The organism is Buttiauxella agrestis (assembly GCF_900446255.1).
GTDB lineage: Bacteria > Pseudomonadota > Gammaproteobacteria > Enterobacterales > Enterobacteriaceae > Buttiauxella > Buttiauxella agrestis.
The window spans coordinates 57,672-115,342 of record NZ_UIGI01000002.1; the positions used below are offsets into that span (position 1 = coordinate 57,672).

The 57,671-nt window shown below is 45.4% G+C and carries 54 protein-coding genes (2 of these 54 cut by a window edge); 8 read left to right on the forward strand and 46 right to left on the reverse strand.

What is annotated here, in order from left to right:
- The 11 genes from DY231_RS23880 to DY231_RS23930 all read right to left on the reverse strand — a co-directional run.
- Positions 1-33: the start of a DUF3828 domain-containing protein gene (locus DY231_RS23880; protein ID WP_256682728.1), read on the reverse strand. 441 nt of this gene lie to the left of the window's left edge; only the first 33 of its 474 coding nucleotides appear in the window; its start codon is at positions 31-33; its stop codon lies beyond the left edge, outside the window.
- A 75-nt stretch (positions 34-108) separates the two neighbouring features.
- On the reverse strand, positions 109-2,466 hold the full coding sequence (locus tag DY231_RS23885) for a type VI secretion system Vgr family protein (RefSeq protein ID WP_115631980.1): 2,358 nt from the start codon (positions 2,464-2,466) through the stop codon (positions 109-111).
- Complete coding sequence (gene tssH, locus DY231_RS23890; protein WP_115631981.1) at positions 2,463-5,129, reverse strand: type VI secretion system ATPase TssH; 2,667 nt, start codon at positions 5,127-5,129, stop codon at positions 2,463-2,465. Before tssH ends, DY231_RS23885 begins: the two co-directional genes overlap by 4 nt.
- Before the next feature lie 179 nt (positions 5,130-5,308).
- Entirely contained in the window at positions 5,309-5,800 is a 492-nt protein-coding gene (gene hcp / locus DY231_RS23895; protein ID WP_115631982.1) for a type VI secretion system effector Hcp, read from the reverse strand.
- Positions 5,801-5,803: 3 nt separating this feature from the next.
- Positions 5,804-7,483, reverse strand: coding sequence for an OmpA family protein (locus DY231_RS23900; RefSeq protein WP_115631983.1), 1,680 nt, complete (start codon positions 7,481-7,483; stop codon positions 5,804-5,806).
- On the reverse strand, positions 7,483-8,172 hold the full coding sequence (tssL, locus tag DY231_RS23905) for a type VI secretion system protein TssL, short form (RefSeq protein ID WP_115631984.1): 690 nt from the start codon (positions 8,170-8,172) through the stop codon (positions 7,483-7,485). The genes DY231_RS23900 and tssL overlap by 1 nt, the downstream gene beginning before the upstream one ends.
- Complete coding sequence (tssK, locus tag DY231_RS23910) at positions 8,169-9,518, reverse strand: type VI secretion system baseplate subunit TssK (RefSeq protein ID WP_115631985.1); 1,350 nt, start codon at positions 9,516-9,518, stop codon at positions 8,169-8,171. Before tssK ends, tssL begins: the two co-directional genes overlap by 4 nt.
- Positions 9,519-9,531: 13 nt before the next feature.
- On the reverse strand, positions 9,532-11,082 hold the full coding sequence (tssC, locus tag DY231_RS23915; RefSeq protein WP_115631986.1) for a type VI secretion system contractile sheath large subunit: 1,551 nt from the start codon (positions 11,080-11,082) through the stop codon (positions 9,532-9,534).
- A 35-nt stretch (positions 11,083-11,117) separates the two neighbouring features.
- Entirely contained in the window at positions 11,118-11,612 is a 495-nt protein-coding gene (gene tssB / locus DY231_RS23920; RefSeq protein WP_115631987.1) for a type VI secretion system contractile sheath small subunit, read from the reverse strand.
- Between the two features lie 664 nt (positions 11,613-12,276).
- Positions 12,277-13,161, reverse strand: a complete 885-nt coding sequence (locus DY231_RS23925; RefSeq protein ID WP_115631988.1) for a hypothetical protein — start codon at positions 13,159-13,161, stop codon at positions 12,277-12,279.
- Positions 13,162-13,172: 11 nt separating this feature from the next.
- Positions 13,173-13,664, reverse strand: a complete 492-nt coding sequence (locus DY231_RS23930) for a thermonuclease family protein (RefSeq protein WP_115631989.1) — start codon at positions 13,662-13,664, stop codon at positions 13,173-13,175.
- A gap of 266 nt (positions 13,665-13,930) precedes the next feature.
- Between DY231_RS23930 and dcm the strand changes: the two genes are divergently transcribed.
- The 5 genes from dcm (at position 13,931) to DY231_RS23950 (ending at position 18,280) form a co-directional block, all read left to right on the forward strand.
- Positions 13,931-15,340, forward strand: coding sequence for a DNA (cytosine-5-)-methyltransferase (gene dcm, locus DY231_RS23935; protein WP_115631990.1), 1,410 nt, complete (start codon positions 13,931-13,933; stop codon positions 15,338-15,340).
- Positions 15,318-15,488 carry a hypothetical protein gene (locus tag DY231_RS25255; protein ID WP_166672014.1) on the forward strand — a complete coding sequence of 57 codons (171 nt, stop codon included), beginning with the start codon at positions 15,318-15,320 and terminating at the stop codon, positions 15,486-15,488. The genes dcm and DY231_RS25255 overlap by 23 nt, the downstream gene beginning before the upstream one ends.
- Positions 15,489-15,511: 23 nt before the next feature.
- A complete protein-coding gene (locus tag DY231_RS23940) occupies positions 15,512-16,792 on the forward strand; it encodes a DUF1173 family protein (RefSeq protein ID WP_115631991.1) in 1,281 nt (426 codons plus the stop codon).
- A gap of 154 nt (positions 16,793-16,946) precedes the next feature.
- The gene (locus DY231_RS23945) at positions 16,947-17,483 is read left to right on the forward strand and encodes a hypothetical protein (RefSeq protein WP_115631992.1); all 537 of its coding nucleotides are present in this window, start codon (positions 16,947-16,949) and stop codon (positions 17,481-17,483) included.
- 218 nt (positions 17,484-17,701) lie between these two features.
- Positions 17,702-18,280: a hypothetical protein gene (locus tag DY231_RS23950; protein WP_115631993.1), complete on the forward strand. Its 579-nt coding sequence runs from the start codon at positions 17,702-17,704 to the stop codon at positions 18,278-18,280.
- Between the two features lie 220 nt (positions 18,281-18,500).
- Here the strand turns inward: DY231_RS23950 and DY231_RS23955 are convergent, their stop codons facing one another.
- The 3 genes from DY231_RS23955 to DY231_RS23965 are packed head-to-tail and all read right to left on the reverse strand — an operon-like array spanning position 18,501 to position 20,894.
- Positions 18,501-19,748, reverse strand: a complete 1,248-nt coding sequence (locus tag DY231_RS23955) for a coiled-coil domain-containing protein (RefSeq protein WP_147295668.1) — start codon at positions 19,746-19,748, stop codon at positions 18,501-18,503.
- Positions 19,749-19,753: 5 nt separating this feature from the next.
- On the reverse strand, positions 19,754-20,554 hold the full coding sequence (locus DY231_RS23960) for a DUF4942 domain-containing protein (protein WP_115631995.1): 801 nt from the start codon (positions 20,552-20,554) through the stop codon (positions 19,754-19,756).
- Between the two features lie 37 nt (positions 20,555-20,591).
- Positions 20,592-20,894: a hypothetical protein gene (locus tag DY231_RS23965; protein ID WP_115631996.1), complete on the reverse strand. Its 303-nt coding sequence runs from the start codon at positions 20,892-20,894 to the stop codon at positions 20,592-20,594.
- A gap of 1,526 nt (positions 20,895-22,420) precedes the next feature.
- Here DY231_RS23965 and DY231_RS23975 point away from each other — a divergent pair.
- Positions 22,421-22,825, forward strand: a complete 405-nt coding sequence (locus DY231_RS23975; RefSeq protein WP_115631998.1) for an H-NS family histone-like protein — start codon at positions 22,421-22,423, stop codon at positions 22,823-22,825.
- A 1,053-nt stretch (positions 22,826-23,878) separates the two neighbouring features.
- Here DY231_RS23975 and DY231_RS23980 read toward each other — a convergent pair.
- From DY231_RS23980 to DY231_RS23995, 4 genes are all read right to left on the reverse strand, one after another.
- Positions 23,879-24,301 carry a hypothetical protein gene (locus DY231_RS23980; RefSeq protein WP_115631999.1) on the reverse strand — a complete coding sequence of 141 codons (423 nt, stop codon included), beginning with the start codon at positions 24,299-24,301 and terminating at the stop codon, positions 23,879-23,881.
- Positions 24,302-24,367: 66 nt separating this feature from the next.
- Entirely contained in the window at positions 24,368-25,423 is a 1,056-nt protein-coding gene (locus DY231_RS23985; protein ID WP_115632000.1) for a competence protein CoiA family protein, read from the reverse strand.
- Between the two features lie 286 nt (positions 25,424-25,709).
- Positions 25,710-26,741: a hypothetical protein gene (locus tag DY231_RS23990; RefSeq protein WP_115632001.1), complete on the reverse strand. Its 1,032-nt coding sequence runs from the start codon at positions 26,739-26,741 to the stop codon at positions 25,710-25,712.
- Positions 26,742-26,844: 103 nt separating this feature from the next.
- Entirely contained in the window at positions 26,845-27,057 is a 213-nt protein-coding gene (locus DY231_RS23995) for an Hha/YmoA family nucleoid-associated regulatory protein (protein WP_115632002.1), read from the reverse strand.
- A 172-nt stretch (positions 27,058-27,229) separates the two neighbouring features.
- Between DY231_RS23995 and DY231_RS24000 the strand changes: the two genes are divergently transcribed.
- Positions 27,230-28,402, forward strand: coding sequence for a site-specific integrase (locus DY231_RS24000; protein ID WP_115632003.1), 1,173 nt, complete (start codon positions 27,230-27,232; stop codon positions 28,400-28,402).
- A gap of 50 nt (positions 28,403-28,452) precedes the next feature.
- Here the strand turns inward: DY231_RS24000 and DY231_RS24005 are convergent, their stop codons facing one another.
- The 23 genes from DY231_RS24005 to DY231_RS24120 all read right to left on the reverse strand — a co-directional run bounded on the left by DY231_RS24005 (position 28,453) and on the right by DY231_RS24120 (position 49,163).
- Entirely contained in the window at positions 28,453-28,764 is a 312-nt protein-coding gene (locus DY231_RS24005; protein WP_115632004.1) for a hypothetical protein, read from the reverse strand.
- Positions 28,764-29,540, reverse strand: a complete 777-nt coding sequence (locus DY231_RS24010; RefSeq protein ID WP_115632005.1) for a hypothetical protein — start codon at positions 29,538-29,540, stop codon at positions 28,764-28,766. Before DY231_RS24010 ends, DY231_RS24005 begins: the two co-directional genes overlap by 1 nt.
- A gap of 2 nt (positions 29,541-29,542) precedes the next feature.
- On the reverse strand, positions 29,543-30,517 hold the full coding sequence (locus tag DY231_RS24015; RefSeq protein ID WP_115632006.1) for a DNA replication terminus site-binding protein: 975 nt from the start codon (positions 30,515-30,517) through the stop codon (positions 29,543-29,545).
- A complete protein-coding gene (locus DY231_RS24020; RefSeq protein ID WP_115632007.1) occupies positions 30,517-31,107 on the reverse strand; it encodes a DUF2913 family protein in 591 nt (196 codons plus the stop codon). The genes DY231_RS24015 and DY231_RS24020 overlap by 1 nt, the downstream gene beginning before the upstream one ends.
- 237 nt (positions 31,108-31,344) lie before the next feature.
- On the reverse strand, positions 31,345-31,476 hold the full coding sequence (locus tag DY231_RS25470) for a hypothetical protein (RefSeq protein WP_256682729.1): 132 nt from the start codon (positions 31,474-31,476) through the stop codon (positions 31,345-31,347).
- 62 nt (positions 31,477-31,538) lie between these two features.
- Entirely contained in the window at positions 31,539-32,060 is a 522-nt protein-coding gene (locus DY231_RS24030; protein WP_134187532.1) for a hypothetical protein, read from the reverse strand.
- Positions 32,061-32,131: 71 nt separating this feature from the next.
- Positions 32,132-32,392 (reverse strand): hypothetical protein, encoded by a 261-nt coding sequence (locus tag DY231_RS24035; protein ID WP_115632010.1) that lies wholly within the window; start codon positions 32,390-32,392, stop codon positions 32,132-32,134.
- 7 nt (positions 32,393-32,399) lie between these two features.
- Entirely contained in the window at positions 32,400-32,987 is a 588-nt protein-coding gene (locus tag DY231_RS24040) for a hypothetical protein (protein WP_115632011.1), read from the reverse strand.
- Positions 32,980-33,204 (reverse strand): hypothetical protein, encoded by a 225-nt coding sequence (locus DY231_RS24045; protein WP_115632012.1) that lies wholly within the window; start codon positions 33,202-33,204, stop codon positions 32,980-32,982. Before DY231_RS24045 ends, DY231_RS24040 begins: the two co-directional genes overlap by 8 nt.
- A gap of 282 nt (positions 33,205-33,486) precedes the next feature.
- Positions 33,487-34,413 (reverse strand): hypothetical protein, encoded by a 927-nt coding sequence (locus DY231_RS24050; protein WP_115632013.1) that lies wholly within the window; start codon positions 34,411-34,413, stop codon positions 33,487-33,489.
- A gap of 65 nt (positions 34,414-34,478) precedes the next feature.
- Positions 34,479-35,402, reverse strand: a complete 924-nt coding sequence (locus DY231_RS24055) for a hypothetical protein (RefSeq protein WP_115632014.1) — start codon at positions 35,400-35,402, stop codon at positions 34,479-34,481.
- 70 nt (positions 35,403-35,472) lie between these two features.
- Positions 35,473-36,399, reverse strand: coding sequence for a hypothetical protein (locus DY231_RS24060; protein ID WP_115632015.1), 927 nt, complete (start codon positions 36,397-36,399; stop codon positions 35,473-35,475).
- A 70-nt stretch (positions 36,400-36,469) separates the two neighbouring features.
- Positions 36,470-37,351 (reverse strand): hypothetical protein, encoded by an 882-nt coding sequence (locus DY231_RS24065; RefSeq protein ID WP_115632016.1) that lies wholly within the window; start codon positions 37,349-37,351, stop codon positions 36,470-36,472.
- Positions 37,352-37,416: 65 nt separating this feature from the next.
- Complete coding sequence (locus DY231_RS24070; RefSeq protein ID WP_115632017.1) at positions 37,417-37,956, reverse strand: hypothetical protein; 540 nt, start codon at positions 37,954-37,956, stop codon at positions 37,417-37,419.
- 283 nt (positions 37,957-38,239) lie between these two features.
- On the reverse strand, positions 38,240-39,469 hold the full coding sequence (locus DY231_RS24075) for a DUF7146 domain-containing protein (protein ID WP_115632018.1): 1,230 nt from the start codon (positions 39,467-39,469) through the stop codon (positions 38,240-38,242).
- Between the two features lie 116 nt (positions 39,470-39,585).
- Positions 39,586-39,804 carry a hypothetical protein gene (locus DY231_RS24080; RefSeq protein ID WP_115632019.1) on the reverse strand — a complete coding sequence of 73 codons (219 nt, stop codon included), beginning with the start codon at positions 39,802-39,804 and terminating at the stop codon, positions 39,586-39,588.
- A gap of 70 nt (positions 39,805-39,874) precedes the next feature.
- On the reverse strand, positions 39,875-41,875 hold the full coding sequence (locus DY231_RS24085) for a vWA domain-containing protein (RefSeq protein ID WP_147295669.1): 2,001 nt from the start codon (positions 41,873-41,875) through the stop codon (positions 39,875-39,877).
- A gap of 67 nt (positions 41,876-41,942) precedes the next feature.
- Positions 41,943-43,079, reverse strand: coding sequence for a DUF3150 domain-containing protein (locus tag DY231_RS24095; RefSeq protein WP_115632022.1), 1,137 nt, complete (start codon positions 43,077-43,079; stop codon positions 41,943-41,945).
- A gap of 78 nt (positions 43,080-43,157) precedes the next feature.
- Positions 43,158-44,528, reverse strand: a complete 1,371-nt coding sequence (locus tag DY231_RS24100; RefSeq protein WP_115632023.1) for an ATP-binding protein — start codon at positions 44,526-44,528, stop codon at positions 43,158-43,160.
- A gap of 67 nt (positions 44,529-44,595) precedes the next feature.
- Complete coding sequence (locus DY231_RS24105; protein WP_115632024.1) at positions 44,596-45,582, reverse strand: hypothetical protein; 987 nt, start codon at positions 45,580-45,582, stop codon at positions 44,596-44,598.
- Between the two features lie 61 nt (positions 45,583-45,643).
- Positions 45,644-46,021, reverse strand: a complete 378-nt coding sequence (locus DY231_RS24110) for a hypothetical protein (protein WP_115632025.1) — start codon at positions 46,019-46,021, stop codon at positions 45,644-45,646.
- A 56-nt stretch (positions 46,022-46,077) separates the two neighbouring features.
- The gene (locus DY231_RS24115; RefSeq protein ID WP_115632026.1) at positions 46,078-46,950 is read right to left on the reverse strand and encodes a hypothetical protein; all 873 of its coding nucleotides are present in this window, start codon (positions 46,948-46,950) and stop codon (positions 46,078-46,080) included.
- Between the two features lie 419 nt (positions 46,951-47,369).
- Positions 47,370-49,163 (reverse strand): ATP-dependent helicase, encoded by a 1,794-nt coding sequence (locus tag DY231_RS24120; protein ID WP_115632027.1) that lies wholly within the window; start codon positions 49,161-49,163, stop codon positions 47,370-47,372.
- A gap of 173 nt (positions 49,164-49,336) precedes the next feature.
- Between DY231_RS24120 and DY231_RS24125 the strand changes: the two genes are divergently transcribed.
- On the forward strand, positions 49,337-50,212 hold the full coding sequence (locus DY231_RS24125) for a hypothetical protein (protein WP_115632028.1): 876 nt from the start codon (positions 49,337-49,339) through the stop codon (positions 50,210-50,212).
- A 48-nt stretch (positions 50,213-50,260) separates the two neighbouring features.
- Here the strand turns inward: DY231_RS24125 and trhN are convergent, their stop codons facing one another.
- The 5 genes from trhN to DY231_RS24150 all read right to left on the reverse strand — a co-directional run.
- On the reverse strand, positions 50,261-53,449 hold the full coding sequence (gene trhN, locus DY231_RS24130) for an IncHI-type conjugal transfer protein TrhN (protein ID WP_115632029.1): 3,189 nt from the start codon (positions 53,447-53,449) through the stop codon (positions 50,261-50,263).
- Positions 53,450-53,462: 13 nt separating this feature from the next.
- Complete coding sequence (trhU, locus tag DY231_RS24135; RefSeq protein ID WP_208326169.1) at positions 53,463-54,515, reverse strand: TraU family protein; 1,053 nt, start codon at positions 54,513-54,515, stop codon at positions 53,463-53,465.
- A gap of 144 nt (positions 54,516-54,659) precedes the next feature.
- Positions 54,660-56,171 (reverse strand): TrbC family F-type conjugative pilus assembly protein, encoded by a 1,512-nt coding sequence (locus tag DY231_RS24140; RefSeq protein ID WP_115632030.1) that lies wholly within the window; start codon positions 56,169-56,171, stop codon positions 54,660-54,662.
- The gene (gene lepB, locus DY231_RS24145; RefSeq protein ID WP_115632031.1) at positions 56,158-56,685 is read right to left on the reverse strand and encodes a signal peptidase I; all 528 of its coding nucleotides are present in this window, start codon (positions 56,683-56,685) and stop codon (positions 56,158-56,160) included. The genes DY231_RS24140 and lepB overlap by 14 nt, the downstream gene beginning before the upstream one ends.
- Positions 56,686-56,955: 270 nt before the next feature.
- Positions 56,956-57,671: the end of a hypothetical protein gene (locus DY231_RS24150; protein WP_115632032.1), read on the reverse strand. It continues 3,556 nt past the right edge of the window; 716 of the gene's 4,272 nt are visible here — the last part of the coding sequence; its start codon lies beyond the right edge, outside the window; it ends in the stop codon at positions 56,956-56,958.

Below are 57,671 nucleotides of genomic sequence, written 5' to 3' on the forward strand. Positions count from 1 at the left end.
TTCAGTAACAGTATTTCCAGTTGCAAAAGCCAACTGTGAAAACATTAAGACGAAAATATATATGATGGAGTTTCGAATATTAGATACTAAGGAGCACATGTCGTCATCTCAGTCGTTAAAGGATTTGCTGGTCACCAGATTGGCCTGGGTAATATCAGTCACATTAAATTTGGGGGCTTCAGCAGGCATGTTGGCACCAGCACCCGGGACCAGATAGCTCGCTGTTTTCATAATGAAATCCCCGGTTGAACCATGCTCTATTCCGTTCGCACTCAGCTTCACGTAGGTGCCACCGCCATTCAGCGTCAGTGTTTTCGGGGTGGTGATAATGATTTCGTCATCACTACTGGTGACCATGAGTTGCTTTTGCGAGAACAACGCCATGGTGTTGTGCTGTGCCTGAATTTCAATATCCCCCTGGTTGGCGACAAGCTTTGCCCCTTCTTTATGTACAAACAGCCCCAGTGCCTTTTCAACCGTCACTGACAGGTTTTTCATTGCACCCATATCGAGGTGCTGACCGGCGTTAATCATCGTATTCTTCGTGCTGCTCATCTGGAGATGTTCACCCGAGGTAAAAGCCACGCCCTGGGGAGCGGTTGCCAGTATTACGGCAGACTGGAGATTTTTGAGCTTGTCTGACACCAGGCTAATCTGGGTGCTGATATCAGACACCAGTGCCCCGGCCGCATCAGCGGCACTGTTCAGCGACTGCATCTGGCTGTTGGCCTGGTTTATCTGGTTTACCGCAGGCGTCATTTCCAGCACCGGCCCCTGGGCTTTTGACTGCCCGTCTGCCGTCAGGTAAATGCCTTTGGCGGCACGGACCGCGCCGAATTCATCCGTTCGCAGTTCAAAGCCGGTACCGCGTTGTTCACGCTGGCCGTTGACCAGATGCCCCATATTGAGTTGGGTTTTGCCGTATTCCGTCCCGAGCTTGATATGCTCCTCGCCCCGCTTATCCTCCATCCGCAGCTTGTTGTTCGCCGGAGTGCGCCAGATATTGCGTGTGTGGTTGTCGCTGGTGACGTGGTCAGGGTGTTCTGAGTCGTGCATCGCGTGTGAAATATACGGCCTGTCCGGGTCGCCGCTGTCAAACACCACCGACACTTCGGTGCCATCGAGTAAAGGTGCATGCCAGCCATAGGTATCACCGGCATACGGCTTTGCCATCCGCAGCCACAGATAGGCATAGCCCTGCTCGCTGCTGTTGCGGTCAAAGTCCAGTTTTACCCGGTAGCGCCCCTGCTCATCCAGCCAGGCATACGTATCGCCTTTCTGGGTACTCTCAACGCGTGCAGGCAGCGAGCCGGAAATCACCGGCCGCTTAAGCAGTACCGGTCGATAGCAGACGGTTTCACTGTACGGAATCCCCTCAAACATCATCTGGAAACTGTCCTGGCGGGAGCCGCTGGCACGTACCGTGGTGATAACAATGCCCTCTTTCACCACATCCGGCAGGCTGGCATCGGTTTCCAGTACCTGACCGGGAGCCAGATGAGGGCTGGAGGTAGACCCACTGACGGTGTACTGGGCATTAAGGATGCGTTCATGCCGCAGACGGGCAAAGTAAGCGCCGGTCTCGGTGCTTTCTGTATCACCCTCAGTCAGGAACGGTTCTGCGTAGTGGTAGGTTTCCCCAGTCGTGATGCCTTCTTTGCCACTGATGCTCTCTGTGCTGTCTTTAGGTGTCAGCGCATCACGGTAGTTGTAATCCCGTGTCGCCACACCGCCACTGACAACATGATAAGCCGTGTGAATATCCCAGATGCTTTCCTGCCCACTGTCGCTCATGCCAGCCTGGTTTCGTAACGGCAGGGTCACACCAAACTGATACTGCTCCTGGGTATCCTGGAAAATCACCACATCCTGTTCAAGACGGGCATCCATTTCGAAACGCCAGAAAATACCCACTTCAGCCAGCAGACGCTGAATAAATTCCAGGTCAGTCTCCCGCCACTGGGTAATCAGTTCCCGGGCCAGGTACTCACGGGAAAGGCGGAATTCAAAGTCCGCCCCTTCCAGCCCGTGCTTACGCAATACCTGCTCAACGACTTCGGTAACAGACTGGTTAAGGAAAATTTCGCAGCCCTTCGTATGCGCTAACTGGGCAATTCGCGGGACCAGTGCCAGGGCGTAAACGGTATCCTCTTTTGAGGTGGAGAGTCGTTCAAACGACTCCACCACACCATAAACAGTACGCACCGGAATAGCGGGAGCACCGGTAAACATCGGCGTCTGAAGGGTGAAGGATGCTGGTTTTAACAGTACCGCATCACTGCCGATATCCGGTGTTGCGCAGGTCACGGATATATCATAACGCCAGGGCTGGCTCAGTGACTCGACCGAACTGAAGTTCAGCACATCAAGAAATTCACTACAGCCATGCACGTCCATCCGGTAACGGGACTGACCCAGCAGCTGTTTCACCAGGCTTGCCGCATCGTTTATCAAAGAACTGCTCATGACGGAATTCCTTCGGTCTGCCCGTTAAACTCCAGCACAATGCCTTCTTCTTCGTCCCAGTTGAGCGACAGGGAAGACGGCTTACGTTTTGCGGCCATATGGCTCAGTAACTGCTGGCTCAGCACCGGCAGGATTTGTTGATTCAGGAGGCTGTCAACGTTACGGGCCCCCGTATCCGGCAACAGGCAGGCAGACGTCAGCATATCGCTGAGACTGTCATCAATATGCGTGGTAATGCCGTAGTGACGTTGCAGGCGGCGGCTGACCTGAGCGAGTTTCATGCCAACGATGGTACGCATCGCATCCTGAGCCAGCGGACGGAATATCACCGTCTGGAAACGGGCCAGCAGTGCAGGCTGGAAATGATCGCGCAGTATCGGGCGCAGAAGTTCTTGCAGGTCGCTTTCCGTTACGTCCGGTTGTTCGTCAACCAGCTGCATCAGCGGGTCGCTGCCGAGATTGGAGGTCATCAGAATGACGGTATTACGGAAGTCTATTTCACGCCCTTCCCCGTCCCGCATAAAGCCACGATCAAACACCTGGTAAAACAGGTTCATCACATCCCGGTGGGCCTTTTCCACCTCATCAAGCAGGACCACGCTGTATGGGCGCTTACGCACCGCTTCGGTGAGAATGCCGCCCTGACCGTAACCCACATAGCCTGGAGGCGAGCCTTTTAACTGGCTGACGGTGTGTGGTTCCTGGTATTCAGAGAGGTTAATGGTGATCAGCGATTTCTCACCGCCATACATCACGTCCGCCAGTGCCAGTGCGGTTTCGGTTTTCCCCACACCGCTTGGCCCCACCAGTAAAAAGACACCCTGCGGCCCGTTCTCAGGCGTCAGACCCGTTTTCGAGGCACGAAGACGCTGAGCAATGGCATTGAGTGCCGCGCCCTGGCCGACCACGCGTGTTGCCAGCTGCTCTTCCAGTGTCAGCAGTTCGGTCTGCTCATCTTTCATCAGTGATGAAAGCGGGACGCCCGTCCAGTCAGCAATCACTGTCGCTACAGTGCGGACATCCACATCTAATCCCAGCAACGGGCTGTTGTTTTGCGCCGTAGACAATTCGGACTGGATTGCGGCGAGTTCTTCCTGACGGCTGATATCACCGCGACATTCCTTCAGTTGTTCAGTCAGCCGCTTTTCGGTTTCGAACTGAGCAAGAAGGGACACCTGTTGTAGATTCAGCTCAGACGTAAGCTGTTCGATCTGCGGCAGACGGGAAGAGTCCACGGCATTACCCAGCGCAATATCTTCCAGCAACTCCTGTTGCTCCATTGCAAGCGAGGCGAGTTCAGCCTGCAAACGGGTAAGCTGTTCCGGCAGCGTGTCCAGGCTCATCCGCACACGGGCTGCTGCGGTATCCAGCAAATCCACCGCTTTATCGGGCAACTGCCGCCCCGTCAGATAACGGCGGGACAGTGTTACGGCCGCACGAACTGCCTCGCCGGTAATATGCACACCATGGTGTTCGGCGTAGCGGGATTTGAGACCACGCAACATCAGGCAGGCGGTATCATCATCAGGCTCATCGACCTTGACCATCTGGAAACGGCGTTCGAGTGCGGCGTCACGCTCAAAATATTGCTTGTACTCGCTCCAGGTGGTGGCGGCGATGGTGCGCAGTTCGCCACGGGCCAGAGCAGGCTTCAGCAGGTTAGCCGCATCCGCGCCCCCCGCCTGATTCCCGGCTCCAATGATCGTATGGGCCTCGTCAATAAATACCAGCACCGGCACCGGAGAATGTTGCACCGCGTCGATAATGTTTTTCAGCCGTTGTTCGAATTCCCCTTTTACGCCAGCACCTGCCTGTAATAAGCCAAGGTCGAGGGTTCTGACAATCACCGGCTTCAGACTTTCCGGCACATTCCCCTCAGCAATACGCAGCGCCAGCCCTTCAACCAGGGCAGTTTTACCCACACCGGGTTCACCGACCAGAATCGGGTTGTTCTTACGGCGACGGGACAGAATATCCACCATCTGGCGAATTTCATTATCGCGGCCAAAAACCGGATCAATTTTGCCTTCACGCGCCCGGGCCGTGACATCCACCGTAAACCGGTTAAGCACCGCCTCTTCCTGGCTTAAATCGGGTTGCTTACCTGACGCCTGACCGTGTGCTCCCTCGACCGTATTTATTGCCCTGCCGATGAATTTCACATTACCGACAGGCTCCTGTATCAGCGCCTCCGGCCGTTCATCCGACTGCGCTTCCAGAATGGGACGCAACCTCTCCAGCTGGCTGGTGGTCAGGGTCATTAACGGCCACAGACCGTCGCAACGAGCAAGCCCTGGTGTTTCAATCATGGCGGTCAGCAGATGCACACTGCGGATCTGTTCATCACCGGCAAGTGTCGTAGCAAGCCATGATTGCTTCAGCAACGACTGAAGGGAGGCTGACAGCTCCGGACGGCTGCGTACCGAGCGGGGTTGTGCGTCAAGGTGCGCCAGCAGGCTTTGCCAGACAGCATCCATATCCCACTCATAGCGACGAGCGAGTACGGTCAGATCCCCTTCTCCCTGCTCCAGCAGCTTTAACAGCCAGTGCTCAGGGGTGATTTCTGCATGGGCTCGTGTCTGACACAGTGAGGCCGCACCCTCGAGCGCTTTCGCACAGTACGGGTTGAGGCGGCGGAGCAAAACGGCGGACTGACTTTCCATATCTGTATCTCTCTTTTCTGATCGTTCAGGACACGCTACCGCCCATCGCTGTTCCTTTTGATAAGGAGACCAAAGCGCACGAGGTCAAAGGGCAGAATTAAAAGTAACTTTTGCTGTCACCCGGGCAGATGACAGCAAAAGCCACCTCACGGGCTGGCTTTCGCCAGCCCGGTCGGGCATTACGCGGTAGTGCGTTCGTTCCAGGAATCGGAATGAATGATGTTGCCGTCTTTGTAAGTCCAGGTGATTTTCTCGTAGCGCAGTTCAATCGCTTCGAGATGGTTGTGCTTCTCGTAAGACGGGTCTTTGATGTCGTGCATTTTTGGTGCGACTTTCACCAATTTAACGTTCTCAAGCTTGGTGTTGAAATATTCAACTTCCTGGCCCGCGTCGTTGATTTTGTACCACTTGAACTCCGCAGATTTCAGGGTCTGACCGGTGGTCACAGCCTTGTAAAGGTACGGGCTTGAAGAGTCGATCTCTTTAGTAAAGAGGAACGGGGTGTGGATACGGGTGCCCGTCAGTTTGCCGGTGTTATTGTCGGTCGGGATGTACAGGTTGTGTTCCTGCGCAACCACTTCGATGCTGCCTTCGCGGTCTTTAACGTCAACAGAACCTTTAATGTCCGCGCCGCCGTCATCTTTCAGCCACAGATAGACTGGAATTGCCATGATTTACTTCTCCATTTCTTGAGTTGAAACGCCACGTACATCCGGTGACGCTGGTTTTTCGCCCGGAATGCGACAGGCATCGGCCTGTGGCACCAGACTGATCTCGACACGCCGGTTATGCGCACGGCCATCAGGCGTATCGTTTGAAGCAATCGGACGGTTGTCGCCGTAGCCCTGCACCGCAAAACAACTTTCCGGTACATCGCCGGTATCCCGCATCCAGTTGCGAACGGATTCGGCTCGTTGCAATGACAGGCTCTGGTTAAGTGACACACTGCCGGTGTTGTCTGTGTGACCGCTAACAACGATCAGCCAGCCCGGTTTGGCTTTGATGCCCACCAGTGCATTGACGAGGATTTTGGTAGAACCGTCTTTAAGTAACGCTTTGCCGGAATCAAACAGCGACATGCTGTCAAGACGGACAATTTTTGGAACAGGCTTAAGTTTCGGAGCCGGGGGAGGAACATACGTATCAATCGCCTGTTGCAGTGCCAGCCACAGGCGTTGCCCCGGGTAATAGCCCAGACTGTAACGCAGCGGTTCACCCTGCCGCTGCCAGCGTTCAAGCAGAAGTGCATCCTGTTTCAGCGCTGCAAGCGACTGTGCTTTAGGGACGTAATGATTCATCGGAATGGCGGACCAGCGCTGTAAATCGGTACTCACCTGGCGGATCAGATCCCGGTTATTCGTCGCAGAAAAGCCCAGAGCGGCAAGTGAACACAGCCACATCAACAGGACAACACGGCGGGTACGCTGACCTCCCTGTATCGGGGAAGCAAAAGGAGCCAGCAACGGCAGAACCGCATCGGGAAAGCGGCTGGCAGCGTCATTGACGACGACCACAGATGGGAACTGCAAACAGGAACGCAGATACAGCCACTGTGACCAGACAGACTGGGGCTCCGGCCTGTCGGCACCAGAGCGCAGGGTCACGGCAAATGGGCGGACGGGGGGCGTCAACCGATCTGCTTTATCCAGTTCATCCAGCAAGGTTTCCCGAATAAACGCGAATGCCTGGCTGAGAACCGGCAATACCATCAGATTATTTTCCGTCTGCTGCCAGTCAACGAGTGCCTGAGGGGATTCATCAGGCGGACACACGACCGGACTGTCTCCGCGCACGATCACCCAGGGTGTGGCGGGTCCTGAAAACTCACAGCTCACCACCACCGGCAACGCAAATCCGGTCAGCGCTTTCATCTGCCTGACCTGCTGACGGAGTGTCTTCAGTGCCGAGCGTAAGACAGCCTCATCCTGATGCTGGTCCGGCAGACAGGCATACATCACGGAAAGCTGTCCAGCCTGGCGGGGTTGCTGCACCAGAATGCTGCGCACAATATCCGTTAACCGGCTGACATCTCCCGCCCTATACCACCAGCCCTGAGCGGTTTTTCTGAGTTGTTGCCCCTGAAATATCTCGTCAAGACCATCACCACATACCAGTACGACTGGTCCTTGTGTATCAAGTAATGGCAATTCGACTGATGCTTCTGAACCATCAGCCTGCGGTGCGCGAAATCGGCAGTTTTTCCAGACAATCCAGCCAGCAACAATGAAAAGTATCACCGTAGCCAGGCTTTTAGAGACGTGACTAACGGGAATGAAATACCAGAGTAGCCACAGCAACACCGCAGACCCTACCAGGGTATGTAAGACAACCGGGACGATGACTGATTTACGCATTAACGTGGCAGCTCCGGAATGTGCGCCGACAACAGCGCCTGAAGCCACAGATGCCCACCCCACCAGACAACGCCAGTCAATATGACCGCCAGCACAATCCAGAACCAGACTGAGCGCATCAGACTGTAGCGATGTTTACCGGTCCGGTGAACCACCAGAGACAAGCCCGCGTCAGGCTGAGGAACACGTTCAGTCAGGGCTTTGATCACTTCATCACGCTGCGTCTGGCTCACTGCCTTCAGGCTGTATAGTCCCTGAAAACCCAGTGCAATAACCCGGTGATAGCAGATCAGAACCGCGCTAATGGGTGCTGGCTGGCGAAGGACTTCGGCAATGCGATCCCATAACGCTTCTCCAGCACGTAGCGAGCCAAAAAAACGGGCCTGAAGCGGTGCTTTACGCCAGGCTATCTGACCGGCATCAAGGGTGATTTCTTCTCCCTCTTCGGGTTTATCAGGTTTTCTCGCCATTACTGCTTCATCCAGCAGGGCACACTGGGCATAGGAGATATGGTCAATGCTGGCCTCGTCATACCCGGCACGTTCCAGGGCTTCACGAACGCTTTCCACCTGCCGGATGCACTTTTCATACAGCGCTGTGCCATCGGGAGTGACCGCACCCTTCTTCAGCATGGTGACGGTCAGCCAGGTTTCCGCCATCAGTTGGTCGATATCGATGTCCTGTCTCATGAGCGCAGCACCGCAAAGAGTTCAAGCTCCAGTTTCCCAAGCAATGCAGGCACATAGAACATGCATACACCCTGCTCCTGCATCTCACGGGCCGCAGCACTTTCCATGTCGAGGGCGAAATACTGGTTTTCCATCCGCACCGGTAACGCGGCAGGCACTCGGCTCACAGGAATGAGTGGAATACCTTTCAGAGCGGCACTGTAAATTTCATTCACGTCATCAGGTGACCCTGCCTGGCAAAGTGCCGGGAAGCGATCAGCAATCTGCCACGCGGGAATATCGGAACGGACAGACAGATACAGGTCGGCTTCTTCACGTAAACGAATATCATGCAAGCTGGCTTTCCAGGTCTGGTCATCAGGCCGGGACATTTCGAGCGCAATGACTCTTGAAGGAAGACTGGCTTCCAGCAGGCCGGTGATGAGCTCAAACAGAGGTGGGAATGCGTTGACCGGCTCTGCGTGGTCATAACCGGGAATGGCATCCAGGTCGTGCTCCAGAGAAAAGGTCAGCATGCTGCCAGCCAGTCGAGCAAGCTCAGCCCAGACCTGCTCGGGATGTCGGGCCGGGAAACGTTCATACTCTGTCAGCACCCGGGCGTGGGAATTCAGGGCATTCAGGAGCCAGAACAACGAGACGTCAGCGACCGCAAAATCAGCCAGGCGCTCGTTGCTCTCACGGCGCATTGACATCAGACGCTGGCGGCGGGAGCGAAGCTGGCGATTGAGTAATACCAGGCGTTCACGAAGTGTCGGGCTGGCGGAGAACAACGCCAGCGGCGGGATAAACGCCGGGTCCTGACGCCATCCACCCTGCCCGTCCCGGATAAGTCGGGCGACCGGACAGGTTTTCCAGGATTCATTACTCTCATGGGCAAACCGGATGGAATAATTGAAACGGGCCACGGCCATCGACTCTTCTTCAGCACCGAAGGCATCCTGAACCGTCACCCATTCTTCACGGTAGCGAAGCGGTCTGTCGGAAAGTACGCTTTCCTGCTGAACATTGATCACACCTGACTGCATCAACGGCAGCGCGATGACGACCGTGACCATATCAAGACCCGCAAGTTGCGCGGGGTCGAGTTCACGAGGAACGGGGGGTAACTCACTGCATTGAGTGTCGATAAGAGAACCATCTTCCAGCCACAACCGCAGTTGTGAAATCTGGATCAGTCCCGATGAAAGCAGGTTGTCATCAAACTCGACCTTTTCCACTCCCCACGGGAAGGGAGACGCCAGAGCCGATACCCCGGCACTGCGAAACGATTCCCATTCTGCCTGCTGCTGGAACTGCTGAGGGGACAGCAATGCCCCCTCGTTCCACAGTGGACGATAAATTTTCATCCCTGCGACCACCTTAGGCTTTTGCTTTTGGCATCTGGGAAACCAGCGACAAATTGATGTCCATGCCTTCCACCTGGAAATGCGGCACCGCAAAGAGTTTCACGCGGAAGAAGCCTGGGTTGTCTTCGATATCTTCCACCGTCACTTTCGCGTCACGCAACGGGTGTGATGCCTGAAGGTCATCGCCCGGATCGGTCATTTCAGTCACCAGGCCGCGCACCCAGGTATTGAGCTCCAGCTCAAGCAGGCGACGGTCTTTAGTGGTGCCGATATTTTCACGCTGGATAAGCTTCAGATAGTGGGCGATGCGTGACAGCAGGAAGATGTATGGCAGACGGGCATTGATACGACTGTTGGCCGTCGCGTCAGCTGTATCAAACAACGCCGGTTTCTGCGATGAGTTGGCCGAGAAGAAGCAGGCGTAGTCGCGATTTTTGTAATACGACAATGGGATGAAGCCCAGATTCGCGAATTCAAATTCACGGGTCTCGGGGATCATCACCTCAGACGGGATTTTCACCTGATTGCCGGTGCCCAGGTCATACAGATGGATAGGCAAATCCTGCACCGCACCACCCGCCTGTGGCCCACGAATCTGGACGCACCAGCCGTTATTGATAAAACTTTTTACCATGTTGGCAGCAAACGCAAATGACGCGTTGGTCCACAGGTATTTTTCGTGGTCTGGTCCCTTCACTTCTTCAACATAGTTGAAGCTGCGCACTGGCACGGTGTCCGGGCCGTACGGCAGACGGCCCAGCACACGCGGCATGGTCAGGCCGATATAGCGGGAGTCTTCTGAATCACGGAAGGACTTCCATTTAATGTATTCAGCACGGTCGAAGTAGTTACCGATGTCCTTGATGGCCGCGACTTCTTCCATACTGGATTTATGGAAAAACTTCGGTCCGACCGAACCGATAAACGGCATGTGAGCAGCGGCGGAGACTTTTGAGATATTACGCAGCAGCGCAACATCCTGTGAGGACGCATCGAATTCATACGAAGAAATGATAGCGGCAATCGGCTCGCCACCCGGCTGGTCGTATTCCATCGTATATGTGTGATAGTAAAGACCGCTCTGAATAATTTCCGGGGCATCCTCAAAATCCTGGCGGAGGTCTTCTTTGGAGACGTCCAGAATTTCAACCTTCACATTTTGACGGAAATCAGTGCGATTTATAGTGTGCTGTAGTCCCCGCCATAATCCCTCTACGCGCTGGAAGGCCGGGTGGTGCATCACTTCGTCAAGCTGGCGGCTGATCTGGCGGTCCAGTTCAGCAATGTGCTGGTCGAGTAAATTTTTATCGAGCTTTTCGACTTTCTGGCCTGACTGAGTAATCACCTGCATGAAAACCTGAATTCCGGCTGTCACTCGCTCATCAGCAGACGCTTCAGCCATGATGCTGGTGTCCTGATAATCAGTGATATCACCCAGGTTTTTAACGGGAGTCAGATTGATTTTTTCAAACAGTGAAGCGTAAACGCTATTAGGCGGAGTTTTTTCCAGTACAGTCGTTTGCCCTTGTACTGAATGTGTTTCGGTATTTACGGACATCAGCATTCTCTCTGTTAATCCATTAAAAGACTCACCCTGTTTTATTCAGGAGCAAGGGCACTTAATTCGTCGCGTAATTCCTGCGTCAGAGCCGGGTCGATAAGAATTTTCTCAAGCTCTTTTCGGAAGGTAATATTGTCGAGAAGATTAGATTTCAGATCGCGAAGTAAATTACGCATTGCAAGCATGGCGCGGAGCTGCGGTATCTGTCGGGCAACCTGTTCAGGCTCAAAGTCTTTCATTTCCTGGAAACTAAGACTGATATTTTCTTCAGAGCCATCATCAGAAAGTGTATTCGGAACAGAATATTTTAATTCGGGATTTAACTCAGAGAGGACGCTGTTGAAGTTGTTTTTGTTAACATTTAATTTACTTCTCTCTGAGAGAGGGAGATCTTCTTTACCATTACTAAAATCTCCGACAGCCAGCAGTTTCAGGGGGAGCTCAATTTTCTTCTGAGCAGAGCCTGTATGCAGGTCTAGCCGGATGTTTACGCGTGCTTTCGGTATCTCACTTTGAAAGGTCGACTCAGCCATATCATTCCCTTTGTTCTTGAACTGTAGTGATGAATTCCACGAATTTCTTAACAACGCGATGATAGAGCAAACGTCTAACTTAGATCAACTTTACAGATCAAAGATCTGCCATTGGAAAATTCTTAAGAATTTTCCTCTATATGCAAACAAGAAAGAACTCTGCATATGCTGTTAAAGTGGGGTTTGTTGACTGCTTTTAACATGCATGAAAGCGAAATCCACCAAATGTGAATAAAATGGTAGTGGTATGTTGTATGGATGATCTTTAGTTGATCTAAATCAATGTTTTTAAGCGAATGGCTTGGGGCGGGAGTTTGTGATTATAAGTGTGTAAATATATTACAAGAATAGTCTTAAAATAGTCCGAGCGTGAGTGACTTTGATGTTTAAATTTGAATATAAATAATTGTAGTTTTTCGGTACGAAATATTTCTATTATTCACCTCATGAATGAATTTCTCATTGTATGATTTGCTCATCGTTTCAAAGAGACTGTTTATGGATATGAAATTGTCATATTGAGATAAATGTCAAAAAGAATGCAGGAAAGAAGAAGTGAAGCTTTCGTGTGTCGTTGTCGTGAAGAAGAAGGCAATACTCTTCGGGTCATGCTCTCTGTTTCGGTGACAAGAGCTTATATATCTTAATTCGCTAATGACGGAGGTTACCCAATATTTGAACCATTTTGAAGATTGCTATCCCGCCAGTAGCGTTTGGCTGCGGTAACACAAGCTTTGAGTAATACCGTATAGCCATTACTTCCTGGATGAACCACCTCCCCTACATAGTCGAGTAAAAGCAAACTACCCATCGACTTTACTAACTGAAAATCGTGGCTATGTCCTCCATTTTTGACTTCAATATCAAAAGTGGGTTCAGATAAGGGACTGAACGTGAAATTTTTCACGATGGCATAGCATGCGGATCTTCCATTTGTAGAAAGCCATTGGGAGTACCCATCTGCGTCACTGTGGCTCGTGTACTTTTCTTCTGGAAAATGGAATGTGGGCGCCACTGCTCTCGGCTGCGGCCACATTAACCAGCAGCTGTAATCATTGGGCTCAGTTATCAGCCGAACGAGCTCATTCAAAGGGACCTTGTGAGACTCATCCCCCACAAGTAAACCCACAGCTGAAGCCAGCTGGTCTAGATTAATATTTGCTAGAAATGCATCGTGTCGACCGGAGAAACCCGATACCGGGCCAGCTGATTCACCTTGAGAGGAAAGCATTAACCCCATACTAAAACCTTTTGCACTCAGCCAGGTCCACAGTGCAGAGTGACCAGATGAGGAGGCATGCTCCGAAATAGCCGAATTATCGTTGATATAAATAAAGCCTGGTGCTGCCGTTCTGTTTGCCTGAATAACGCAAGGTAAGCTGATACGTCCACCGGATTTCATAACGTGGTGTACGAGCTGGCAGGCTATCTCACTGTGGGTAAGCAAGGTGGTGTCAATATGCGGCCCATCATCCCCCGACTCCAGTTCTGCTAACGCAAACGATTTGAGCTCAATCAGGTCACCCTTGCCAGAAAATAATTCGGTCATGATAGGTCGCCCTATTCCTGTTTATTCTTCTCTTGCTGGCGCCAGACCCACGGAGGAATCGGAGAGGATTCACTCCATAAGCCAGAGTTGGCTTGTTGGGCTTGCTTTTCATACGGCAAATACGCCGGTACGGTAGGTTGTCCCTGATTGCGATAAACCCATGCATGGCCTGAACGAACCATAGATCCATTCATGTTGTACCCATCAAGCCAGATCGTTCCGAGCGTTCTCTTGTAGATATCAACTCCGTTAATCACAACAACGACATTTTTGGATGCTATTGCGCGAGACAGTGCTTTCTTGGCATTTTGCCCCCATGCCTGGTTTTTCTCTGGTGCGTCTATCCCATACAGGCGTACCCGATAATTATTTTTGGCTGAATCCAGGACCTGGACAGTATCACCATCCAGGACTTTAACGACTTTCCCTTCAATTTGCTCCGCAGCAGTGGTGCCGGTGAAAAGTAAAATAAATATGAAAAGTAACTTTTTATCCATTTTCATTGTTTGTCCCCTGAACACCTGAATATGAAAGTGAGGCTGTGGGAGTTCTACGCACTGGTTCGATTATATCACCGGCAATACCGGGGTTATGGCCGTCTGGTACTTCATTATTCAGTCCTGTCTGGATTAATTACGGAACATCCATATAGCCACTCAACCCCCCTCATATTTAAGTGTTTAGCGAAAAGTTGGCATTAACCGGCGCGGTATAATTTTGCAATCAGAGATCATCTGATCTGCAAATAATTATCCTGACTGGAGTTGTCATGCTAACCAAAGCGTCTGAAGTGAATGGTAATGCCCTGTTAGTCCGTGTTTGTGAGATATATGGGGCAAAGGCAGTTGCGGAATTACTGAATCAGCGCAATGAACGGAATTTTTCCTCCCGCGACATTAACAACATGGTGGCATCAGCAGACAGCTCGGTTCTTGTTCCAGAAGACCTTGCTCAACTCAATGACTTGCTGCCTGCAAAGCCAGCTAACTATGAGAAAAGTACTTTTCGGTTTATTGACTTATTTGCGGGAATTGGCGGGATCAGAAACGGTTTCGAATCCATTGGTGGCAAATGCGTTTTTACAAGTGAATGGAATCCCTATTCTGTCCGTACATATAAAGCCAACTGGTACTGTGACGAGAACGAGCATGTTTTCAATCAGGACATCCGGGATATCACACTTAGCCATAAGCAGGATATTACCGAGGAGATGGCCTACATCAACATTGACCAGCAGATACCTGACCATGACGTTCTTCTGGCCGGTTTTCCCTGTCAGCCATTCAGCCTGGCCGGTGTGAGCAAAAAGAACAGCCTCGGACGAAAGCATGGGTTTGAGTGCGACACGCAGGGCACATTGTTCTTTGACGTCAGCCGCATTATCAGGGCTAAACGCCCTGCCATCTTTGTTCTTGAAAATGTGAAGAACCTAAAAAGCCACGATAAGGGAAATACTTTCCGAATCATCATGAACACCCTGGATGAGCTGGGATATGACGTTTCTGACGCCGGAGAAACGGGGGCCAGTGACCCGAAGATTATCGACGGTAAAAACTTTCTTCCGCAGCATCGAGAGCGAATTGTGCTGGTAGGTTTTCGGCGTGATCTTAATATCAGCAAAGGGTTTAGTCTAAGTGATATTTCTAATGAATATCCTGATAATAAACCATGCTTTAAAGAGTTACTTGATGAATATGTAGATGATAGGTACATACTTACACCAAAGCTCTGGGAATACCTATACAACTATGCAAAAAAGCATAAGGAAAAGGGTAATGGATTTGGTTTTGGTCTCATTGAATCTAGCGATAAATCAACGATTTGCAGAACTCTCAGTGCGCGATACAACAAGGATGGAAGTGAAATACTGGTTAATAGGGGTTTTTGCATGTTAACTGCTGAAAATGATTTTAATAACACAGAGAACATGCTTCGTCGTCCACGCCGATTAACGCCAAGGGAGTGCGCACGAATAATGGGATTTGAACAACCGGGAAAAGAGTCCTTCCGGATGCCCTGCTCCGATACCCAGTCATACAAGCAGTTCGGTAACTCCGTCATTGTGCCGGTCTTTGCCGCTGTAGCACGGTTGTTGGCCCCTCGCATTCAGATGGCCGTGGAGGGGAAGTCCATCACTGAGGAAAAGGAAGAGCGGGATGAATTATTACGAGTCAGCTGAAGGGGTAAAAATTACAGAGCAAAGAGCCCTTAAGGAGATAAAAAATCATGGATGCCCGGACAGCGAGCTGTCGCACTTTTATGAGGAACTGGGTAAGCATGAAGAATATGATGCACAGGCGGTTTTAAACTGGCTGGGATATAGCTAACAGGTAATGACCGGGGTATAGCCATGGGACAACTTTATAATGTGAATATTCAAATTGGAGACAATGTCAGGTCATTCTCTCCCGCATTTCAGACTGAGGAAAAGTATGCATCCGGCTGGAAATCGACGCTTGAGAAAATCCATAAACGAAACGGTCTGGATGTCGTCGTGTCCTGCGGTTGTAAGGGAAAGGGTAAGAAATTCCTTTGCGTAAGGCACTACGCGTCAAGTGATACCTATCGCCTTGCCAAGTACGCAAACACGGGATTCGAACATGAAGCGCAATGCATGTATTTTGCGCTGGATGACAAATCAACCGGTCTGAAGGGTTATCAGCACGGGGTGGTCCGTGAAGGAAATGACGGGCTCCTGGTCGTAAAACTGAATTCCGGGCTAAATGAAAAAGACCCGACCACCGAAGAAACCCCGGCCAGGCCTCCCGCTCAACGTCCAGAGGGCGGTCAATCACAGATGACGCTCGTTGGCCTGCATAGTCTGCTATGGACTGAAGCCTGTCTTAATTGCTGGCACCCTGGTATGGCTGGTAAGCGCAGCGATTCGCTTGTTCGACACCGGCTGCTGGAAGCAGCTCAGGGCATCAGGTGCGGCAAGACTGTCATTGCCGATATTCTGTTGGTAGGCACAGATCCCAATTCAGCCCAGGCAAAACTTCAGGATAAGAAGATTGAAGGTCTGGCAGGTAGCGGCAAGCGACTACTTATTATGTCCACGATGGCGCGTTATGATGCTGAGCGACATGAGAAGGAATTAGCGTTCCTCCCGCTACGCCAGTTTGGTGGATTGCCTCTGGCCCTCTTTTCGTCGTCCATTCAATGGGCAAATACGATCAGACGTTTCCCGTCAGAGTACGCTGCATGGAAATCAGGTGAGCGAGTAGCGGTACTGGCACTTACCTCCGCGCCCGATAAAACCCGGAGGGGTCATTCAGTTCGGGTGAATCAGATCGCATTACTGCACGTAAGCAAAAACTGGATACCGCTGGATTCATCGTATGAACAGTTAGTGGCCGATAAACTTGATGCCGAAAATCGTAATTACCTTAAACCCATGCGCTTTGATGCAAGCCAGGGGGAGGTATTCCCGGATTTCGTGCTGGTTGACACGCGTTCTGATTCTCCGTTCCCACTTGAAGTGTTCGGTATGGCAACTCCTGCATACCTGGCCCGAAAGCAACTCAAAATGGACTACTACAACCGGCAATATGGACCCTATGGCTGGTGGTACTGGGATGCAACATTAGAAAAAAACCGAGAATCCATACCTTCATTTCCCGAAAAGAAATAATATCACTGAATGGCAGTTACCTTGAGACCACTGCCATTGTCATTGCCATGGTCAACATTACTGGGGGCCAGAATCAAAGAGGGCCGCCGTAACCTTGCAGGTTTATCCGTAGTCAGTTTGTTTAATCCATCAAAATGATCAGGTTTATTTGAAAATGAAAACAACCGGTGATAGCAACAATGTTGTAAGTAATGGTTATTTGAAATGGGAAGAACTCCCCATTCCAGTTATTGGTGATGGAGAGAGATTTTGCGAAACTCTGGTTGCTAAGTACTTTTGGGATAATCGAGAACTTAGTGACTTACAAAAAGATGAAGTTAAATGGGCTATCAATGAATTCTCGGGGCGATTGCTTTTGCTGCCCAGGGTAACAAGAGAGTTTTTGGCTATGCTGTATGAGCGCAGTGAGGAGATTAACGTTCGATTCCCGGATAGCCGTAGTGTCTATTTGTTAGCTGTATTAAAAACATACCCGAGTGCTCAGGAAGAAATAGATTTACTCTCGGCTTCAAGGCTTATAACAATAGATTCTGATGATAAATCAGTGGGGGATAACAGTCTTCAGGAAATCGGCATGCAGATGTATGGATTTACATCCCCACTGCTAAGTGAGTATTTTTATTACTATGTAAAAGACCATGGTTTGTCATTTAGAAAAATTATTGGTGAGATCAACCTTTCAGAGTTTTGAGTTACCTGCAACAGTGAATGGTATTGGCAACTAAGCAATAGTAGTTTAGCTGCCCGGGGGATTTGGTAAAGTATCACTATTAATCCCTGCGTGGTCATTTAAATGCGTATCAAATTCAACTTAAGAATCAAACCGATATGTAATTTATGGCCGCATTTTAGCTTAGAGTAAATACTGAACTATGCTTGTAAGCATGATTTAAATCGTAGGCGACTATCATGCTAAAATTCCTGTTTAATTACCTCTTCAACAAACAATCCTATCGGCTGCCAAAGCCTCCGGCGAATGTCGGGACATACGATTACAAGAGTAACCCAGAGGATTTGAAAGCTGATAAAGAATTCGTGTTTGCATGGGCTGAATTTATCAGGGGCCAGCTTTTAAACCCGATCAACTATATCCAGCAACCGCTATTCAAAACATTCATAAACAGTCATGAAGTGCGCGGGTATATATATGGTCATTTGTGTCAAGCCTTGCTTGATTACCAATGCATTCATGACATGCCTGATAGCCGAGGTCACGCAATTCTATCGGCATGCTATTACAATGTTTTTCACGTGCAGAGTGACTGGTACAGGAAAGCCACGCTGGACCTGTTAAATGAAGAAAAATTTAAAGCAGGGGAAAGAGTTGGGCAGTCGGACTATCATGCCAATAAACTCAGTAAGTCATTAAAATTCCGGAACCTTGAGAAGATGGTGATTTTGATGCTGCCTGTGAATGAGGCTTATGGCGTATGCCGAAAAATGGGGTTTAATCCAGATGAGTATTTCAAATTTGATTATGACATATAGTCACATACCGGGATTTGGTAATTAAATTCGTATGAATTTGGAAAGATGCTATTAAAGCGAAACGCTGGCCTGAAATACGGACTACTGTCGAATTTTATGATACTCACGGTGCGCCTTACCAGACGCACCTTTTAACGTGCCGTATGCCATCGGTAACTATAACGACTCGTCATCCCTGTCGCCCTGGCCCACTCAGCAGAAAAGTTACTTTTCGTGAAGGCTATTGCTGTTTGCCCTGGGCAAGCATGCCAATGGTTTGTCGTAATGATTCTGAAATGGTTTTTTCAGCTGTTAACAGAGCTGCATTGGCCCGGATATCATCCTTAAACTGTTCAATCATTTTACTCATACGTTCAACTTCAGTTTGTGATGATGCCAGTAGCGCGTTGTTCGCTTCCAGTTCGGTGCTTGCCGTACTCAGTTGCCCCTTAAGGGAGACGTTATCCGCCTGAAGACGTGAAGATGCAACTTCTGACTGTTCCACCTGGCTCTCAAGTCTTGTCACTGAGGCTTCCAGCGTCACGATCAGTTTTGAATGCTCAGTCTGCACAGATGCTGAAGTGACCAGCTCCTTTTCCAGTCGTTCATTTTCCGACTGCAATTTTTGCTGTTTAGCATGCAGTTCACTGTTCTCGCCTGACAGTCGGTTATTTACCTCTTGCAGGGCGTCCCGGGATTTCGCTGTGGCATCGTGTTCACGTCTGACGTTTTCAAGCTCAGATTTACGGTCATTTAAACTACCGGCTAAATCCTTGTTTTCCTTAACCAGCGACCTATTAGTCTCAACTTGCTGGTTGAGCTCTTGTTTCCGTTCACTATTCTGCTGGCGTAAATCAGCAATGGTTTGTTCAAGATAGTGTTTGGCCTGGATAGCCTCACTGAGGTCCCGTGACAGAATCTCATTAGTTTGCTGTGATTTACTGAACAGTTCGTTGAGCTCAACCAACTGAGCTGAAAGGGTGTTTTCTGCTTCCGTGACAAGAGTAAGTTGTTGTTGTGTTTTTTCCAGTGAGAGCTGATAGTCGGCCAACTGCACTTTGAACTCAGCGCACTCCTGTTGGAATTGATCCCTCTCATTCTTAATAATTGACAGGTTTTGAGTTTCAATTGAGCTAAAGCTCATTTGGTAATACCAGTTCACATAATTAAACACCTCAAGGATGGTATCTTGAATTGCAGGCGGGATATTTAACCCTCGTACATCTGCCGGTGTTTTTTCAACGTAATCTTTATATGCCTCATACATCTTTGATGCTTTTTCATAGCTTCCGCCTGTAGCTTCGCGAATGGCATGAATCTTGATGAAATTTTGAACATTCTCCTGCGAAACGTTCTCATCTTTACGCATTCTTTCGATGGCCGTAAAGTAATGATACATACGGAGGGAGGTATTCCTTTTCTCTTCCTTTTGCTTCTGCCCATCGCCGTCTAATTCAGGTGGAAGTAGTAATTTATTCACCGATGTCATTTATATTATCCTTTGGCCGGGAGCTGGCCTGAAAAGTAGTGGCTGATAAGATCATTCAAACTACTGATGAGAGACTGATCATCTAAAAGCACATGAACATTTCCGTTAGCAAATACCTTGCAGCGCCAGCCGGTGCTATTCCTGATTTCTCCGGTGCCCTCTTTATCACGAAGGGCTAATAATAAATCAGTCATATCAGTACGTGGCCCGGGAGTCTGCTGGCCGGAACAAATACAAATGATATTTTCCAAATCCCGGATACTGGCTGAAGTTTGCGGCGCCCAGCAATTCCAGGTGCGCAGGGGCAAGGGTTCAAATACCCTAGGCAAAATCAATTTAGAAGTCATTGTAAACGTTTGAGTATTATTCTTATAGGTGCGATTGAGTCTCGTCAGCAATGTCACGAAACCTTCTGACAACGTATCTTTGCGTCTGGCAATGGCATCGCGTAACGTTGATTTAAGCACTGCCAGGGATATCACTGGCGGCTTTTCCCTGAGCTGTTCATAAAACGCCCTGGTTTGCTCATGATTCCATAGCCGATCCAGCTTCGTTTCTTTGAATACCTTTTGCCAGCATGTACGGTCGATATAACAACGGCCCATTTCCAGAGTTGACTCCAGTGACTCCGGCAACCCAAAAATGTTCGGTTTCATGATATCAGGGTGAAAGAGGGAAATTTCGGCCAACGCAGAAGCCTCAGCAATCAGACGCATTCCCTGTTCAAATTTCTGCATGGCTTCATCACGCCTGGCAGCAATTTGCTCAGTTCTGGTGCTGTAGATGAGCTGGTTATCATTGTTCATACATGCCCCTTGCTACGATGCTTCATGATGACGGACATCAATCCACCTCATGTTCTTGCAGAAGAACTACATCACCGACTACAAAATCCTTTGAATGCAGATTGCCGCAGTTATGACCAACCTGGGAAGCAAGCATGTTGAACGGTTTTTCCTTTTGCTTGCCGTTGGAGTCGACAATCATGAACTTGTAAAACTTGCCATCGATGTTAAATGCTCTCAGCCCTACAAACTCAAGATGACCACCAACCAGATCATTCAATTGGTGGACCATAAACTTGCCCTGATCCCCCTCTCCTGTTACTTCAAATGCCTGCCCGTCAGTACAAATTTTGATACCCATGTAAATTCTCCTGCTTCTGGGTAGTGACGCCGCGAGATTCACAGAATTCACACAGCGCACATTATAGTAAATGATTTACTAGAAACTATTCACTGGAAATTTAACATACGTTCAATAAAACCTAAGGGGGTTTACGGCATCATTTTGATTATTTTTTGGTAATTTAAAATGTGTAGTAAAATCAATAAGTTGCATGTCAGCTTGAGGAGTTTAATGATAATAATACTACATAGTTCGTTTTGTGAGCATTTTTCTCAACGTGACAACGTCACAGCCGGTAAATAGTGAATGATTTATTAGGAACTGAAGCCGCAATGCCGTCATCTGTCCTTGGCCGCAGGTATGCCCTATAAGGTTGAAAAAGACATGCGTGAGTTATTGGCCGGAGAGCTTAGGAATGGCAACCGGCTGCGATGGCCGAATTAATAGCTTCTGCTGCTGATTGAGCTGCTGGATTGGGGAGGTTCAAGATCTGAGGCTTCCATTCCCAGTCGACGTAGACAGGATGACCTGCACAAAGCCAATTGTTTGCTGCCATTATGGATAACTCTCAATATTTCGTCTTTAAGCGATCTTGCACCGAAAATAGCGATGTTAATATTTGTGCTGAAGGAATTTTCTTCATGGTTTTTGTTCCATAGGGTGAAGTCGAGTTATCCATTATTTGATAGGACACATTATGTACACATTGATTCTGGTATTGAGCATGACGGTTCGCGAAGGCGTATCAACAGAACAAATTACAGGTTATATAAGTCTGGATAAGTGCAAAGAAGCGGCAGCAACAATAGTAGGGGAATCTCATAATAGAGGCTGGCTTTGTGTTAAAGAACCAGGGTCAGTCACGTCTCCAGCAATTCATTAATATATGTTAAATACGGAGTCAATAATGTTACAGGTCGCATTGTTCATGGTATTGATTTACACGGCAATTTATCATTTGAATTCTGGTCGTTTGATAAATATTCATCAATCATTTAAATTGATTTTTTACACCCCAATCTTATATTTAGGTTTACTTTTGCTCACTGCGAACTTATGCCTGACCGTTCTATTAAATGCTGATCTCACATCTACGGATGGGATTCAATCTGAACTAAGTGTTGTAGCAACCTCGAGGTTTTTGCAGACATTTGACACAGTTAAAATGGGATTCTTTTATCTAGGGGTTTCATTGATTCCAATATCAGTGATTGTGAAACTGGGTATTTATCTGTCTTTGCGCCTCAGATAGTTGAATGCGATTTGAGAACGCATCACCTTCACTTCATACGTTATTGAGTTTGGAGGAAAGGGTAAGGTTCATTTATGTGTACATGCTTAGTCAGTAGAACCTTACTGCGACTAGCTCATGCTAACAATGATTTGTTCGATATGCCCTCAAATCAACATAAACATCGGTTGGTTTCTAAGTATTTACTCAAGAAATAGCCAAAAAATAATGTTTCAGTCTCATCTTCACGTTATAAAGCACAGACTATGGTAAGCTTAATACCGTGAATTTAATTTATTCTTTGTGAGGTTATATGTCAGAAGCAATCAAATCATTAAATAACATCCGTACTCTTCGTGCTCAGGCTCGTGAACTGCCACTGGAGGTTCTCGAAGAAGTACTCGAAAAGCTTACTGTTGTTGTTGAAGAACGTCGCGAAGATGACTCTGCAAAACAGGCTGAAATAGAAGAACGCAATCAGAAACTTCAGACTTTCCGCCAGATGATGGAAGACGAAGGCATCAACCCTGAAGACCTTCTGGGTGTATTTAGCGCGAAGTCTGACAAAGTTAAAAAAGTTCGTGAACCTCGTCCAGCCAAATATAAATATACAAATGAAGATGGCGAAACTAAAACATGGACTGGTCAGGGTCGCACTCCAAAGGCTTTGGCTAAGCAGTTGGCAGCAGGCAAATCCCTGGACGAATTCCTGATTTAAAGAATCGTTATCATGGCAACATTTTTAACTCTATCCTCAGAGTTCGGATGTTGCCATTTTTTTTCTGTTATTGAACAACGTTAATCCTTTCATTTGTTTTGGCTAATTTCTCTTCTTCTCTTCTGTGTCAATTTTCTTTAGTCTGGTTTTAAACTTCAAAACCATGCTTTACTTTCGTACTTCATCGGGTCCGCTTGGAAAAAGGAAATTATCCTCCGTTAAGCGTTTTAAGCTAACGGGTGATTTGGGGTTTGAAGTCCAGTGATGTAAAAAACCACGCTAAGCAGTATCAGAAATCAATTTTGATACGAGCCAGTCTCAAAATTACCAAAACACGATATTTGGAAACGATTTTTTGCCCCATATATACAGTCTCAAAAATTATGATATTTCAGACTGTTAGCTTCTTAACGTGGTTTTTCGCACGGTTGGCCCTCGCCCCCCTATTAAGTCTTTTTGATATGCCCATTTGTCCACCAGTGTCGCCAGCCCGGAATGGCTACCGTTAACCAACCAAGATCGTATCACAGGGTGTTAAAAGAATTTTCACGTAACACTCGATTTAACGGGTTTTAAAGATTGTTGATCGCTTCTATGTCTTTGCCTGTGCCGTAAGGAGCGATGTAATGCACTGGCCTGGTTAAGTTGGCCTCAGTAACACCTGGTATTGAGTGAAAGTTGCTTTGCGTCCACCCATCCACAGTCCGGGACAGGCAACAGTCGTTAAAGATAAATATCCGAGCAGAGCGTTAATACCTGGTGGTCATCCCCACCCCAATGGTTAGCCGTCAGGAATACAACAAAAAGAACACCTGATTTTGATGATACGAACGGATCACCGACCTACTGAAGTCCCCGTTACCGACATAACGGCCAGTAAGGGGAATTTTATGCAGTTCGTCGTCGTTCATTTCTTTCCATAATCGGCACACTGATTGCCTGAGTTAAGTTATCGAGCAAATGATGTAGCAGGATTACTCCACCCGTTATGCCCCCGATCTGAAGGTGACAACACTGGGAGTAAACGCCCTGTGTGAGCAACCTTTATACAATTTACATGTCCTCATCCCTCATGTTCCTCTCAAGGTCAACACCAGGCCCGAGCCCATCCTCCCCCCGATATCTGTACTTAAGCTTTTCCGTGTTCTGCCCTGAGCATCGCCCCGCGAACTTTGAGAAAACAGAAAGAAAACAAAGAGAAAACAAAGAGATATCATCTGAAGGATTCTCGCCAGTCTTCAAATCAGGCGAAGCCTGACAGCTCCCTTGGCTTAGCAGATACAGGAGGGATGAGGACATGTAATTATACCGGTCACCGACGAGCTGGCCGGTGGAAACAATGGCATGCGGCCGGGGTTTCTCGCTGGCCGTTGTCCGGTCATTTGTGCGAACTGCATTTCCCTGCCAGCCCACCGGCTCCCGGACAAACTCGACCGGCGCCCACAATGGCAGTTTCATTCTGCTGTGTATCTGCATGCCTTGTTCTCCTTATCCGTTCGTCCGCTGGTGGTTCCGGCTCACCTGGCAGGGAGCCGGTATGGGTTAAAACATCGGGTAGGTTCCACCAAACGAGTCCGTTACCGGTTGGCTGGTGGCGGTCTGAAGCCGAATATTGAGTCGGGCAATCTCTTCCACGGCTTTGAGGAAATCAACCTCTTCGCACGTCAGACGCTCCCCCTCTTCACTGCCGGTGACCATATCCGACCAGAAGTCGAGCTTACTGATGCTCACGTGCTCGCTTGAATCGAGACAATGAGCCCGGAAATATCGCGTGAACAAGGAGAATTCGTCTGTCTGGGCAATTCGGGAAGGACGGGCCGTCAGCCGACACAACTGGACGATGGTCCGTTGCTTGAGTTCAAGAATACCGTTGCGACTGCCAGGCAACCGGGAAGGATATTCCATCCCATGGTCGGCCAGACGCTGCCGCAGTGGTCCCACTTCCGCAGGCTCTCGACCGATGTATTTTTTTAACTGGGTTTGCTCCAACTGGTGCATATGGGGATGGTAAAGCCATTCCCGGGAACTGGACTGTGTGGTAATGAGTCTTTCGATGCACTGGCCGTATCCTTCATCAATTTCACCACGCTGTACTTTCGCCAGTTCGTATTCGATATCGGGCAAATCGATCCTCAGTGCCGCTATCATCTCTGAAGGGTGGATATGGTCAAAGGAGAGACGTGAAGCGACAGTTCTGTCGATGTCGGGGAAAATGGCGATACGCAGCTGATTAATCGTCGCCATTAGCGGGGCTGTAATGCCACAGAAGGCAATATTCTCTTTTATATCGCTCAGCTGCACCGCCCCGCCTTCACATCCTTCAATCAAATGAGGGAATGCGATAACGCCCTTTGATGTAATGACATCCAGTACTTTCGCCATGATTGCGGCCATCAGTCCGTTACACTCCGCATCTATGGCCGTACTGTGTGCAAAATGCCACAGCTTGATGTCACCCTGCTTTGCCACCAGCTCAGTTTTACAACCGGGACAAATACAATCGCAGCTGGTCCCACGGGCCACCTCCGTAATGTCCATCAACTTACCGGTTTGCCTGTGAATGCCGAAAGGCACACCTTCAATGCTACTCTTTCGCATAACGCCTCCCTCCGAATTCCAGCAATTATACGCGGCCGGATCAGGCCAACCGATCCGTTAAGAGTCGATATTTTGGTAGCGTAATGAACACAGGATGAGTTTAACGAGACGATTTTCAGACAAGCAGATCAGTGTATCTTTAACGCAAACTTCCACTTTCGCTCATAACAGACTCGCGATACTTTAGGCGGTCCGCTTCGAGACTGAAGCGGAACTTCAACTCTTGGTTCTTGGCCTGTATAGATCGCAGCGCAATGCAGTCCCTAGCAGCCATTTGTTATACTTTTTATTCTTCAGTTATTACAATATTCGACAACAGCTTATCCCTGGACTTAAGGATTTCATCAATTTTGCTCAGTTCAGTATCTTTACAAAATTGCGAGAGATGATTACTTGCAAAATTGTTGAGAGTATTATTTTCATTGTTTTTCTGATGAGCAGTTAAGTGATCAAAAATCCAAAGCATTTGGTTATTAATTTGTTGTTGGTTGTTAGAGTAACGAGCTCCAAGATTAAGATGCACTTCATTAGTCAATTCGTTAAACTCATCCAAAGTATTTGAAACCTTTGTTTTAAGAGACTTAAATCCGTTATCGTCTAACCTATTGGATAGTATAGTTTCAGAAACCAATGCAATCGTATAAAGTGAGATGCAGTACCTACAACTCAAATAATTGCTTGCTAACTCGTTTATCGGTATAGGCTGCTGCCAAGGATGGATGTTTGAACGGATATTTTCCATGTATCTATATACTAACTCTCTTAAATCAATTCTTGAGCGTTGAACATTTGTCAAGGTCGCCTGCGCTTGCTCCTTACTGAATCCAGCGCCGTAGATATCCGAGTAAACTTCTTTTAAGAAAAAAGAGATTGATTTTATCTTGCTGAAGTCTTTAAGTTGAAATTGCTGATAAACATTGTTTATTTCAAGATTAATTTGGTGTACATAGCTTGCATATATTTTAGCAACTGCATTGTTGAATGCAGTTCCGATATGCATAAAAAGGTCATTCGCTAATTCAAACGAATCATAAGCATCAAACCCTTGATGCCCAGCAATTCCCTTAACTCCTTTGACCATAGAAGAGAACGAACCATCCCCGTATTTCACCAGTCTGTTCACATCCATATTTGTGGTAAAGAATGTTCTCTCTGGTGTGCCAAAAAATCTAACTAATTCAGAGTGCAGATCTGGTGATGCAATTGATAGTTGTTGTGGATGATTGTAAATTCCTATTTGCAATGGTTGGAATGATATTTCTGACCCAAGAACCCTTTCAAGAGTAATTAGTTTGTCTACTTTATTCTCAGCAGCCATGATGATACATCCTCAAAAATATAACGATTTAGTATTTATGTGACTCGTTGTTTTTGGCACACAATCACTTGTTGAACTGAGGGGCTAGGGAATATCCCGCATATTACTGATAAACCAGACTCCAGACCGAGGGAGGCACCTTATCAAAAAGTCTCTTTGTGGTGATTTCAGCCTTCCGGTGGTCGTATGCGCTTAACGCGTGTTCCAGTTCATCACCGGTCAGCTTTTCTTTAAGGCGGTCAAAAACTTGCTCAAGTGTCTCAAAAGAGCTGTGCTTGCGAAACTTCATTAAATATAATCGCTTTCCTTCCGTCATTTTCATCTCCATTTAAGTCAGATTTTCTGTGTAACTTCAGATAGATATTGTAGTTTTGTCGAAGTTCACATTTTGGCAAACTTCACCAGGTTGCGCCATTTAATATTTTAATAAATGATTGATAGACACCCCCTGGCTGTTAAAATAACTGTATTAATAAACAGGAGTGCCTATGTCTGTCCAACTTGATGCCACACCATTACCGGCCCACATTTCAAATCAGTTATCTGAGATTGACAGCACGGAATCTGGACGGCTTAAGCTGGCAATTTATTTTCAGTCACTCTCGTACAATACAGCTAAAAGCTATCTTCACTGGCTTGGTCAATGGAAGAGATGGTGCCAGGCAAACAGCAATCGGGATAACGGCGTTATCAAGCCGTTTCCTGTGAATGACATTTATTTTTTGGCATTTCTCCTTGAGATCAGCACGAGGGTCCAGCGTTCAAGTCTGGTTGCCTGTGTAGCTGCCATTAATGCTGTTAGCCGTAAAGGACTTGAGCAAGAAAACATTAAAACTGGCAGTGTAGTGCTTTTTCTGAAGTCTGTGAAAAACCAGGCTGCCCGGGAAGAGATCGTGACACAGCAGGCACAACCTTTTTTGCTGACCGATCTCCAGCAACTCATCCGCCTTCACGGTAAAACCAACTCGGTGAAAATCCTTCGTGACCTCAGCATGATTTGGCTTGGATTTGAAACCCTACTACGCTCCGCTGAAATACGCCGTATAAGATTGAGGCATCTCAAGGTTAACGATGACTGCACTGGCCTGAAGCTAACCGTCTTCAGAACGAAATCCTCATCCAATACACTGCTGACCTATGATCTGTCCCCCTTACTCGCCACCAGCATTCTGAGGCTGTTAAATATGGTCGGCATGAGCTTGAAAGGTAACCCCGACTCGTTACTCTTCCAGGCTACTGATTTTCACGCCATGCGTTACATGCCTGATAGCTGGTCCCGCCGTTCACGGGGAAAATTTATCCATAAACTTCTGGATGACCATGGGGTCACCACTCCCCTTCAGATGAATTCAAAGGTTCCATTAGCCGATGATGCCGGTGTGATAGCAGGTAACTCTCTGAACCGGGCATTCGAGTCATTGTGGCGAAGCCGATACACCGACAATCGTGAGAAGGAAAAGGGGTTACGCTACCAATTCTGGACAGGTCACAGTGTACGCGTAGGCGGAGCCATCGAGCTCGCAAAAAAGGGGTTTACTATTACGCAAATAATGGCGATGGGAAACTGGACCTCGGAGCAGATGGTTTCACGGTATATCCGTAATTATCTTTCCCAAGAAAATCCAATGTCACAACTGATTGCAGAACATCTTTCCGGTTAACTGAAGCGAACGGAGGATTGCTCCTCCGTGTCGGGGTGGGTAGGTAGAATTTATTTCCTGGTGGATCGCTTCCAGAGGGATTTCCCCTTACCCGGATAGTAGTATTTGTTCAGTTTCGTCACCTGCGCACCGATATTCACAATCCCGGCGAGTTTCAGGCTGAAGATAAAAGGAATCGCAGGCAGTAAGAGGATCACGGAATAAATGACCACCGCACCCAGCAAACCAAACCAACCTTTTCGGGTCCCCGACATCTCTGACTTGAAATAATACCGGCTCAAAAGCTCAACCATTTTGGTCGTTACCCAGTTAGCCAGGACAACCAGCAAAACCACCACGCCTATCATAGTTAGCAATTCCATCATGACTCCTCTTTGGCTGTTTTACCGGCATTCCGGTTCTTCTGGTGATTAAACAAAAAAACATCCACCAGCCGCCATGATTCACCACGATTAATCACGAAAAGCAATTTCACCCCGGGGATATGCTGATGATAAAAAACCTTCATATCTTTGACGCCATATTTTTCGAGCTGCTGTGCCCGATAGTCATCACGAAGCTCAAACTCCGTCATATGTTCAGACTTGAGCCGGTCACGCAGGATCTTAATGGCGCTGGCGTTCGCGTGTCTTACCGAGAGCTGGGAGAATTTCACCAGGGCTGATTGTGTCAGTTGCACTGTTCCGAACACGGCTTCCAGCTCTTCCTTGTGCCAGAAATAGGGCAACTCAACACGAGGCCAGGTCTGACTGGTAATAATGGCCTCATTACCGATCTTCCCCGCCATTGGAACCATGGTGATCCCGTTAAGGCGTACCCGGAAGTAGTCAAAGAGTGGACGCAGGCTTTCCTTTTCCGGTTGCTCCATGAGGAAACTCTGCACTTCCGGGTTAGATACATGCCAGTTCAGATTACGGCCATCGTTGACTTCCCGGGGGCCTGATTTTTTCAAAATAAAATACAACCCGGCCAGCAACTCGGCTCTCATCCCGTCTTCGGAACTATCGTGATAGGCATTTTCCATTGAGATGGAATAAACCAGCCGGTGAACGGCATCCTCCGGAAATTTTTTATTCCACAGATAAACGTTATATGCGCGTTCAGCTGTTTTAACGCTTGTGGTTGAAATCCATTGCATGGTTATTCCTCGTGACTTGCTACACGGACGATGAAAATGCCTAAATCTGCTCCGGGTACGAGCTCTGTATATACCCGCTGTGTCTGACGGCCAGATTTTGCTTTATCCCCTTCAACTGCCTGATCCCAGTCACTGAGAAGCTTTAACTGAGGCACTGGAAAACTGCCTGTGGCAAATAGCGGCAAAGATGCCTTGGTAGAAAGATATTTATTTTTCGTCTGAGTATCACGATCATCTCCTTCAAACCATGCATGGACAATCGGCACAGGGAACGAATTCACGCGGCACAGGCGAAAACCTTCATCTCCCTGAAGCTGCATAGAAGCCAGCTTCTTAATGGCGTAATCCAGGGTACTGAGACGTTCGGTTTGGTCGCGGGTCAGCAGGTTTTTAAAAAGAGCGTCTTTGCGTCGAGTAAGAATATCTATCAGCTCAAGTTTCGTTTTCTTCTCAGTGTTGCGATTGTAGCGCCAGCCAAAAGTAACTTTCTTCAGTGGGTTATCGCTGAAAAGAATATTGCGAGTAGCCTGAAGCGTCACGAGCCCCGGAAACTGCGCATGAACTTCGTCAAAACGTTCGTACCGGTCGGTGCTAAGGCTCATTAATGCCCGGGCAAATTGATTCTTGGCATTATTAATCTCTTCGATCAGCTTACGTAACTTATCCGCCTTATCCGGCACCACAACGAGTCCGGGATATTTGGCCGTAAATTTGGTTGATTCTTCATTAAGTTGCTGTGGGTTATCAGTACCAAAATCCTTGAGAGCATCAATAATTCTGGTTACTGATTGTTCACCACTGATGTGTTGTACTTTAAAACCTTCCCAACTTGATTTGATGCGCTCTTCCTTACGGGACAGTCGGCTAATCGTCATAAGCTCAGACACAACTGGGGGGGTGGCTGCAAGATAGTCGCCCAGTTCGTCGATACGATAGCCAATCTGATCTCTCAGGCCCCGCAGGTTGTTCACCATCATTAATCTCCAGTTATCTGGTCGGAGGTCAATTGCAGGATATGCACTGACACACCGTCTACAAATTCGCTTTTATCACCCATCACGAGGTAATCATATTCTCCGGCGATCTGCCTGAAAGAGGTCACATCACCGATAACATAAAGTGGCAGTGACTGTATCTGCTCACCTTCAGAACCAAAGCAACACTCGACATCCCGTTTTAAACCAAAGCAGGTGTTAGGGTAATGCACATCCAATTTGTCCCAGTCGTTCTGGCTACCAATAACGACACGCCATCCGAGCCTGCCCAGGTGGTCACTGAAGGTTTTCAGCATGTAAAGTCGGGAGCCTGTTGCATCCGGGATTGAGCCACGCCCTTCAACCAGCAAATGAATGATGCTGGCGAGGTCGGTCACCTGAGACTTAGTCGCATGCTTCAGGTGCCGCTTGATAATCCGGATGGACTGAGATGAATGGGTTCTGCGGCGCTCAGCAGAACGCAACCAGTCACGTATGAGTCCATTCCTCGCAGTGGGACTCGCCTTACTTTGAGAGATATAGAGCAAGCAGGAGGTCGCAGCACTCATTACGGCTTCATTATCTATCGACATATCTCTTCCCCGACAAGAGCAACCGGCTTCAAAAATACCGGCATCGCTTTGGGCCGCCAGAGTAAATGAACCGGGTTTTTCCCGGGGGCATTCCGGTACAGACTGTAGCGTCCGTTAAGAACTTCAACAGACCAGAAACCGGATGGCACGGCAGTTTGCCAGGACATAACCGGAAGCGCAAAAATATATAGCCTGTGACGTAACTTATCTCCCAGTTCATGAACCTGTACCTTGATACTAAACAGCAGTACAGGTAGTCCCCAGACGCACATCCACCCAAACGGTAGCACTGTCGTTGATAACAACCGGCCCGTTAGAATTGATGCGCAAAGGAGCATGAAGCTCGCCAGCGCCCAGAGGGAAATCCACAAAATCCAGCTCCGGCTCTCACACAATTTCCATTCCAGAAGAAATAGTTTTTTCATAGCATGTCAGTGAATACATTGGGCTGAATTGAGATATAAGCTTGTGTGGGGGAAAACATCATTAGCCCACAGCTCACTGGCGGATTTCCAGCCTTTGAAGACATTTTCTCCCCTCATCAAATCGAAGGTTAAAATCTGATCACGAATTTCAAATTCCAGACTTTCGGGAAGATCAATGTACTCCGGTACGGAGACGACACTCCCCGTGACTAACAGCATCACCAGCTTGGTTAACTGGTGCTTTTCACTCATTTGACTATCTGGCAGCATCCAGGAATTAAATGAGAAAGTAAAAATCTCAACCCCGTTAGCGTCTGGTCCAGATTCAAATCCATCACCATTTAACGCAAACCGGAAAAAGTACAGGTCGGAATGAGTCTGATCGTAATGTTCATCATCCTGTTTATTTATCCTCCCGCTAAAAGCTTTCGTCATCCATTCTTCAGGAGGTGACATATACAGCCAGCAGGCAAAGGAGAGTAAAATTTGCTCTTTATATACTCGAACGGTTTTACTGTTACTTTTCATCTTCATCCTATGTTGATGGTTTCCAGAGTATATAAGCACAACTCAGCAAAAACGTAATAGGTTGTGAAGCGCTAAAAATCGCAGATGCTCGAGCTTAGTTGCTTTAACCGGTTATCAAGGTAAGCACTTGCGATATCTAACGGCTGGAACTCTTCAAGATATGCCCGAATAATCTCTTCATTCGTTACAGCATTTATCCCGCGTGAATTCAAAATTTCCTTTGCCCGGTTTAAATTTGTGCTGGCCCGTTTACTCAGTTGAAGCCTGGATGGAACCTGCTCGCATGCAAGAGAATCTGGTGCTACAAAATCATTCGAAATTTCATTACTCATCTGTAACTCACTCCATATCGGGAATAGAATGAAAATTAACTGCGATTGAACTATCCGGGTCACCATTTTCAACAATGCTCAACCAGCTCCGGGCGGCCACCTGCCCTTCACAAACCAACAAATAGCCTTGCTTAGTTGTATTCAGTTCCGAAATTCGTTTTAAAATACTGTCTGATCCGGGGCCGCAGGCAAACGGCGTGTAAAGTAACTTTTCTTCCGGAACTGCCGCTCTGAGTTGTGCCAACAGGATATTCTTTTCTTCTTCCGGTTCCGGGAGCACCATGATGACCCGGTGCCCCTGCTCGGTGTATTTAGTGATTTGTTTGACGATGTTTTTGAACCGGCAGGCATAAATAACGAGTCTGAAGCGGGTACACACCAGGGAGAGCAAGGTGAATAGAACGATCACCAGGCCATATGCCGAATGATAAAACCACCAGTTAGCGCCAGCGACTACCAGCAACAGTCCCAGCAATAAAAGACTCCCGTAAAAAAATAACGATGGGTAACGGGTCGTTTTGCCTTCCAGCAGAATAGATAAAACGATAACTGCGGTAATCAGATACGTGAGCCAGTCCAGCAACATATTATTCATTAGTATTATCCGGTTGGTCAGAATGGCCCTTGCACCCAGTTTGTGGGCAGAAATTACTACAGAAAACATTGGTGACGATCCTGTGTCCCGATTCCTGTAAGAAACGTAATTTTTCACGCACTTCATCACCAGGCTCACAGAAGAGATATTCAAGTTCCTTGATATCTGCTTCGTTAACTAATTTATCGAGGTTAAAACTTTTGTGTTTGTATTCCATACCTTCTCTCCCTCTGTTGCCATCAGTATACGATGTGCAAACTTAGGGAAATTACGGATAGGGGTTGATTTTTAAGAGGAGGGTTGAGGGGGATTGGGAGATGTGCTGAAGCGCAACATTGAGAGGGTAAGAAAAACCAGTATCTGTAGAAAACAGCAAATTCTGGGCAAAAAAAAAGGCACATTAAATGTGCCTACAAAAGGGTTTAGAGATTATATAAACAGTACCTGGAAAGCAGAGTCACAGTACTTCGCAACCCTACCGGTCAGGTAGAAAGGAACATTAAGCAGCTTTACTTATGTCCAGTGCAGCCCGGAGATCATAGACTGCTTCAGAGATTAAACTTCTACGGTCGGCAATTTTATATTTCCCATTTGCATCAAGGGTTGAATAAGTCGTCCGCCACGTTTCGGAGACAACATTTTCATCCTCATCAATAAAGGAAATCTTAACCTGAACCGGTACATCCTGATTATTAGCAACTCCATGATACATTGCTTTAATTAATTCATTATTGCGAATATCTTTAGTTTTTCCAAATGGTGATACCTCAGTGTCCAGGTAACAGTCACCAAGATCCATATCACAAGAATCATCGCTTACCGCTTTGATAGATAATGTCAGGCGGTCATTTATAACCCGAGAGTACTTAAAGTCTTCGACAGCATTGTACATAGCCATACTGACTTTACTTAATGTGCCGTAAGCCCTTTGCAGACAATCGGTAATCGAATTACTGACAAAATTGAGGAAGTCATTGAAATCGGAATACCAGAATTGCATCAGCCCGAACCGACCTATTAAGACCTCTCCATCTACTTCCATGTAATGACAATACTTCTCATCGTCTTCACCAGAGTCAGAAAGAATATCTAATCCAACATCTTCAAATTCTATTTTTGAGCGACTATAACTACGCCCAGTTATATCAAGATAGGAAGATGCCACCTGATGATAAACTTTAAGAAAGTATTTAAGTTTTTTGGATAAGGCATCGACTTCATAGCTGGGAGCATTGGTTTTTAGTAATGCTTCAACATATAAATCAACACACTTATTTAACTCCTCAGCTTCAATTTTTCCACTGAAAGTGACATGATCGCCCTGGCTGTGGTTAACAGCATATGAGAAATCTGCACTTTCAAAATCGATTCCAAGCCCAGAGAGTTCCGCACGAATATAATGATATACATCTGTTGAATAAAACATAGTTTCTTCCTCAGCAAAAAAGGGAGAAACCCCACAAGGGATTGCTCCCTCATGGGTTGTTTTGATTAATTAGTTAAAAGAACAAGTTCGTTATCCACAACTGAATGTGACATTTTCTCAAGTTGAGAGAGAACAGTCTTTTCATATCGGGCAATCGATTTTTCATGGTTAATTTTGTATTCAGTCATAACAAGTGGACTTGTTGATAACCTTCCCAACATTGATCTGAATGAAGTACTACCACCAGAATTGCTCTTATATACTGCATATAAACAACGCTTCATTACTCGCCCGGACAGGTAACGATGTAAGTAATTGAGGTACTGGTCCGCACAGGATACAGACTCTATACACCACTCATCACAAAGTAGCTTTTCAGCCACTGCCAGGGGGATAGCATCCGCCATAATACTGATATCGAACCCGTAATTTTCATCACGGATAGAATGAATCATTTCTGGCTTGCTACTGGCTTCACTCTTATTTACCAGGGAGACAACCAACGGATAGTAACTCGCGAGTTTGGATTGTATTTGATCATGAATAAAACTGATAAATTCAGAACCGTGCTCTACAAGACCAAGAATTATGTCCTGATGGGCATTACTGGAGCGATAAAAAACATACTCGAGTATTTCACGATTGTAGCCAGAGTGAAGCAGTTCTGGCCGTGGATGTACAATCCGAACGTTGCCCGGGTTTACAGATACTGCGAACCTGAAACTACGTAAGGACACCGGACCTGCATGCAGTGAATCAGCATTTAAAAGATAACGGCCCAGCGGAGATTTTTCCATTCCTGCATGATCACTGATGCTATGACGCTCAATATACCGCTTATAAAAAGGGATAAGTTGAGATACCGGCACATCTATAATTATGTGGAAGCGATTTAACGTCTGAGTGGATATAGATGCCTCTAAGACCTTAATATCGGATAACCCCATTTTGTATAAAACGGCTTTAACAAGATTGTTTAAGTGTTGCATATTAGGTTCCTTCATAGATTATGAAAGGAACATTATCCCAGAAGGGAAATGTTCCCTTCTGGGTTTGGTTTTAGTAGTTATAACGCTGTGCGTGTTCAAGTTCCATGTTCATTCTGTAACGTTCATGCGCTCCAGAGACCAGTAGCGTCTTAACAAAACATTTTCTGAATGTTTTGATTCCGTTAGCTGAAGTTATTTCCTGCTCAGAAATAGAATGATTTTCATGTTTATTATCAGACAACCCATAAAAAATCGAATTGTATTCAACAAACAACTTTCTGGTTTTCAATTTCCCAGAAAGATATCTTTCAGCGTTCCTGATAACCCACTTCCCATCTTCACGTGAAGATATGGAGTCAGGTGCCAGAAGCTTTTGCAAGACAATCAAAGGATACCCAAACGACTTAATTTCAACACCGTCATACCGTACATATTCTCCATCAAAATCAAACTGCATATGCTGTCTGATTTTCTGATCATCACAAGTTTTATTGTGGACACTAATGGCAAAAGTAACTTTGCTACAAAAGAAAGCGAAAAGATTCCGGTATATGTATGAAGTCAAACCAGTTAACTTCTCATGTACCCCTTTCGCATCAGTTCCCACATCTGATCGATAAATATAATTGAGGATTTCTCTGTTGTAAGGACAATCGAGCATTGAAAAACTGTCAGTTTCACCAGAGGATTCACCAAAGTTACATTTAAATGGCATACGAATAGCATCTAAAGAAACACGACCATTACGGGCTTTAGCAAGCCTGTTGACTGCTGGTAACAGTATTTCTTCAACTGGCATTTCAAATGGCAGAGTCGAATATTGATTGCAGTATTCGACCGCTTGTTGTGACAAAAATGCAAACGACAAATCAGCGTTAAAACTAACTGATGATATCGTTCCGTCAGAATTATCAGTGGTTACTAAATCAACCACTTCAATATTCATTCCGTTCGCGCCCAGAAAAGATTTAATAATGTTAGAAATTAATTTGCTCATGTGGTCCTCTCAATTCAAAAAAAGAAGGGACCACTCCCATAGGGAAGTAATCCCCTATGGGTTATTGTGTTCAGAAGTCAGCTAAAAGAAGATCTACAGCTCTACCCCTGCGTGTATCTGTAATTAAGCGGTTCATAAACTTTCGAACCTGACTGTTCTTTTTACTCAAACTCAGTAGACAAGGTGTCGACTGGTTGATGTAACGGCCATCAGAGAAATGACTGCAAGTCACATAACCATCCTGCCAGTCCTGATTGACGAAAGAAGCAATTCGTTTCAGGTAACATCTGGCATCGTGAATTGAAGGGTCTTTGACTCTGTATCTCAACTTAGAACTAAGAGATGTCAGGTCTAACGCTCTCATTTGAATTTTGAACGTTTCATTTCTGTACTGTAGCTCTTTGAGAGTCGGCATTTCACGTCTCCGGCAGAACACTATCTGTAACTGAGCAAGCAAGGTGAAAGCTTCCTCCAGCAGCCGGGAAAATGTATTGCGGACAAACTGCATGAAATCACTGAAATGCAACAACCAAAACATGGCAGCTTTCTGGATTTTAGGGTCTGTAACGCTGGTGAGATACTTTGCCAGCTCCACGTCCTCATCCCTATGCTTATAGGTTAAAGCAGGAACATGATCACCGTAGTAACCACCGTTGCTGACCTCAACCCACAAAGGGATAAATTCCAGTGAGCGCATATCATCACAAAGTAACTTTGCTGATGACATGATTTCATTTAACTCCATTTCTATATCGATTGAGAGGGGACACCCTTTCAAGGACTGAATATAATCAGGAATTAATGCTCTGAATTGCGTGATTTCTATATATATACTTACTGTTAATTTCGTGAACGGTTTTTCGATTGATAAACCACTCTTTTCTTCAACAGAAACTGGATTGAATCCACTTTTATTTAAAACAGCATTGATTACATCGTTTGATAGTTTCATATGGCCTCCAAAATGGAAATGGGGCCACCTGATGGGAGGCCCATCAGGGTATGTATTGCTTTATATTAATGACGTGAGGTCGGTTGCTGCATTACTTTGTTTATATTGTCGATATACCGGACCAGAGTAGGTCTTTCATCATCAATAGCAAAGCGGCGGAGATCTTCAAGGTTTCGTGATTTCAAAAACTCATCAAAACCTCTATTTTTAAGATCAACAATAACCTTACCCAAATAGTCATATTTAGTAAACCCAATCTCGGAAGGTGGGTTAATTGGTTTGAAAATGACAGCTTCAGCTTCTTTCCAGTCAATTTCCTTATGTTCTCCCGTACACAAATCAATATGAATATATGTAAACTCCTTATGATTGCCACGACAAGATAAGTAATATTTTGGCAGGAAATGCACGTCTGTACGCAAAAGATGAGTACCGGCAGGACGTATTATATACATAAGCTCGCGATCATTATCTAAAAGACTTTGTTCAAGGATATTCAAGTCAATCTTGTGATCATCTTTAAAAAGCGAAGAAGACTCAAATTGAATGATATAACACTTGAGAACTGCTGATAATTTACTTAATAATTCTGCTTTGTTTTTCATGATGCTCTCCGGAGTAAAATAAACTAAAGAGCATCACCATAACGGTAATACTCCCGTTATGGGTTTAGGGTTAAAGTGGAAATCCACGTCATATATCCGACCGTAGCCAGTGATACCGCCACAAAGATTAAACTGAGTAGGCTTCTCAGCTGTGTTTTTTATCAAAGGGAGCATAAAAAAGCACAAGGGAAATCGTTCCAACATCTTAATTAAAAGCAATTGTTAATTGCGCTTAATTAAAAAGGATAACCCCCCCCCGCTCAAAAAAGCAGGGGGGTTATCGTTATTTCAGTTGCATTAGTAATTCTGGAGCACACCTTACGGGGAATCCATCACTACCTTCATTGACAAGCACATTGTTCCAGTCGATACCCTTTTTATTCTCGGGAATCTGACCTTCTGGTTCCAATACTTGAATGTTCAACTGTGAAGCAGGATAACGGCCTTCAAGATAGGCTTTCATTCGAGTGTAAAGCTTAGATGCAGCTTCTGCGCCCGGACAAACACCAAGACTATTAGGTCGATCTTTATCAGACCAAATGTAAAAGTTAATGAACTTCACATCAGGTGGCGGTAGTAGATAATCAGGAATCTCCATATTCTCCAGGGCCCATGAAGAGCTTGCAGCCCAGCATGGCATAGAGGTCGCTTCAATTACAGACAGCGCATTTTCAATTCCTTCCGATACGCCAAGCAACCAGGTACTGGTTGACTCGTTGTAGTGCGGCTCAAACAGTTGAATGGAACCGCCATGCATATCAGCAGGAGGTTTCATCATCAGTTTAGGTTTATCAACTTTTGCCTTATCACCATTTACTTCCAGGTACGTTCTGTGAATGGTCAGGCGGCGTCCTCGGTTATCGCGATATACAGCGATCATGCCAGGGTACGTAACCGTTTTGCCATTATCCCAATAATACAATCTGGGATTAACACCTATATCTTTTGGCAGATTACTGAATATTCGTGATAATCCACGCTTCTTCAAATAACGTCCAACAGAGGTATCCTCCGTTACCTGACTAGTGTAGTGATAAACTGCTTCTAATTTTTTGGCGCGTTCAGCTACTTCCTCAGGTTCTAATATCTTCGAGGCTTTTACTTCACGCTTGTATTCTTCATTTAATTGAAGGTCCGCCTTCGTAAGAGGCGCTGAGATATCGTCACCAAAATGATCCCGAAGAATCACTTTACAGGTTTCCGTTTTGCTTAATTGCAGCAAGTGGGACAAAACATCAATTCCATCAACAAACGTGTTAACAGGGAAATCGTTATGAATAGCGCACCCTGTATACAAATCCTTTTTCCGGAATCTAAATTTAGTTTTCCCATCTCCAGTGAAGGGACATGGGACCTGTTTTGGTGCTCGCTCAACTGCATCAGCTAACTGTGGGTAGGAACTATAAATATTCCGCCACCCGCCAATTCCTGCTACGCGACTGTGGACACGGTCAATTATTTCTTTTGCTTTTTGCTGTGGGGTTTTACTGTTGCACATCGTCGGCGTTGTCATATTGATCTCTCTTAACTGGCATTGTGGGTTTCCCTATGCCATCTGCGAAGCAGAGCACATAGAGAAACCCACAACGCAGATAATTAAGTGGGTGACCAATTGGTCACCCATTTCAATCAGGCTTCTTTATAGCCTGCGTTTTTAAGTTTCTGTATGAAGCCATCAACTAACGTTTCCTTTTTCGAAAGATTTCCCTTAGGAATTGTGACCTCCCTAATGAGACTTTCGACAGGGCGTATATCGTTAATGACTTGACCAGTACACGAAAAAACTCTGACGCGAACCGACTCAGTATTTTCAGTATTTTCCACACGAAATTCTTTAATGTAATCCATATGATTGCTCCTGATACCGTCAGGAGGCAAATACCCAGTCGGGTATTTGCCCCGATTGGGAGGATTAAATTTAATTGATTAAAATATTAAACACTAAATCGTTTACTACGCGAGTCAGTTGTTTAACATCATCTACTTGAACATATTGCTTGGATTCAAAACCAAACAATCTTTTAGTTTTAATTCCAACACCGGCCACCTCAACTCCAGACTTTGCAGCCATCTCCATTAAACTTGGTATGTAAAGGTCATCCTTTGAAGGTTGACCATCAGTCAAAATCAAAATTATCTTTCGATCAAACTGACATTCCTGAAGAATTTGAATAGCTGCTTTTAAAGCATAACCTGTTGGAGTCCATCGGCCTTTCTTACTATATTCAAATGCAGGTAAAGTTTCTTCTACCGTCATATTGAATGGTTTTATTACTTCGTAGAAACTTTCATGTCCAGGGAAAATCATATTAGACACATGCACTTTAGACAGGCTTTCCAACGCTAATGTTAATGCGAGGTCCGCTTTAATAGCATGCTCATAACGCGAGTCATATACCATTGATGCCGAATTATCCCTGAGGATAACTACACCAATTTGCCCACGCTGCTTCGATAAACCCTGAGCTTTGAAAATATCTCGCACACCCATTGGAGCCTGAATCAATCGACGGTTGTCGAAAGAAACGCCTCTGTCCCGGGTTTTGTTTTTGACTCTTACTTCAGCCTGTTGCAGTACAGATAGACTGCCACTCAAAGCATGGCTTAAGCGTAAAGCCTCGTTATATACTGGCAAATCAATAACAAGATCAGGTACGTTTGAATCATCACCGCCAAACTCCTTCTTTATTTCAGAAGGAACCAGGCCAGTAATTTGTTCAATCATATTCGACACTATGTCGTGATAGTCCTTACTCTCATCATCACTGTTAACGAACGCTTCTAACATATCCGCAATTCGCACCCAGTCACTCTTAGAAAAGTTACTTTTCTCTGAGCTATCGCCATTGTCATTGTTGCTACTCTGACTGTTTTGCTGCTGACCATCCTGCTGCTGATCGTCTTGCTGCTGGCTGTCTTGCTGCTGACTATCCTGCTGCTGTCCGTCCTGCTGCTGTCCGTCCTGCTGCTGTCCGTCCTGCTGCTGACTATCCTGCTGCTGGCTGTCTTGCTGCTGACCATCCTGCTGCTGTCCGTCCTGCTGCTGGCTGTCTTGCTGCTGACCATCCTGCTGCTGTCCGTCCTGCTGCTGGCTGTCTTGCTGCTGACCATCCTGCTGCTGTCCGTCCTGCTGCTGGCTGTCTTGCTGCTCCTTTTGCTTATTGGCCTCCTCTTTCAGACGATTGAGAAGTTCAAAAAGCTCAATAGCAAGCTTGCTCGCATCTTCAGTACTGTTAACGCCATGTGCCTTTTTGAGCAGCAGGTCGATTTCAGTTCTGAGTGGGCCAAACAATTTTTCAGAGTAAGCAAAAAAATCATCAAGTATCGCTTTGTCACCTTCTTGCCCAAGAACATCGGTCCTGAGTTTCGAAAGGATGTACCACTCTATTATGTCGACAGGGTTAGCATCTAGTTTAGTTGTATCAGTCGTGTAGAACCCTTTTTGGCAAAGGATTGCATACATTACTGCGAGGCGGTGCTTAGCCTGTTCATACGCTAAACCGGTACGTTTCTCCATCTGCACATCGTCAAATAAATTCATCAGCCCAGCAATGCGACGAACTTTGGCCAATGCTTTCATCTTATCTGCGCGATTGTCGAAAACAGGTACTTTTTTCTCCCAACCTTTAAAACCAGGAGAAGATTCATACACTGCATCTTGTGAATTAAACCAGACGTCCTTACTTGTATAACGTCCATGACCTGCTTCGTGACATATATAGCCTTCACAAAGAGCCACAAACTCTGGGTCAGAATAATCTCCATCCGGCAGTGAAACCCTTGAGTCTATTATATTGAAACAGGGAACTGATACGGCGGAACTAATAATCACTTCAACACCAGGGATGCCTGAAATAACATTCGCAATATTTCTTAAACGCTCAATTTGACGCGGTGATTTAGATAATTTGTTTGTCATGAGAGTACCTTTTATTAAAAAGAGTACTCCCCAGATGGGAGTACCCATCTGGGATGAAAACTAATATTTACCAGCCTTTTAGACTCAAACCCCCACCCAATGTTTTAGGTGCTTCTGGTGTGTCAGACGTGACATCACCTTTCGTCTCATCAGATACACCGGCTTTAGCAGCAGGAGAATTAACACTCTCTTTGTTGCCAAGAACGGTTACTTTTGCAAACGGGTTATCATTAATTTTACTGGTTACTGGTGTGTCATTATTGCTCGCTGAGTTGAACGCGTGGCTGATTGTTGATAACCAGTCAGCTACCTTTTCCTCACCTGAGATGATACGACTCAACTTATTTACGTCACTCATGAAACAGAACCACTGCTGTAGAACCGATACATCACGAGGATTGGTAATGGACCCATTAGGTACATTGTCAATAATGTATTTAATCGCATCTGCGAGCACTACAGCCTCTTTGTACATAAACATAAAGCTGATGATTTTTGACTGCATCTGCTTAAGTCTAGAGATTGTGCTTGATTTCAGTCTTTCTTTCGAAATCATTTGGATATAAATTTTCTCTGCTTCATCCGCAATATCAACAAGCAATTGCTCTTTATATCGGTCGTTCGTTTCATCGCTTTCTTCAACGCTAATCGGAGTGAATGGTATAAAATGCGCAAGCCTGAATTTAAATGATTTACCAAAATCATCCTTGGTCAGTTTGAGCTTATCAATCAGATCAGCCATTAAAGGGCTGCGTTTCTTCTCATTCTCAACATAAATTTCATAGTTATCCAAAGCATTGCTTATCCCTTCCTTGAATTCCGACTCGATTTTTTGAGCTTCCTCCAGGAACTCCTGCATACTGCTAACAGGAAGAATAAACATATTACTGTAGTTAATGCACAATCTGGCACACAGCGTGGATATCTTTGAGTTGATAGTGCTTTTAAAACTTAATGCCTTTGAATCAATCCATCGAACTTCACTTTTAGACACACTGCTCTGGTCTGAAATATCTAACCCTTCAAACGATTGCTGTATATCTTTAGTTCTGCGGTGACCCTGACAACCGCTGATTTCTAGTTTGGTTATGACCGCACCGTCTTTCAGCTCAGGATAAGCATCGAGGAATTTCAGACATTGTTCTTTTGGATCAATATTGCCGAGATTAGATGTATTGATGCTTGTATTTGAGTTTACGTTCATGAGTTTTCTCCAGATATAAAAAAAGGGGGAAACTCCCCTGTCGGGAAGAAATCCCCGATAGGGTTAAATTTTAACTACTTAAAAATCAGCAACAATGCGACCTTTAAAGATTTCACTGACTTCGGCTATTTTTAACATTCCTGCATAGGTAAAGTTATTACGAGCCATAGCGTCCGCAAATTCATTTTTCGACTTCATTGGATCTTCAAGTTTATAGTATGAATAATCCTTACTTACAGTTTTTAGAACATGAGCCCTTGAACCACTTTCGTAGCACACAGCAATATATTCCTCCTTAACATTACTTTTGAAGTAAATGATTTCCTGTATTGGATAATTCATAAGATTCAGATCGATAACCTTATACACCTGGTTTTCAATCGTCACCCTAGCTGCTGTCAGATATGACATGGTGAACTCTTTTTCACGACCAAGAGTCAAATCCATGGCCTCCATTACAGTTTCATATATATGAGACGGTAAACCGGTGGCAAATGCGATTTTGAACGTTTCCTTAATAGCCAGGTTGCTCAACGCTTTTGACGTAGACACCCATGCTACTAATTGACGTGCATCCATTACAGAATCTTCCGCACCCGCATCGTTAACCGCAATAGCGACCTTAACGAATTTCTCAAGAATACCCATACTGAAATCCGGATATCGTTTCGATAGCAAGCGAGTGAAAAATACTGCATCTGGCTTTTCCATCTCAATTATCAAAAAGCGCTTAGTGAAAGCCGCATCCTGACGCTGAGAGGAAACAAAGCGCCTTTCTCCTCCTGACATGTTGGTGTTTGCAGTTCCCAAAAATCTCGTAAATGCGTGAGGCTTAATAACTTCACCGCCGTTTGCACTCACAGACCAAGGTTTCCGCTCTATTGGCATATGCAACTTAGCTGCTGTATCAGGATCAATTTTATCAATCTCATCTAACAGAATGAGATGTCCATCCTTGAATCCCTGGACTAAATCGCTGTACACAAAACCGGTATTACCATCAATTAAGCTTCTCTCACCTTCAAGTTCATCAGCACGAATATTACTGTTGATTTGTTTGATGGTTAAGGGCCAGTTCATCATATGACTGATGTACATTGCCAGTTCAGTTTTACCCGAACCAGACTCCCCTTTGAGACAAAGGCTAAGTTGAATATCAGTATCAACCAAAAGCTTAACTACATTCTCAAGAACAACCGGGTTAGGCACATAATCTTTGTTTAGTTCAGCACGGAATGATGTCTCCATTTTAAAAACAGGGATAATCATTTCCGGGTCCATCTCAGGTTGCTGGAACAAGTCGCATGCAAATACGAGAAAATAATCATCACGTATATCATAACGGCCATCTCTTATACTTTGCTCATCCAAAAAGTCTTGAATGGAAAGTTGCTTCTGAGAAGTGGACTCAATAATTACAGAACCGGTATTTTTTGCAGTGTTTGACATAAGTAAATCTCCGTTATACGCAAACACCGCCAACTGGCTGATGTTTGCCAGTGGGCAATTAATTCAATTACATTTGGCAGGCTAACGCTATTGTTTGGCGAACCAAACCAACGTCATATCCCAAATGATTACCTACAATTTCGAATGCATCCGAGGCGATCCAATCCAATTCATTACTAAAAATAGGATTAATATAAATCTTTCCGCGAGGTGTCCGTAATGTAAGTCGATTTTTATTAACTAAGCTTTCAAACAAATCTATGGAGTCATTGAATGCCGCTTTAAAAATAATAAGCAGGTCTTCATCAGTCCATGTAATAGCAAGCTGATTATCTTCCATAAAATAGTCGTCATCGAAAAAAACAGGCCATCCAGTGCCATCATTGCAGACATGGAATATAACCTTCTGGTCATTTTTGTACTGACCATATTTCTGACGCATATTTGATTTGTTGTGTGTTGCTTCATAAACAATAGACTTCACTGAGGAACGAATCTCGTCAGCACGAAGCTGAAAGACCTTACATGCGAGCTCGAAGTTATCAGACATCAGCCATTCTGTTTCGTACAGAAGTGCAGGATGTGCTGTCCTAAACCCAGTGCCCTCATCTAAATAAAGCTGTTTAAGGCTTATCAGAAGTCGTATTGCTCTTAGTGAATCATCCAGAGCTTCTGCATACAGTGTATACACATGGTCAGCTGTCCATTCGTAGACAAGCCCGCCAAGGTCACTTTTGTACTCATCTAATGTCAGTAGATAATCATATTCCTGAACCTTATTATGACGGTGCAGTAGTGATCCTTCAGGTAACAATGAATGAGCTATTACAGTGCCGGAGGATATTGTTTCGGGTATAAAGTGATTGGCAGGTTCTATACCTATAACATGAACGGGTCCAGTTTCTACCCTATTCACCTTCATTGACTCTTGATGAATTACTTCAGCAATTATATTCAATGGTTGGCTTATTATGGGTGCAGGTTCATCTTCCTCAATTACATCAAACATTGAGAAAAGACTCATTTGCCGTGGATCACATAGTCTTGGTTTCATGGGCTCTCCTGAGGGAGAAATCCCATGTAAAGGGATTTCTCCCTTTAAGGGTTGGTTTAACTCAATTCTGTTTGAAGGTCGAACAACCGAAACCTTTTGCGGGTTTTGGTAGATGTGCATTTATGCTAGTTGCGAGTACGCGCATATAACCAAGAGGTTGCTCTCTCCCGTTTATTATTACGTTATCGACCACCAGCACACCGGAGATTAATACCTCATCACCTTGCTCAATGTCAGCGAACTTAGTTGAGTATAATTCAGGCGGGACTTTGATTTGAATACAGGATTCTCTCTCTATCTTTTCGCCATCGACATCTACACTCATACTTTGTTTTAGTTTTAACAATGCACCACAACAACCGTCTGCAATTGCCTTAACTTTAATGCTGACAACTACGCCAGATATTCTTACTTCATTAATACTATCCAGAAATGACATACAAAGCTCCTCTCGGAAAAAGAGAGAAACCCTGTAAGGGCCTCCCCTTTACAGGTTTACAGATAAAATACATTAAAAGTGCAGAATACAAACACAGCACCGATGCAAGCGATGACACCTGGTTTGTTAAACCATTTGTTATCGTTGATTGGAGTTGATGCATTCTTATCATTTAATGCGTCGGCAATTAAAGTTTCATCTTGACTATAATAAAACTCACGTTTTGCCAGTTGATCCATATTTTTTGAAATTACATTATCCCATCCACTCATATCAAAAGCTCTCAACTCTCTGAAAGAATGCTCCATCAGTTCATTAGGGAAACCAAGACGTTTAAGTAACGGGCGAATTACCTTATTAAACTGGACAAGATTATCATAAGAAGCATTCGCGGCAGCATTGAACTCTTCACGAATAACTAACTTTCGCTGACTTTCAATGACCTGGCAAATCCATTCTGTAAGATGAGTATTTTCCAGTTCTTTAGACTTTTCGAGTGAACAATAAAGATTATCCGCATCGAGATAAGTATCTAACCCAAATTCTGCGAATGCATCTTTGACGAAAATATCTAGATCTTTTTTGGTTTTACAAAGTGGAACGAGAGGCACACGATTTAATAATTCAACCGCTTCTTCTAAGTCAATTTTATTGACATCGAAATGCTTTGTTTTCACATGATAAAACCCATTATTTTTAGCAATGCAGTCGCCAAGTTTTGAAACTGAATTAAATGTAAATAATTCAATTGTCGAAAACTCTGTCTCATTCATAACTACTATAATCTCTGCTTTCTTTTCAGCATAATGCGAAAAAGAACTACGAAGATTTTCAGCTAATTCTTGAGGGATATCTTTGCTATATGCAGTTTGATATAACTTTGAGATACCATTAACGAGCTGTTTGCTGACAACATTTTCAAAAGACATGATTATTTACCTATATGATTTAACTTAAAAGCAGTAAATCGACAGAACGAATTACCGGTTTTTTGGAGGCAAAAGCCTGTCATTCATCCCCCGTAGGCAACGAACCGCGCTGACTTATACTTGTCTGGCATTAGAAGTACGTAACAAAATAGGCTCAATTAAGAGCTTTAAGTTGTTACGATTTGGGAAAAACGGATAACTGACGTGATAGGCATAAGTAATCGCACCAACGACAAAGAGGAACATTTTGCCGGTGGTGTATTACAACCTTCTTTATGAAGGCTGGCCGCTTTTCACGGCAATTATGAATAAAGCTACTTTGGGGTGTGCTAACTTTTGAGTGAAGCTAATATTTTTAAGACTAGTTTGTACTTCTATTAATATATATACAACACAACCAACTTCTTGTAAATGGTTGCTCAATCGTTTTTTTCTATCTGCTTAGGTCGTGTCAGGGCGCTCTCTGCCTCGATAACCATTTCAGGTGCGCACTCATTTAAGAAATACGAAGGTGCCCCATACCATAATACATAAAGTTCCTTTTCTGCTCTGGTACAACCTACATATAACAACCGGCGTTCCTCTTCTATTAACTCAGTTCCGACACATTTTGGATTTGGAATCTGCTCTGATGTACAACTCAGAATAATTACTTTTTTCCATTCAAGTCCTTTCGATCCGTGTAATGTCGAGAGGACCACCTTGTCTGGTGTGTACTCTTTATTATTTTTCTTGGTCCCAAGACACAACCCAGCAGCCCGATTGATCATCTTATCCCAACCATCCCTTTCGGCCCACTGCTGGCAAGTATCTATCGCCACCCGAGTTATTGACTGCCCTCCTTTAGCCGAAACCATTTTGATGAATGCATTTTCCATCCACTTTATTAAATTTTGTATTCTCTTGGCTATTTCAGCCTTATCTCTTGTGTCAGTTATAAAGCGGGAGAAGTTTTTATGGATTGATTTAACAGCGACACTGCTTTCTTCGGGTAACGGCAGCATGTCAAAAGTTACTTTTTTTCCGGCCATTCTACTGGCTACTTCATCAAGGACTTGTTCATCCTCACCGAATAATGCCAGCACTCGCTTCATGAGCCTTTTATCATAGGGATGTCGGAAAAATGCCATCAGATGCAGGACATCGCTACTTTCCTTCTCATCCCAAAATGATTTACCGCCGTACCTTATCGTTTCCTGGCTGAGGATGTTCTCTACCTTGTCCAGGTGAGCGTTGCCTCTGCTGAGGATGGCCCAGCCATAAGGGTCTTGGTCTATCAACTCCACAATCCCCTGTAACTGTTCCTCCATGGACCGGTAGCAAAAGAAAGTTACTTTTCCCCCGCCCTCCTTTCCCGATTGAAGCTCTTTCGTATAACGGTAATTATTGTGCTGTATCAGTGTATCTGCGAACGAAAGAATCTCCGGCTCACATCGAAAACAGGTATTTAGATAAAATACATTCGGGGTGAAGTTTTTTTCGAACATCTGAAAGATTTTAACCCCTCCGGATGACCTGAATGAATAGATGGCCTGGTCATCATCACCCACGATACTGGTATGGATACCTCTCCGGGTGTGCTGGCTTATCCATGAGAACTGTATCGAATCGGTGTCCTGTACCTCATCAACTATTAGATGGGTAAGGTTTAACGGTCGTATCATTCCTGAGTTTAACTGGCTGGTTACGTATTTTGACAGGGCATTAAAATCCGCCACACCATCTTTCTGGCACAGCTTCTGATAAGTATTAAACAAGTTAATTTGCAGGGAGGAAAACTTGATAGCGACAACATCATGGTCTGTTTCCCTTCCTATAGCGTCAATCGCAAACTCGGCTGCACTTAGATCCATCGAAATACCTGCGTGATTGATAGCGCGGTGGATCATAGACCGCAAGGCACTTCCAATTAGCAATCGTCCATTCCATTTCATTTCATCCAACTGCATTTTCACAAACCCGTGAAAAGTATTTATTTTTATTCGGTCCAGTTTTTCTTCAGTCAGTTTTTTCTTCAGCTTTTCTGACAGTGAGTCAGCTGCGGCTCTAGTGAACGTTACCATTCCAATTCTTGCATACGGAAAACGATTAAGTATCTCAGCCACCCCCTCAATCATCGTGAACGACTTACCGCTCCCGGGCGCAGCGATCACCATATTGTTAGCACTCATATTGTTAATAATTTTCTTCTGACCAGGGCTGGCAGTGCTCATTCGTCCTCCTTCAAATCGAGGTGACAGTATAACTAGAACCTAAGGCAGATTTTTACGTTTTAGATACGTTAATCCACTGATTAAAAATCAAATTTTGTTATCCAAAGGGTATTAGGTTTTTTGGGTTCTATGGAATACTAAGCACATCTAAAGACAACAAGAAGGTAACAGCAATGAAACTTAACCAATCACTTTCTCTGGCTTTCGTTCTCACTTCATCTGCATTGATGGCCGGTTGTGCATCAAATGTTGGAAAGACCCCAGATACAGCCCAAAAGTCGAATTCCCATGGTTTTTATTGGACGGCAAATCCGGCTGATTCTGTCGCTAAAAACGCGTATTCGCTCGCAGGTGTCGATGTTTCATTTGCGGATTCCGAGATCAAACCCGGTAGCTCTGATGAAGCTGGCATCTCCAAATACCTTATGAATGGTGCAATGGGGGCAGTAACTGGAGGGTTGTCCGGTTTAAGCATCATGACGTTAGGCTCTTTATATAGCAAAGAAGATGCTGAGTTCATTAGTACCGAACAGTTTGTCGCCTTTGTTCCTAATCCAAATAACTTACCTTACGATGATCCTTCGCTCGTAAAGGAAGGTGCTCGTTATACATTTAACTTTGTAAAGGATAGTTCTGCGAAACGTGGATTTAACGCTGATAAACAAGTTAAAGCAGTTGACGAGTGCGTGATTGAAATGTCAATGATGGCAAAATTCAATGAGTGTGTTTTATCTTCCAAACCAACAAAAGATATTGCATTTGATAAGCGACTTTTTGAATTTCAAGCTATCAGGCCAGCAGTTGGTACAGAGCTTTTTCAATTAAAATTGCCTAAAGGAAATTATTCTGTCATTCGCTACGGTCTTATTCAGACCACATGGGACAAAAGTTCTAAAGGGTATAATGGATTTATTATGAGAGCAGACTCGACATATACCGCCCCTCGTATGTTAGCAGTTTCAATCGACGGAGCAGATTATTACTTGCTTAAAGGTGAACTAGGTAAAAAGGGTTACCCTGAAAAAACACTTATCAAAAAATTCTGGTAATTTCACAATATGTAAAAAGGGGCCAAGTTTGGCCCCTTTTTATTGTTACTAATATTTTGGAAGTTGCTTTCCGGTTATTTGATCTACTGATGTTGAACCCACTTCACATATTGCCGGTCGAGGTAAATAGCTACAATCAACGTTAGCCTCCTGTATCGCCTGAGAGTTCTCCTGTTTAGCTTTAATCATATTATCCTCACCGCCCATTGATTCTTTAGCTCTTTCCGAAGGTAACTGATAATTCTCGTTTTTGAATGGCAAATTGGCCGTCACAGACTCCTCTGTGAATTTGCTGTACTGGTCCGGCACTTCTCCAACCTGTACTGCATCATTAATCCATTCAGTTAAGTCGATTTTATCAAAGTCAAGCTGTTGAATTTGAGTTATTGACAACCCAACACATTTTTCAGCAATAGGATCTATTCCTAATTGTGGATATGCCTGTTGCATAATTACACGCGACAGCATGGAGTTATAACAACACATGTCAGTAGCCTTTTTAACGCACTTCTTAGTAAAACCTATGTTTAAATATTTCACACAGCGTTCTGTATCAATTGTAAAGCAGGATTTCTGATTTTTATGGATACTTGCTTCCATTTCCTTTTGATCACAAGCAACCAGCATTTCCAGTAACATTTTGGTGACTTGATATGCTGTATAAATCCAGCCAATTACATTTAAGGCAAGCATGAAATTCGTTACCGCTGTTGAAAATACCGCATTTTGAGCTGTTGACCTTGCAGCATCAAAAACGAAATCTCTTACCGCGCCTGGCAGAAGATCGTAAGCCTTATTCATCGCCATTTGTTTCAATTGGCCCAGACCAAAACTTGTCATGGTTTCTTGTGCCAGCTGCCCGGTTCCACTTGCGCCACCTGACGCACCAGCAGAGCCAACAGTTCGACCCAGATTACCGGCCACATTCTCATAAACACTGGTCAGAGAACTGGTGACGTTACTCCACATTTGCCCAACAGTTTTGCCTGCGGAAGCTGTCCATTCACCCACGGAGTTAGCCATAGATGCCCAGGAGCCTGTGTCCCCTCCGGTCCAATTGACAAGAGTACTATTTACGGCACTCCAGTTAGTATTTCGAATCATCGAACCGGCCAGCATTATTGCTTCCAGGGAGCTTGCCGTTCCCTGCGGCGCTTCGCAGCAATCCGTCTTAGCCAGTCCATTAACAAAGCCTACTGAGCGCCCACACCATTCCTGTTTACCTTCGAATACAGAACAGGTGTTAGGATCGTTTGGGTCTGTACATTTAGCTTCACCCTGCATGTATTGGACCATGTTTGAGTACGCGATGACTTTGCCAAAGTCTTTGTTCTCTTCCTTCGGTCCTGTTTCACAGGTCCCTCCAGAACATGGGATCATCCCTACACAAGCATTGGTCTGAGATTCCACTTCACGCACAACATCTTTACCTCTGTCGCAGGTGTACTTCTGCTCGTACATGTAGCAACTCTTAGTCCCTTCGTCGTACCAGCCTTCAGCACAAGTCTGGCTGTCCATTACGCAGGCCGCATCATTCTTATATACCCCGCAAGCATCGGGCATATTCTTGATATCATCGTAGTTGTAGCAAAGGTCGTTACCTTCCTTATCTTTCATAATTTTGCCACTGGCGTCATACGAGCAGATCTTTTCTTTAGCCAGGGGGTCGCAGAAGTATCCTTCCAGATTCGTCTTCCACGTCAGGAAGCCTTTATCCCCTTCATACAAAGGTTTTGCCATATTGAGAATATCGGCTGGTAAACGCTTAGTCCCTACGTCCATATCTGCAAAGCGGTCAAAACGGCAGAATGAGCTGGTATCTTTTACGGCGTCATAGCATCCCGCAGGCTCCTGGACATGCTTGTCTTCCAGTTTCATATTTTCAAAAGTTAATTCGACCTCGAAATACCCTTCCCCTTTACCGCCGACCCATACACGGGAGGCCATCGTCACTTCACGGTCTGGCTCGTTATAGACTGAGTTGCGAACCTTCTCGGTGATATCTATTGGCGCATTCAACTTCCATGACTTGTCCTGCTCCCAGCCACCCTTTGGAGCTTCATAATCATAATCCCGATAATCACCATCAATGTGCGCAAAAATTTGATTCCCATCCAAAGTTACCCTCATATGGTCATCCCACTCTGCGGCAACCACCCTAGCCGTTGCCAGCTTCGCATCTGGGTGAAACTTGAGTACCAGGGAGTTATCAAATACACCGTTCTGCCAGTAGTTATCATCCCTGCGGCCAAACCAGATTCTTACACAATTATCACCACAAACAGACAGGTCCCCGTTCCCACCCGAAATATAAACGGGCACAGTAAAATCTCGGGTTATTGTGCAAGAGTTGAAGTTGTCTTTTTTCGGGGAGTTGCAGTAGGACTCTTTGTAATCCGGGTAGTGAGTGGTAATTGTCTGCGTCTTTGTTTCTGTATTACAGTTCTGAAGCCAGTTACCCGTACCGGCTACTGCATTACCGATTTCATTACGGCCAGCATTAAACATCGGGTCGTTAGGTTTTACATTCGGGGCCGGATTGTCTTTATTCGCATTTACCAGAGTACGGTAAGCCACACCATCATAGCTCTGAGCTTCAAAAAGCTGGCTTTTCCGATTCTTAATATCGTCTAGAAAACCGTCTTCATCTCCGTAGCGGCCACCAGCAGCAAACTTTGTGTCACTGTGCTTTTGTTCTGAGCTGAAAATCTCGCCGGTATTTGTTTTTGTGCCCGGAGTGGTAATGGCACTATTACTTATTGAAATATTTCCGCTCGCATCACGTGAAAGTTGCTTTGCCCCCTCTTTTGTATAACTCGAATTAATGGTTCCACCCGACATACTCGGCAGAGATACTGAGCGACCTATAGATTTACCGTCACTCGCAGCGTTACCCATCACACTTTCATTAGAGTTTGATGTTCCGTATTTTCCGACATTTAGATTTTGGGAGTCCGCCTTACCCGCATATTTGTCGGATATGTTGCCACTTAAATTTCCGCCAGATCCTGCATTTTTATACTTCTCCACGATGTCCTGGGCACTGGTCGGAGCGTTTCGGTTTGCATTGGGATTCGACAGGTTAAAGTTACTTTCCAGCTGGTCAAATATGGCATCTGCTGCGTATACTTTAGGCGTAGTGACCATATTGATCAGCGAAATATAAAATGCCCAGCTCAAGGTGTTTGTGACCAGTGAAACAGCAAGCGTCGAAGCGATTACTTTTGTAAATTTCACGCTAACTCCTTGATTATGGTATAAATCTTACACAACAGTCGTTATAACGCCAAAGCATATAAACGTAGTTATCTATTCCAATTTTCTTTCTTCCGCCTTTCAATGTTGACCAGTCATGAACCGAATCACCAAGCCGGTGACAACAATCCGGGCCATCGGCTTCAGGTGTTGGATATAACATCGAGAGTCGGTACTGAGATCGGGGGGTGAAATACTCCCAGGACTTTTTGCACATTGCATCAGCACCCATGGTTCGCATCAACATTCCCTGCCGGTGCAGTTTTGTGAGTAGTCTTTGGGTGATTAACGAACTGGTTCTGACCGCATCATCATTTGCATATACGTGCCCCGTAAGTGGATATAGATTTCCATCACAACCGGCACAGAAGTAAGCTCCGAGGTTATCTTTCCCCGCAGTTACGGCCACACAATCAGCAGCACAGACCATAGACGCAATAGGGTTAGCAAAAACCACTGCTTCCGGGTTCAGAACAAGCGTGAGCAGGTCGCTTTCCCACATCGGGTCAACCTCACTGATGTAGGTCAAGCTGGCGTCGATATAAGGTTCCGCAGTACATTCACCAATAATCAAAAGCTTCAGCATCGTCATAATGGGAAATTCCCATAAATGCACATCGTAGAAACCAGCTTCAGTTGCCGTCATTGGTTGATTTGTATTACTTTTACCTAAATCGAACTGGGACTTTTGAAGCATCGTCCCTTCAAGAAATGGGCTACACCAGGGGCTTTTTACCACCTCTACAATCTTCACCGGCTGGAAAAAACTTAATTGCCAGCCGACTTCAGGTATACCGTTCTGGTCGGTACAGTAACAACCCGGGCGTGATGGAGCTGCGCCTTCAGGAGCTGCACCCACTCCCATGATCCTCATCGGGAAAATACAGCTCCAGCAGATGTTTTTAATCAAGCCCTGCCATACACCAGCACTCTGGCACATGGCACCGTTTGCCACGCCATTCCCCGCAGCAAAAACGATTGTGGGTAGTGATAGTGTTAGCAAAATTGAAACGGCTAATTCCAAAAGTAGCTTTTTAAATTTATTCACCGAAATTCCCACTATGACTTAATGAATGAAACACTGCTGTTCACAGCTTCTATAAACTTGCTGAAATATTCACTCATCTGACTCGGGTATGTGAGGGTCAGCCAGGTTGCGAATATTGCACCGATTATGAATCCGAATTTCATATCATTCCCCTTGATTAGTTTTTACTGAACCAATACCACGCACTTCAGCCTCACTAAATTGAACAACACGGAATTTATCCTTGTCATTCTCAATGAGTACTGGAGTGGTTTTAATATGAAAGCGGCTAATGATCTGCTCATTAACTTTAAATACTTTTCCATTAAATTTTTCACGCAGGTCATTCAGATCCTCCCAACCATTATCCTGGTTAAGACGAGTGAACATCGGCATGACCTTGCCTGCACCGAGTCGGGATTTATATTGCTTCTCAGCCCATTCAACTTGTTCTGGCTGAAGTGGGTCAAATACAAGCATTGTTAAATTTTGAGGGAATCGCCCAAGAGGGTTAATTAACTCACCTGCATAAGCGATTACTCTTCCCTGCTTGTCTTTTACATCCTGAGTCACCTTAACAGTCGGATCAATCAACCACTCCTTGTGCTCAGCTGCTGGCGGGAGGTTTATCATCCACTGATTTTTCCAGGTGTCAGCTAGCGCTCTTTTCTTGGCCCCGTCCCAGTCATATTTGTCGGCCCTTTCTTCGAGCTCGACAATAATACTTTTCTCTTCGACCGGATAACTATTACCGGCCATTGGGAATAGGTCCTGATTTGGATTCTTCTCAAGTTCACGTTTGAAATAATCCAGATTGAATGTGCCCACCATTTTGGCATAGCGGTTTTTTTCACGTAATATAACTGTCGGGACCTGGCTAATCTGATTTTGACTAAAGCTATCAGGATCAATTGTTATCAGTGGACCATCCTGAAGTTTAGCTTTAACGAGAAATTGATTGATTGCCGCCTGAGTTTCAGTCAGCCGAGTGGTCCCCTTTTTCAGTCCGTTAAAGACTACTCTGGCATTATGTTCGGATGCGGTTCTAAGAAGGTCTTCCATCACATAATCCGGCATGCTGAAAGAGGCAAAGATTGTAATACCGGACTCTGTAGAAAGTTCCTTTTCTCGATTGCTATCAATTTTCCTTTCAAAGTCTGCTGCTGTGATGCCCGAACTCCCGAACATTTTTTCGATATTTTTCGACTGGCCCCGCATGGCTTCAGGCTTATTCTGTACAGCTTCTAATGCATTATCATTTATCTGAGTGTTGGATTGGATCTCATCCCTTCTCTTGGTTATTTCCTCCAACGCCTCATTACTTGTCTGCTCTTCTCTGATCTTCTTTGTATGGTCGATTATTGACTGAATACTGTCTGCGGCCATTCCAGGCACATAACCATGGTTAACAGAGGACCCGAGGATATCTTGTTTCTTGAGCGCTCCAGCCTGTGCTTTGTACTTCTCGATTTCAGGCGAAGATAATTCACCGGCTGGCTGTAACGCTGACATTTCGGCAACTGATTGCCCTCTGGAGCTTAACGCACTGGACTGCTGTGCAATGCTTTCAGCATCTTGCTGATATTGCTCATTCGTAGCGATTGCACCCGCAGAAAGGGATAAAGAAAGAATTGCTAACGTGACTTTATTTTTCGTTCTTGATTTAAAAAATGGCATAGGTCGTCCCTATCACTGAAGTTAATTTAACTGTTCCCCAAAACCTTGAATCCCATGAGTGGTCTGTTTGACCGATGAGAAATACCTCCCCATCAGGGACTACTAATTCTCTCTCAATCAATTTGGGTGAAACCTGGTACTTGTGAGAGATACGCCTGGCGTTTGCCGCGTAAAACTTTGTGCCGTTGTATACGCCATCCATTGTGATGCGTAGTTTATCCCCACCAACCCCGGCCACAATTTTGATAACTTTCTCACCTTCATTAATAAACCTGACGGTTTTCGGCATATTGAATGCAATGAGAGACCCCCTGCTCACTAACGTATTTGCATGGTCGATCATGTAAAAATCAGCTGGCAAACATCCATTCAACAACCCATAACCGAAGGAGAAACGGCTAAATACGAGCCAGGCAAAAAAAGCAATCAAGGCCAGATTTATCGGACCATATAGATCTAAATTCAACATCCCCCTAACCTTTGGAATGTATTTATCGACCGCTTTGATACTCATGCTTCAGCCTTTTCCATTTCCTTGACTGAAACTATTATCACCTGTACGCATGCTCAAAATTTTCAGTTAGCCCCCTAATTTTTTGGCTTTATTTAAGGCTGTTATTTAATGCATCCGGAAAATGAAACCAGGAAACAACCTAATATGTGGGTGAATATTCCTATCGAGGGTTAGGTCATACAGCAAAAAAAAACCGCAACTATGAAAGTTGCGGCTCAATGACTGGTTTTGATTCTACCTGCCCTCACAGGCAGGCTTTAAATTACATACTTACTGGGAAGATGTATCCGCCGGTCCCATCACAGTTAATGTCTGAGCAGCACTGTCGCCACTGTCATCAAATGCTAGAACTTTAATATCCTGCTTCCCTTTATTCAGGTTTTTCGACAGGGTTGCCGAACTCCCAAATACACTTCTCATTTCTCCGTTTATGTACCATTCATAGCGTGAGATTTTTCCATCTATATCCGAACATTTATTGGTAAAGTTCCAGCTGAGCGATGTCTCTGTATAGCTGAGCGAACAGACTGGCGGCGCATTCTTGACTACATCAAAATCCAGACTGGCCGAGCCCCTTTGTCCCAGCTGACTGACGACATCGATGGTCACATGATATTTACCTTCCTTCATGCCGGAAATAAGCTGTGCCCAATAGTTTTTCCCTACCTCTACTGGCGTTCCGTTAACTTTGTAGACCACTTCATCTACACGGTCGGCAGAATGAGAAAGCTTAATGTTGGACCTTAACGTGACATCCAATGGAGCCCTCATAAACTTGTTTGAGAACTTCGGCGTCATTTCCACTTCCATTGGATTTTGCTCACCAACGATTATCGTGTTGTCGATCCGCTGTTCATTGCCCCTGTTATCCTTAAACAGTAATGACAAAGTGAATTTACCCGAGTCTGGGATTGAAAACTCCTTCTTGTCTCCCTCGTCCTTAGTTAGCACCAACGAATCTTTTGCATAAATCCATTCACGGGAGT

What these genes read in the sequence shown, in the direction of transcription:
- DY231_RS24045 (WP_115632012.1), bottom strand. Translation starts at nt 33,204, where the DNA reads ATGGAATACAAACACAAAAGTTTTAACCTCGATAAATTAGTTAACGAA.
- DY231_RS23960 (WP_115631995.1), bottom strand. Translation starts at nt 20,554, where the DNA reads ATGAACAATGATAACCAGCTCATCTACAGCACCAGAACTGAGCAAATT.
- DY231_RS24080 (WP_115632019.1), bottom strand. Translation starts at nt 39,804, where the DNA reads ATGGATTACATTAAAGAATTTCGTGTGGAAAATACTGAAAATACTGAG.
- DY231_RS24055 (WP_115632014.1), bottom strand. Translation starts at nt 35,402, where the DNA reads ATGCAACACTTAAACAATCTTGTTAAAGCCGTTTTATACAAAATGGGG.
- DY231_RS23950 (WP_115631993.1), top strand. Translation starts at nt 17,702, where the DNA reads ATGCTAAAATTCCTGTTTAATTACCTCTTCAACAAACAATCCTATCGG.
- DY231_RS24065 (WP_115632016.1), bottom strand. Translation starts at nt 37,351, where the DNA reads ATGAAACTATCAAACGATGTAATCAATGCTGTTTTAAATAAAAGTGGA.
- DY231_RS24070 (WP_115632017.1), bottom strand. Translation starts at nt 37,956, where the DNA reads ATGAAAAACAAAGCAGAATTATTAAGTAAATTATCAGCAGTTCTCAAG.
- DY231_RS24030 (WP_134187532.1), bottom strand. Translation starts at nt 32,060, where the DNA reads ATGAAAAGTAACAGTAAAACCGTTCGAGTATATAAAGAGCAAATTTTA.
- DY231_RS25255 (WP_166672014.1), top strand. Translation starts at nt 15,318, where the DNA reads ATGAATTATTACGAGTCAGCTGAAGGGGTAAAAATTACAGAGCAAAGA.
- DY231_RS23955 (WP_147295668.1), bottom strand. Translation starts at nt 19,748, where the DNA reads ATGACATCGGTGAATAAATTACTACTTCCACCTGAATTAGACGGCGAT.
- DY231_RS24125 (WP_115632028.1), top strand. Translation starts at nt 49,337, where the DNA reads ATGAAACTTAACCAATCACTTTCTCTGGCTTTCGTTCTCACTTCATCT.
- DY231_RS23965 (WP_115631996.1), bottom strand. Translation starts at nt 20,894, where the DNA reads ATGGGTATCAAAATTTGTACTGACGGGCAGGCATTTGAAGTAACAGGA.
- DY231_RS23900 (WP_115631983.1), bottom strand. Translation starts at nt 7,483, where the DNA reads ATGCGTAAATCAGTCATCGTCCCGGTTGTCTTACATACCCTGGTAGGG.
- DY231_RS23980 (WP_115631999.1), bottom strand. Translation starts at nt 24,301, where the DNA reads ATGCAGATACACAGCAGAATGAAACTGCCATTGTGGGCGCCGGTCGAG.
- DY231_RS24060 (WP_115632015.1), bottom strand. Translation starts at nt 36,399, where the DNA reads ATGAGCAAATTAATTTCTAACATTATTAAATCTTTTCTGGGCGCGAAC.
- DY231_RS23945 (WP_115631992.1), top strand. Translation starts at nt 16,947, where the DNA reads ATGAAAACAACCGGTGATAGCAACAATGTTGTAAGTAATGGTTATTTG.
- tssL (WP_115631984.1), bottom strand. Translation starts at nt 8,172, where the DNA reads ATGAGACAGGACATCGATATCGACCAACTGATGGCGGAAACCTGGCTG.
- DY231_RS23995 (WP_115632002.1), bottom strand. Translation starts at nt 27,057, where the DNA reads ATGACGGAAGGAAAGCGATTATATTTAATGAAGTTTCGCAAGCACAGC.
- DY231_RS24120 (WP_115632027.1), bottom strand. Translation starts at nt 49,163, where the DNA reads ATGAGCACTGCCAGCCCTGGTCAGAAGAAAATTATTAACAATATGAGT.
- DY231_RS24015 (WP_115632006.1), bottom strand. Translation starts at nt 30,517, where the DNA reads ATGATGGTGAACAACCTGCGGGGCCTGAGAGATCAGATTGGCTATCGT.
- tssK (WP_115631985.1), bottom strand. Translation starts at nt 9,518, where the DNA reads ATGAAAATTTATCGTCCACTGTGGAACGAGGGGGCATTGCTGTCCCCT.
- tssC (WP_115631986.1), bottom strand. Translation starts at nt 11,082, where the DNA reads ATGCTGATGTCCGTAAATACCGAAACACATTCAGTACAAGGGCAAACG.
- DY231_RS24000 (WP_115632003.1), top strand. Translation starts at nt 27,230, where the DNA reads ATGTCTGTCCAACTTGATGCCACACCATTACCGGCCCACATTTCAAAT.
- tssH (WP_115631981.1), bottom strand. Translation starts at nt 5,129, where the DNA reads ATGGAAAGTCAGTCCGCCGTTTTGCTCCGCCGCCTCAACCCGTACTGT.
- DY231_RS24005 (WP_115632004.1), bottom strand. Translation starts at nt 28,764, where the DNA reads ATGGAATTGCTAACTATGATAGGCGTGGTGGTTTTGCTGGTTGTCCTG.
- DY231_RS24075 (WP_115632018.1), bottom strand. Translation starts at nt 39,469, where the DNA reads ATGACAACGCCGACGATGTGCAACAGTAAAACCCCACAGCAAAAAGCA.
- DY231_RS24115 (WP_115632026.1), bottom strand. Translation starts at nt 46,950, where the DNA reads ATGTCTTTTGAAAATGTTGTCAGCAAACAGCTCGTTAATGGTATCTCA.
- DY231_RS24105 (WP_115632024.1), bottom strand. Translation starts at nt 45,582, where the DNA reads ATGAAACCAAGACTATGTGATCCACGGCAAATGAGTCTTTTCTCAATG.
- DY231_RS24050 (WP_115632013.1), bottom strand. Translation starts at nt 34,413, where the DNA reads ATGTTTTATTCAACAGATGTATATCATTATATTCGTGCGGAACTCTCT.
- DY231_RS24085 (WP_147295669.1), bottom strand. Translation starts at nt 41,875, where the DNA reads ATGACAAACAAATTATCTAAATCACCGCGTCAAATTGAGCGTTTAAGA.
- DY231_RS23985 (WP_115632000.1), bottom strand. Translation starts at nt 25,423, where the DNA reads ATGCGAAAGAGTAGCATTGAAGGTGTGCCTTTCGGCATTCACAGGCAA.
- DY231_RS23885 (WP_115631980.1), bottom strand. Translation starts at nt 2,466, where the DNA reads ATGAGCAGTTCTTTGATAAACGATGCGGCAAGCCTGGTGAAACAGCTG.
- DY231_RS24110 (WP_115632025.1), bottom strand. Translation starts at nt 46,021, where the DNA reads ATGTCATTTCTGGATAGTATTAATGAAGTAAGAATATCTGGCGTAGTT.
- DY231_RS24100 (WP_115632023.1), bottom strand. Translation starts at nt 44,528, where the DNA reads ATGTCAAACACTGCAAAAAATACCGGTTCTGTAATTATTGAGTCCACT.
- DY231_RS23925 (WP_115631988.1), bottom strand. Translation starts at nt 13,161, where the DNA reads ATGACCGAATTATTTTCTGGCAAGGGTGACCTGATTGAGCTCAAATCG.
- DY231_RS24010 (WP_115632005.1), bottom strand. Translation starts at nt 29,540, where the DNA reads ATGCAATGGATTTCAACCACAAGCGTTAAAACAGCTGAACGCGCATAT.
- lepB (WP_115632031.1), bottom strand. Translation starts at nt 56,685, where the DNA reads ATGAGTATCAAAGCGGTCGATAAATACATTCCAAAGGTTAGGGGGATG.
- DY231_RS23940 (WP_115631991.1), top strand. Translation starts at nt 15,512, where the DNA reads ATGGGACAACTTTATAATGTGAATATTCAAATTGGAGACAATGTCAGG.
- DY231_RS24020 (WP_115632007.1), bottom strand. Translation starts at nt 31,107, where the DNA reads ATGTCGATAGATAATGAAGCCGTAATGAGTGCTGCGACCTCCTGCTTG.
- DY231_RS23930 (WP_115631989.1), bottom strand. Translation starts at nt 13,664, where the DNA reads ATGAAAATGGATAAAAAGTTACTTTTCATATTTATTTTACTTTTCACC.
- DY231_RS24035 (WP_115632010.1), bottom strand. Translation starts at nt 32,392, where the DNA reads ATGAGTAATGAAATTTCGAATGATTTTGTAGCACCAGATTCTCTTGCA.
- dcm (WP_115631990.1), top strand. Translation starts at nt 13,931, where the DNA reads ATGCTAACCAAAGCGTCTGAAGTGAATGGTAATGCCCTGTTAGTCCGT.
- DY231_RS24095 (WP_115632022.1), bottom strand. Translation starts at nt 43,079, where the DNA reads ATGAACGTAAACTCAAATACAAGCATCAATACATCTAATCTCGGCAAT.
- DY231_RS23975 (WP_115631998.1), top strand. Translation starts at nt 22,421, where the DNA reads ATGTCAGAAGCAATCAAATCATTAAATAACATCCGTACTCTTCGTGCT.
- DY231_RS23990 (WP_115632001.1), bottom strand. Translation starts at nt 26,741, where the DNA reads ATGGCTGCTGAGAATAAAGTAGACAAACTAATTACTCTTGAAAGGGTT.
- DY231_RS24140 (WP_115632030.1), bottom strand. Translation starts at nt 56,171, where the DNA reads ATGCCATTTTTTAAATCAAGAACGAAAAATAAAGTCACGTTAGCAATT.
- hcp (WP_115631982.1), bottom strand. Translation starts at nt 5,800, where the DNA reads ATGGCAATTCCAGTCTATCTGTGGCTGAAAGATGACGGCGGCGCGGAC.
- tssB (WP_115631987.1), bottom strand. Translation starts at nt 11,612, where the DNA reads ATGGCTGAGTCGACCTTTCAAAGTGAGATACCGAAAGCACGCGTAAAC.
- DY231_RS24040 (WP_115632011.1), bottom strand. Translation starts at nt 32,987, where the DNA reads ATGAATAATATGTTGCTGGACTGGCTCACGTATCTGATTACCGCAGTT.